Annotated in this window: 55 protein-coding genes (1 of these 55 running past the window's edge); 33 read left to right on the forward strand and 22 right to left on the reverse strand. The window is 58.0% G+C overall.

Annotation, left to right across the window (positions count from 1 at the left end; genetic code table 11):
* From VN622_14305 to VN622_14315, 3 genes are all read left to right on the forward strand, one after another.
* The coding region (locus tag VN622_14305) for a DUF1343 domain-containing protein (GenBank protein HWR37031.1) at positions 1-1,032 on the forward strand (1,032 nt) is incomplete at its 5' end.
* Between the two features lie 299 nt (positions 1,033-1,331).
* Positions 1,332-2,033, forward strand: coding sequence for a hypothetical protein (locus VN622_14310; protein ID HWR37032.1), 702 nt, complete (start codon positions 1,332-1,334; stop codon positions 2,031-2,033).
* Between the two features lie 349 nt (positions 2,034-2,382).
* Positions 2,383-3,996, forward strand: a complete 1,614-nt coding sequence (locus VN622_14315) for a S41 family peptidase (GenBank protein ID HWR37033.1) — start codon at positions 2,383-2,385, stop codon at positions 3,994-3,996.
* Between the two features lie 82 nt (positions 3,997-4,078).
* Here VN622_14315 and VN622_14320 read toward each other — a convergent pair whose 3' ends face one another.
* Positions 4,079-4,891: a DUF2231 domain-containing protein gene (locus tag VN622_14320; GenBank protein ID HWR37034.1), complete on the reverse strand. Its 813-nt coding sequence runs from the start codon at positions 4,889-4,891 to the stop codon at positions 4,079-4,081.
* 221 nt (positions 4,892-5,112) lie between these two features.
* On the opposite strand from VN622_14320, the gene VN622_14325 reads away from it, so the two are divergent.
* Complete coding sequence (locus VN622_14325) at positions 5,113-6,072, forward strand: TerC family protein (GenBank protein HWR37035.1); 960 nt, start codon at positions 5,113-5,115, stop codon at positions 6,070-6,072.
* Between the two features lie 6 nt (positions 6,073-6,078).
* On the opposite strand, the gene nadB is transcribed toward VN622_14325, so the two are convergent.
* The gene (nadB, locus tag VN622_14330) at positions 6,079-7,665 is read right to left on the reverse strand and encodes an L-aspartate oxidase (GenBank protein HWR37036.1); all 1,587 of its coding nucleotides are present in this window, start codon (positions 7,663-7,665) and stop codon (positions 6,079-6,081) included.
* 216 nt (positions 7,666-7,881) lie between these two features.
* Here nadB and aroB point away from each other — a divergent pair, with 216 nt between their 5' ends.
* Complete coding sequence (aroB, locus tag VN622_14335; GenBank protein ID HWR37037.1) at positions 7,882-8,979, forward strand: 3-dehydroquinate synthase; 1,098 nt, start codon at positions 7,882-7,884, stop codon at positions 8,977-8,979.
* Between the two features lie 19 nt (positions 8,980-8,998).
* Positions 8,999-9,748 carry a ubiquinone/menaquinone biosynthesis methyltransferase gene (locus VN622_14340; protein HWR37038.1) on the forward strand — a complete coding sequence of 250 codons (750 nt, stop codon included), beginning with the start codon at positions 8,999-9,001 and terminating at the stop codon, positions 9,746-9,748.
* 4 nt (positions 9,749-9,752) lie between these two features.
* Here the strand turns inward: VN622_14340 and VN622_14345 are convergent, their stop codons facing one another.
* Together VN622_14345 and VN622_14350 are read right to left on the reverse strand one after the other, a co-directional pair.
* Positions 9,753-10,856, reverse strand: coding sequence for an NAD-dependent epimerase/dehydratase family protein (locus VN622_14345; protein ID HWR37039.1), 1,104 nt, complete (start codon positions 10,854-10,856; stop codon positions 9,753-9,755).
* Positions 10,853-11,932, reverse strand: coding sequence for a peptidyl-prolyl cis-trans isomerase (locus VN622_14350; GenBank protein HWR37040.1), 1,080 nt, complete (start codon positions 11,930-11,932; stop codon positions 10,853-10,855). The genes VN622_14345 and VN622_14350 overlap by 4 nt, the downstream gene beginning before the upstream one ends.
* Positions 11,933-12,087: 155 nt before the next feature.
* Here VN622_14350 and VN622_14355 point away from each other — a divergent pair, with 155 nt between their 5' ends.
* From VN622_14355 to VN622_14370, 4 genes are all read left to right on the forward strand, one after another.
* Entirely contained in the window at positions 12,088-13,512 is a 1,425-nt protein-coding gene (locus VN622_14355) for a cation-efflux pump (GenBank protein ID HWR37041.1), read from the forward strand.
* A 78-nt stretch (positions 13,513-13,590) separates the two neighbouring features.
* Positions 13,591-13,998: an OsmC family protein gene (locus tag VN622_14360; protein ID HWR37042.1), complete on the forward strand. Its 408-nt coding sequence runs from the start codon at positions 13,591-13,593 to the stop codon at positions 13,996-13,998.
* Positions 13,999-14,238: 240 nt separating this feature from the next.
* Positions 14,239-14,424, forward strand: coding sequence for a glutaredoxin family protein (locus tag VN622_14365; protein ID HWR37043.1), 186 nt, complete (start codon positions 14,239-14,241; stop codon positions 14,422-14,424).
* A complete protein-coding gene (locus VN622_14370; GenBank protein ID HWR37044.1) occupies positions 14,387-15,430 on the forward strand; it encodes a DMT family transporter in 1,044 nt (347 codons plus the stop codon). Before VN622_14365 ends, VN622_14370 begins: the two co-directional genes overlap by 38 nt.
* A 79-nt stretch (positions 15,431-15,509) precedes the next feature.
* Here VN622_14370 and VN622_14375 read toward each other — a convergent pair whose 3' ends face one another.
* The 5 genes from VN622_14375 to VN622_14395 all read right to left on the reverse strand — a co-directional run bounded on the left by VN622_14375 (position 15,510) and on the right by VN622_14395 (position 19,848).
* The gene (locus VN622_14375) at positions 15,510-16,460 is read right to left on the reverse strand and encodes a bifunctional riboflavin kinase/FAD synthetase (protein HWR37045.1); all 951 of its coding nucleotides are present in this window, start codon (positions 16,458-16,460) and stop codon (positions 15,510-15,512) included.
* Positions 16,460-17,239, reverse strand: coding sequence for an MBL fold metallo-hydrolase (locus VN622_14380; GenBank protein HWR37046.1), 780 nt, complete (start codon positions 17,237-17,239; stop codon positions 16,460-16,462). Before VN622_14380 ends, VN622_14375 begins: the two co-directional genes overlap by 1 nt.
* A complete protein-coding gene (locus tag VN622_14385) occupies positions 17,236-17,862 on the reverse strand; it encodes a DUF1844 domain-containing protein (protein ID HWR37047.1) in 627 nt (208 codons plus the stop codon). The genes VN622_14380 and VN622_14385 overlap by 4 nt, the downstream gene beginning before the upstream one ends.
* Before the next feature lie 10 nt (positions 17,863-17,872).
* Positions 17,873-18,931: a glycine cleavage T C-terminal barrel domain-containing protein gene (locus tag VN622_14390; protein HWR37048.1), complete on the reverse strand. Its 1,059-nt coding sequence runs from the start codon at positions 18,929-18,931 to the stop codon at positions 17,873-17,875.
* A 113-nt stretch (positions 18,932-19,044) separates the two neighbouring features.
* Positions 19,045-19,848 (reverse strand): XdhC/CoxI family protein, encoded by an 804-nt coding sequence (locus VN622_14395; protein ID HWR37049.1) that lies wholly within the window; start codon positions 19,846-19,848, stop codon positions 19,045-19,047.
* A gap of 123 nt (positions 19,849-19,971) precedes the next feature.
* Here VN622_14395 and VN622_14400 point away from each other — a divergent pair, with 123 nt between their 5' ends.
* The 9 genes from VN622_14400 (at position 19,972) to VN622_14440 (ending at position 30,678) form a co-directional block, all read left to right on the forward strand.
* Positions 19,972-20,994 (forward strand): zinc-binding dehydrogenase, encoded by a 1,023-nt coding sequence (locus tag VN622_14400; GenBank protein HWR37050.1) that lies wholly within the window; start codon positions 19,972-19,974, stop codon positions 20,992-20,994.
* A gap of 98 nt (positions 20,995-21,092) precedes the next feature.
* Positions 21,093-21,722 carry an NADH-quinone oxidoreductase subunit B family protein gene (locus VN622_14405; GenBank protein ID HWR37051.1) on the forward strand — a complete coding sequence of 210 codons (630 nt, stop codon included), beginning with the start codon at positions 21,093-21,095 and terminating at the stop codon, positions 21,720-21,722.
* Positions 21,723-21,911: 189 nt separating this feature from the next.
* Positions 21,912-22,931, forward strand: a complete 1,020-nt coding sequence (locus VN622_14410; GenBank protein HWR37052.1) for a hypothetical protein — start codon at positions 21,912-21,914, stop codon at positions 22,929-22,931.
* A gap of 404 nt (positions 22,932-23,335) precedes the next feature.
* Complete coding sequence (locus tag VN622_14415; GenBank protein ID HWR37053.1) at positions 23,336-24,754, forward strand: aminotransferase class V-fold PLP-dependent enzyme; 1,419 nt, start codon at positions 23,336-23,338, stop codon at positions 24,752-24,754.
* A 36-nt stretch (positions 24,755-24,790) separates the two neighbouring features.
* Positions 24,791-25,861, forward strand: coding sequence for a GHMP kinase (locus tag VN622_14420; protein HWR37054.1), 1,071 nt, complete (start codon positions 24,791-24,793; stop codon positions 25,859-25,861).
* Positions 25,858-26,820, forward strand: coding sequence for a type II CAAX endopeptidase family protein (locus VN622_14425; GenBank protein ID HWR37055.1), 963 nt, complete (start codon positions 25,858-25,860; stop codon positions 26,818-26,820). Before VN622_14420 ends, VN622_14425 begins: the two co-directional genes overlap by 4 nt.
* A 101-nt stretch (positions 26,821-26,921) precedes the next feature.
* Positions 26,922-27,944 carry a hypothetical protein gene (locus tag VN622_14430; GenBank protein ID HWR37056.1) on the forward strand — a complete coding sequence of 341 codons (1,023 nt, stop codon included), beginning with the start codon at positions 26,922-26,924 and terminating at the stop codon, positions 27,942-27,944.
* Between the two features lie 84 nt (positions 27,945-28,028).
* Entirely contained in the window at positions 28,029-29,669 is a 1,641-nt protein-coding gene (locus tag VN622_14435; GenBank protein ID HWR37057.1) for an NAD+ synthase, read from the forward strand.
* A 31-nt stretch (positions 29,670-29,700) separates the two neighbouring features.
* On the forward strand, positions 29,701-30,678 hold the full coding sequence (locus tag VN622_14440; GenBank protein ID HWR37058.1) for a thioredoxin domain-containing protein: 978 nt from the start codon (positions 29,701-29,703) through the stop codon (positions 30,676-30,678).
* A gap of 153 nt (positions 30,679-30,831) precedes the next feature.
* Here VN622_14440 and VN622_14445 read toward each other — a convergent pair whose 3' ends face one another.
* The 3 genes from VN622_14445 to hpnJ form a co-directional block, all read right to left on the reverse strand.
* Positions 30,832-31,227, reverse strand: coding sequence for an EamA family transporter (locus VN622_14445; protein HWR37059.1), 396 nt, complete (start codon positions 31,225-31,227; stop codon positions 30,832-30,834).
* The gene (locus VN622_14450) at positions 31,224-31,670 is read right to left on the reverse strand and encodes an EamA family transporter (protein ID HWR37060.1); all 447 of its coding nucleotides are present in this window, start codon (positions 31,668-31,670) and stop codon (positions 31,224-31,226) included. Before VN622_14450 ends, VN622_14445 begins: the two co-directional genes overlap by 4 nt.
* A gap of 137 nt (positions 31,671-31,807) precedes the next feature.
* Positions 31,808-33,346: a hopanoid biosynthesis associated radical SAM protein HpnJ gene (gene hpnJ / locus VN622_14455; GenBank protein ID HWR37061.1), complete on the reverse strand. Its 1,539-nt coding sequence runs from the start codon at positions 33,344-33,346 to the stop codon at positions 31,808-31,810.
* 216 nt (positions 33,347-33,562) lie between these two features.
* Between hpnJ and VN622_14460 the strand changes: the two genes are divergently transcribed.
* Entirely contained in the window at positions 33,563-34,759 is a 1,197-nt protein-coding gene (locus VN622_14460) for an ABC transporter permease (GenBank protein HWR37062.1), read from the forward strand.
* 121 nt (positions 34,760-34,880) lie between these two features.
* A complete protein-coding gene (locus VN622_14465; protein ID HWR37063.1) occupies positions 34,881-36,188 on the forward strand; it encodes a glycosyltransferase family 39 protein in 1,308 nt (435 codons plus the stop codon).
* A gap of 49 nt (positions 36,189-36,237) precedes the next feature.
* Here the strand turns inward: VN622_14465 and VN622_14470 are convergent, their stop codons facing one another.
* The 3 genes from VN622_14470 to VN622_14480 form a co-directional block, all read right to left on the reverse strand.
* The gene (locus VN622_14470; protein ID HWR37064.1) at positions 36,238-37,551 is read right to left on the reverse strand and encodes a TolC family protein; all 1,314 of its coding nucleotides are present in this window, start codon (positions 37,549-37,551) and stop codon (positions 36,238-36,240) included.
* Between the two features lie 231 nt (positions 37,552-37,782).
* Positions 37,783-38,694 carry a hypothetical protein gene (locus VN622_14475; protein HWR37065.1) on the reverse strand — a complete coding sequence of 304 codons (912 nt, stop codon included), beginning with the start codon at positions 38,692-38,694 and terminating at the stop codon, positions 37,783-37,785.
* Between the two features lie 76 nt (positions 38,695-38,770).
* Positions 38,771-40,024 (reverse strand): efflux RND transporter periplasmic adaptor subunit, encoded by a 1,254-nt coding sequence (locus VN622_14480; protein HWR37066.1) that lies wholly within the window; start codon positions 40,022-40,024, stop codon positions 38,771-38,773.
* 211 nt (positions 40,025-40,235) lie between these two features.
* Between VN622_14480 and VN622_14485 the strand changes: the two genes are divergently transcribed.
* The 7 genes from VN622_14485 (at position 40,236) to VN622_14515 (ending at position 48,114) form a co-directional block, all read left to right on the forward strand.
* Positions 40,236-41,141 carry a YihY/virulence factor BrkB family protein gene (locus tag VN622_14485; protein HWR37067.1) on the forward strand — a complete coding sequence of 302 codons (906 nt, stop codon included), beginning with the start codon at positions 40,236-40,238 and terminating at the stop codon, positions 41,139-41,141.
* 104 nt (positions 41,142-41,245) lie between these two features.
* A complete protein-coding gene (queF, locus tag VN622_14490) occupies positions 41,246-41,662 on the forward strand; it encodes a preQ(1) synthase (protein HWR37068.1) in 417 nt (138 codons plus the stop codon).
* Between the two features lie 44 nt (positions 41,663-41,706).
* Entirely contained in the window at positions 41,707-42,942 is a 1,236-nt protein-coding gene (locus VN622_14495) for an MFS transporter (protein HWR37069.1), read from the forward strand.
* Positions 42,939-44,180, forward strand: a complete 1,242-nt coding sequence (locus VN622_14500) for a glycosyltransferase (protein HWR37070.1) — start codon at positions 42,939-42,941, stop codon at positions 44,178-44,180. The genes VN622_14495 and VN622_14500 overlap by 4 nt, the downstream gene beginning before the upstream one ends.
* Before the next feature lie 64 nt (positions 44,181-44,244).
* Positions 44,245-45,222, forward strand: a complete 978-nt coding sequence (locus VN622_14505) for a glycosyltransferase family 2 protein (GenBank protein ID HWR37071.1) — start codon at positions 44,245-44,247, stop codon at positions 45,220-45,222.
* Positions 45,223-45,499: 277 nt separating this feature from the next.
* Positions 45,500-46,690: a pyridoxal phosphate-dependent aminotransferase gene (locus VN622_14510; GenBank protein HWR37072.1), complete on the forward strand. Its 1,191-nt coding sequence runs from the start codon at positions 45,500-45,502 to the stop codon at positions 46,688-46,690.
* 305 nt (positions 46,691-46,995) lie between these two features.
* Positions 46,996-48,114, forward strand: coding sequence for an NAD(P)-dependent oxidoreductase (locus VN622_14515; protein HWR37073.1), 1,119 nt, complete (start codon positions 46,996-46,998; stop codon positions 48,112-48,114).
* A 249-nt stretch (positions 48,115-48,363) separates the two neighbouring features.
* On the opposite strand, the gene VN622_14520 is transcribed toward VN622_14515, so the two are convergent.
* The 5 genes from VN622_14520 to VN622_14540 form a co-directional block, all read right to left on the reverse strand.
* Positions 48,364-48,933, reverse strand: coding sequence for a BON domain-containing protein (locus tag VN622_14520; protein HWR37074.1), 570 nt, complete (start codon positions 48,931-48,933; stop codon positions 48,364-48,366).
* A 178-nt stretch (positions 48,934-49,111) separates the two neighbouring features.
* Entirely contained in the window at positions 49,112-49,810 is a 699-nt protein-coding gene (purQ, locus tag VN622_14525; GenBank protein HWR37075.1) for a phosphoribosylformylglycinamidine synthase subunit PurQ, read from the reverse strand.
* Between the two features lie 218 nt (positions 49,811-50,028).
* Complete coding sequence (locus tag VN622_14530; protein ID HWR37076.1) at positions 50,029-50,715, reverse strand: periplasmic heavy metal sensor; 687 nt, start codon at positions 50,713-50,715, stop codon at positions 50,029-50,031.
* Positions 50,716-50,727: 12 nt separating this feature from the next.
* Positions 50,728-51,141 (reverse strand): hypothetical protein, encoded by a 414-nt coding sequence (locus VN622_14535; GenBank protein HWR37077.1) that lies wholly within the window; start codon positions 51,139-51,141, stop codon positions 50,728-50,730.
* Positions 51,134-51,745: a sigma-70 family RNA polymerase sigma factor gene (locus VN622_14540; protein HWR37078.1), complete on the reverse strand. Its 612-nt coding sequence runs from the start codon at positions 51,743-51,745 to the stop codon at positions 51,134-51,136. Before VN622_14540 ends, VN622_14535 begins: the two co-directional genes overlap by 8 nt.
* A 120-nt stretch (positions 51,746-51,865) precedes the next feature.
* On the opposite strand from VN622_14540, the gene VN622_14545 reads away from it, so the two are divergent.
* From VN622_14545 to VN622_14565, 5 genes are all read left to right on the forward strand, one after another.
* Positions 51,866-52,411 carry an AI-2E family transporter gene (locus VN622_14545; protein ID HWR37079.1) on the forward strand — a complete coding sequence of 182 codons (546 nt, stop codon included), beginning with the start codon at positions 51,866-51,868 and terminating at the stop codon, positions 52,409-52,411.
* 349 nt (positions 52,412-52,760) lie between these two features.
* On the forward strand, positions 52,761-53,507 hold the full coding sequence (locus VN622_14550) for a YebC/PmpR family DNA-binding transcriptional regulator (protein ID HWR37080.1): 747 nt from the start codon (positions 52,761-52,763) through the stop codon (positions 53,505-53,507).
* Positions 53,508-53,642: 135 nt separating this feature from the next.
* A complete protein-coding gene (locus tag VN622_14555; GenBank protein HWR37081.1) occupies positions 53,643-54,233 on the forward strand; it encodes an acyloxyacyl hydrolase in 591 nt (196 codons plus the stop codon).
* Positions 54,234-54,320: 87 nt separating this feature from the next.
* The gene (ftcD, locus tag VN622_14560) at positions 54,321-55,793 is read left to right on the forward strand and encodes a glutamate formimidoyltransferase (GenBank protein HWR37082.1); all 1,473 of its coding nucleotides are present in this window, start codon (positions 54,321-54,323) and stop codon (positions 55,791-55,793) included.
* A gap of 154 nt (positions 55,794-55,947) precedes the next feature.
* On the forward strand, positions 55,948-56,877 hold the full coding sequence (locus VN622_14565; GenBank protein HWR37083.1) for a hypothetical protein: 930 nt from the start codon (positions 55,948-55,950) through the stop codon (positions 56,875-56,877).
* 87 nt (positions 56,878-56,964) lie between these two features.
* Here the strand turns inward: VN622_14565 and VN622_14570 are convergent, their stop codons facing one another.
* On the reverse strand, positions 56,965-57,261 hold the full coding sequence (locus VN622_14570) for a metalloregulator ArsR/SmtB family transcription factor (protein ID HWR37084.1): 297 nt from the start codon (positions 57,259-57,261) through the stop codon (positions 56,965-56,967).
* A 127-nt stretch (positions 57,262-57,388) separates the two neighbouring features.
* A protein-coding gene (locus VN622_14575) for an SPOR domain-containing protein (GenBank protein ID HWR37085.1) crosses the window boundary here: on the reverse strand, positions 57,389-57,671 show its final stretch. It continues 332 nt past the right edge of the window; the window shows 283 of its 615 coding nt (coding positions 333-615); its start codon lies beyond the right edge, outside the window; its stop codon occupies positions 57,389-57,391.

The raw sequence follows: 57,671 nt of genomic DNA on the forward strand, positions 1-57,671 counted from the left end.
CGGAGAGCGATCGATCTGTTGGCGAAGGCTCCCGGCGTGGAATTGGCGGCAATCTTCAGCCCCGAGCACGGCGTAACCGGCACGCTGGACACAACGGACATCGGCAATACAAAGGACCAGGCGACGGGTGTTCCGGTGTACAGCGTTTACGGGGCAAAGGATGCACAGAGGCGTCCGTCGATTGACGTGCTGAAGACACTGAATGCCCTGGTGTTCGACATACAGGACGCCGGTGTACGTTTCTACACGTACGAAACCACCCTTGGCTATTTTCTAGAAGCGGCCAAGGCGGCGGACATCGAGTTGATCGTGCTCGACCGGCCGAATCCGATCACAGGCTCATACGTGCAGGGGCCTGTTTCGGAGCAAGGGAAAGAGAGCTTCGTCAATTACTACGCGGTTCCTGTGCGTCACGGCATGACTCTCGGCGAATTGGCGCGGATGTTCAACGAAGAGCGCCGCATCGGAGCGAAGCTGACGGTGATCGCCATGCAGGGCTGGATGCGCGGCGACTGGTTCGATGCGACCGGAATTGCGTGGACGAACCCTTCGCCGAACCTGCGCAGCCTGTCGGAAGCGACGCTGTATCCGGGCGTGGCGCTGATCGAGGGCACGAACGTTTCCGTGGGGCGGGGAACCGATACGCCGTTCGAAGTTGTGGGCGCGCCGTGGATCGATGTGCGGAAGTTCGCTGAGTATCTGAACCAGCGGAGCATCCCGGGCGTGCGGTTCGTCCCTATTCATTTCACGCCGCAGTCGAGCTCCTATGCCAACCAATCGTGCGGTGGAGTGAACATCATCGTGACAGACCGTAACGCGCTGGACGCGCCGGAGCTGGGTATCGAGTTGGCGTCAGCGCTGGTCAAGCTGTATCCGGACAACTATAAAGTCGCACGAATGCCGGAGCTACTGATTCATCAGGCCACCTATGACGCGCTCCTCAGAGGCGAAGATCCGCGGCGAATCGCCGACGATTGGCGGGACGAACTGGAGCAATTTATGGCCCTGCGCAAGAAGTACCTGCTGTACTGAGCAACCCCCCTCGGTGGCTAAACAGGCTAAGAATTAAAGCCATATGCAAAGAGTAGGGTCATCAGCGAAGAATCTGCGTTGTGTGATGTCGTTGTGTGATGTCCGGCAATGGAGGTGACGCTATGGAAAACGGGTATCTCGACTTTCTCTACTTCGACTTTTTCTACTAATGTTGATTTCGGCATCGTGAAGTAAGAGTCGGCATAGCAGCTGTCGAGTCCAAAATAGTAAGTAAGGTCCGGTCTTAGCAGGAAAAAACTTTCCACGGGAATCTGGGTTGAACGAAAGCGGGAGGAGATATGCGGAAATTTCTATCTGTCTTTGTGCTGTGCGGGTCGGTTGCGGCGTGCGCCCAGGCGGGTTCGCAATTGCAACGGCGCGCAAATGAGTCGGCAACTGCGAAGAACGATGACCCCGTCGCGATGCTGACGCTGCCGGCTGGAACGAAAATTCCCCTTGTGCTGAAGCACGCCATCTCCACCAAGAGCGCCCGCGAGAACGACAATGTTTACGCAGAAACGAACTTCCCCGTCGTGCTGGACGGGAAAATGGTTGTGCCACCCGGAACGTATGTGCAAGGAGTCATCACGCGCATACAGCGTCCCGGCAAGGTGAAAGGACGCGGGGAACTGCTCGTGCACTTCAACTCGATGATCTTCCCGAGTGGCTACACGGTGTTGCTACCGGGAGCGGTAGACAACGTGCCGGGCGCAGAGCACAGCCAGATCGCGGGGCAGGAGGGCACAATTCAGGCCGATGGCAGTAAGGGCAAGGACACTGGCACCGTGGCGGGTACCGCGGCAACCGGAACTCTGATCGGCGCTTCGGCGACGAGAAGCCTGAAGGGTGCCGGCGTGGGTGGACTCGCGGGGGCTGCGGTTGGACTCGGCACGGTGCTGTTGACGCGCGGTCCCGATGTCCGGCTGGAGAGCGGCACAACGGTGGAGATGGTTCTGGAGCGTCCGATAACCGTGGATAGAAACCGAATTGGGGCGAGGTAACCGCCTCTCGATAATGCGGGTTCTGGGAAGCGCGAACAAACCGGTTCGCGCTCTTTTAGTTTCACATGCCCTCGTTCATGAGTCTGCCGGCGACTGACATACAAGTAGCCATCGCCGTCCAGCTACTCTGAAGTCCGGATAACAAATTGCGTCGTTCTCCGTCTGAACAGGTTGGCGGCACAAAGTTTCGCACCCAGCACACGGCTACGTGCATCCTAAGAGGTGGAATGGCCTTGTGGATTGCTGTTTGCGGCGAAGGCCGCTCCCAAAAACGCGTGGTATACTTCAGCAACCTCGAACGGTTGCTGTAGCTTCAAAGGAAGGCACTCTGGCAGCCGAAGGAACAAAGATGGCCGGTAGTTCTCGTCGTTCCCTCCTCCTAGTTTTTCTTGTCGTCATCGCTTGCGGATTCCTGGGCGTTGTCTTCGGACAGCGCGTCGGCTCGAGTACGCCTTCGGGCGACACCGAGATTCGCGAGAGTATGCGTGTGTTTTCACAGGTTTACGACGTAGTCGAGCAGAACTACGCGGAGCCGGTCAATGCCGATAAGACGATCTACAACGGCGCTATCCCAGGTATGCTTCGGGTACTTGACCCGCACTCGAATTTCTTTGACCCCAAATCCTACTCGCAGTTGCGGGAAGAACAGCGCGGCAAGTACTACGGCGTGGGAATGCAGGTCGGTCCGAGGAACAGCAAGGTCATCGTGATCGCGCCTTTTGCGGGTGCACCGGCGTACCGCGCCGGTATACGTCCTGGCGACATCATCATCGCCGTCGACGGCAAGCCGACGGACAACATGACGACCAGCGATGTTGCTGACCTGCTCAAGGGACCGAAGGGAACAACGGTTAAAATCGGCATCTTGCGCGAAGGCACGGATAAGCCGATGGAGTTCGCCGTCATCCGCGACGAAATCCCCCGCTACTCGGTTGATCTGCATTTCCTGATCCGCCCGGGCATCGGCTACATCCATGTGTCCGGTTTCCAGGAGACGACCGAGCAGGAAGTGTCTCAGGCGCTGGATGAGATGGGCGACGTCAAGGGCCTCATTCTCGATCTCCGACAGAACCCCGGCGGATTGCTGAGCGAGGGCGTAGGCGTGGCCGACAAGTTCTTGAAGAAGGGCGCGGTCATCGTTTCCCACCACGGACGCTCCAGTCCGGAGAAGATCTATCGCGCGGCTCACGGTAACGGTGGACGTGATTTTCCTCTCGTCGTACTGGTGAACCGGGGTACGGCTTCTGCGGCAGAGATCGTTGCGGGCGCTATCCAGGACCATGATCGTGGGTTGATCGCGGGCGAAGCGACGTTCGGCAAGGGCCTCGTGCAGACCGTGTATCCGCTCTCCGAGAACACCGGTCTGGCGTTGACCACGGCGAAGTATTACACGCCAAGTGGTCGACTGATACAGCGCGAGTACACGGGCGTCTCGCTCTACGACTATTACTACAACCGTGAAGACGAGAAGGCCGAAAACAGCAACAACACGCAGAGCCATGAAGTGAAGTTGACCGACAGTGGCCGCACGGTGTTTGGCGGTGGCGGCATCACTCCGGACACGAAGCTGGAAACGCCTAAGACGAATCGATTCCAGGATCTGCTATTGCAGAAGTACGCGTTCTTCAACTTTGCCAAGCACTACCTGGTAAACCGGCACGTCAACAAGACGTTCCAGGTGGATGACCAGGCTATGCAGGAGTTCCGTCGCTTCCTTGACGACCAGAAGATTGCGTTTACCGAGGCGGAGTTGGCGGAGAACAACGAGTGGATACGCTCTCAAATCAAAGCTGAAGTGTTCATCAACGAGTTCGGGCAGCAGGAAGGACAGCGAGTACGCGCCGAGTCTGACCCGAGCGTGAGCAAGGCGCTGGACTTGTTGCCAAAGGCGAAGGAACTGGCGGACAACGCCCGGAAAATTATCGCTGATCGGAATACGGCGCGCCTCGGCAACCAGCAGTAAGGACCAGCGTTCAAGATATAAAACAACAGGCCCGCGGAGCAGATCCGCGGGCCTGTTGTTGTCGCATATCGCACGCGCGTGCTTACGCGACCTTTCTCTCGTCTTGCGGGTGCCTGGGCCTGACGTAGACTTCTCCGCCACGGATATCCGTGTTGTAGAGCTTGATCTGTTGTTCAGCAGGGCCAGCCACCACACGCCCGGTTCGTAAGTCGAATTGCGAGCCGTGCCACGGACACTGCACGGTACAACCGATGAGCGCTCCGTCCGAGAGCGGCCCGCCACGGTGCGTACAGTGGTCTGAAAACGCGAATACGCCGTCACCGCATTTTCCGATCGCCACCCGCTCGTTGTCGACGCGCACGAGCATCAGTTGCCCTTCGCCGAGTTCAGATTGATTGCAGGCGGGACGGTCCCACGCCTTCAGTTCGCGCTCCTTCCATTTGCCGGCGTTCGCGTAGCGCCGGTCCACGCCAATCTGGTTGCGATACACCAGCGTCCCTCCGAGCCAGCCAGAAAACAGGATCAGAGCAACCCCCAGAAAGCTCACGATCAGCGCCACTCTGTCCGGAGCGTCATACGGGCCGCCCCTGCGCCATGCGACGTAGATGAATAGCAGCAGTCCCAGCGAGTTCAGTCCGCCATGGATGAAGCCTCGCTGCTTGGCACTGGAATTCGGCGGCACTACGCTGAGCAGGTCGGTTACGCCTGCAATGGCCGCGGCAACGGCGCCTATACAACCTCCGATGACAGCGTAGAAACCCGCCGCCCAGAGCAGGTTGTTGTTTGTTGAGGTGGCGATCAGGTCGAATATCAGGCTGGCTACCCACAGTCCGATCGGGAACGTGACCAGGATGGGATGAAGCGGGTGCGACCCAAGATGCGCACGCGATCGCATATGTTCTCCTCCGGCCTCGAACAGGAAACCGACAGCCGCGGATCCCTGCAAACGTAGCACTTAGATGGATTCAGAATGCGTGGAGCGGGATGGCTGTTACGAGTTCGCTGATGTGGCGTTGGTTCGATCCCGCCCGGTTATCGTGCAATCAAAACAGGTTTAGCTGAGTTCGGCGAAACCGCCTTGGTCAGTTCTCACCTTGATGAGTACAATCACTCTTGATGCCTTCGAACTGGCTTTTTTGGATACTCTTCAATGTCTTCGTTCTTGCAATGTTGGCGCTCGACCTTGGCGTTTTCAATCGCAAGGCTCACGTCGTACGCTTCCGGGAAGCAATAACGTGGACGGTTGTCTGGATTTCGCTGGCTGCTGTCTTCGCCGTATTGCTGTACTTCTTCGGCCATACAATGACAGGCCACGCCAACCGCCCGAGTCAGGAACTCTCGCTGGAGTTCATTACGGGCTACCTCATCGAGGAGGCGCTCAGCGTAGATAACCTCTTCGTCTTTTTGCTGATTTTTCGCTACTTCAAAGTTCCCGGCGAATTCCAGCACAAGGTGTTGTTCTGGGGGATCATCGGTGCCCTGGTGATGCGCGCCCTGTTCATCGCCGCCGGCGTGTCGCTCATCACGCGCTTCCACTGGATCATCTACGTTTTTGGCGTATTCCTCATTTACACCGGCATCAAGCTCTTCACGCAGAAGGAAGCGGAAATCGATCCGGGCAAGAATCCGCTTGTCAGTTTTTTCCGCAAATATATGCGGGTTACGCCCGAGTTCGAGGGCGGCAGGTTCTTTGTTCAAAAGCATGGACGAGGCTACGCCACGCCGTTGGCGCTGGTCCTGCTCGTAGTGGAGACCACGGACGTTATCTTCGCAGCCGATTCCATCCCTGCGATCCTGGCCATCACGCGTGAGCCGTTCATCGTTTACACATCGAACGTCTTCGCGATCCTGGGGTTGCGGTCGCTGTACTTCGCGCTGTCGGGGATGATGGAGCTATTCCATCTCCTGCATTACGGGCTCTCGATCATCTTGATGTTCATTGGCACCAAGATGCTCATCTCGAGCTACGTGAAGATTCCAGTTGCAGTCGCGTTGGGTGTGGTCGCCGGCGTGTTGGCGCTTTCAGTAATGTTTTCGCTCATGTTCCCGGCAAAACCGGCTCCGGAATTCGAGTAGCTGGCGCTACTCGAAGCGGACCTTGTCGCCTTCGACGACGGAATGCTTCAGGAACTTCGCATCGTTGTGAATAGGGTAGTCGGTGCGGTAGTGCGCGCCCCGACTCTCCTCCCGCGCGAGCGCCGAGCGCGCTATCAGCAGGCCGGTTTGCAGCAGGTTGGCGGCTTCACGCGCGCGACGGCACTCTGCTTTTGCGGTCGCCACTTGTAACTGCTCTAGCGAAGCAATCGCCTGGCGCAGGCGCTTGCCTTCGCGCACGATTGCAACGTCCTGCCACATGATGCGCTGCACCTGGCGAACGACTTCTTCGGCCTCCGGACAGGGAGCGGAGGTGGCAGCTTTTTTTGCCTTTTCGGGCGAGGCATCTGGCCTGGCATGGTTCTTCTGCGGCTTGGTCTCGCGGCACATCGCTTCAGCGGCCCGCGCTCCAAAGACCAGTCCTTCAAGTAGGGAGTTGCTGGCCAGGCGATTCGATCCGTGCACGCCCGTTGCCGCCACTTCTCCGGCTGCATAGAGACCGAAGACGGATGTATGTCCGTCGAGATCTGTCCTCACCCCGCCCATCGCGTAATGAGCTGCTGGACGGATTGGGACCAGCTCTGCCGTAAGGTCGATGTTGTACTTGAGGCAGGTCGTGTAGATGCGAGGGAAGCGGCGCATGACGCGTTCGGCCTTCAGATGCGTCAGATCGAGATAAACCACCGGTTCTTTCAGGAGGCAGACTTCCAGTTCATGAGCGATGGCGCGCGCTACGACGTCCCGCGGCGCAAGCTCCGCCATGTCGTGGTACTTGGGCATGAAGCGGTGCAGTTCGGCGTTGCGAAGGTAAGCGCCTTCGCCGCGCAGCGCTTCCGAAAGCAGGAAGTGTGGAGCGCCCTTCAGGTACAAAGCCGTGGGATGGAACTGCAAAAACTCCATGTCGCTGATTGCAGCGCCGGCGCGGTATGCCATGGCAACGCCGTCTCCGGTTGCGACCGTCGGGTTCGTCGTATCCGAGTAAACCTGTCCCAAACCGCCGGTGGCCAGCAGTACGGCACCCGCGCGCACCTTTTGCAGGTGTCCGTTGCCGTCGATCAACAACACGCCCACGGCGCGGCCATCTTCCATCCAGATGTCGGTGGTGAAGCCGAACTCGCGAAAGGTGATGTTCTTGAGCGTAGCTGCCCTGTGGTAGAGCGCTCGTCCAATTTCCTGGCCTGTGGAGTCGCCGTTTGCATGGAGCACGCGGTTGCGACTGTGTGCGCCTTCCCGGGTGAAGGCCAGCTTGGTCCCACTGCGGTCGAACTGCGTACCCCACGCGATCAACTCTTCGATCCGCGGCGGACCTTCCTCAACAAGAATGCGGGCAGCCGCTTCATTGCATAGGCCATCGCCTGCGGCGAGTGTGTCCTGGAGATGCAGGCTGATCTCGTCTTCATCACTGAGCGCCGCGGCTATTCCGCCCTGGGCATACTGCGTATTGGACTCGCTGAGTTCCCGCTTTGCGAGGCAGAGTACCCGGCCAGCGGATGCGAGTTCGATAGAGGCGCGCATACCGGCAACGCCAGCGCCGATAACAATGAAGTCAGTTTCAATTAAGGCAGCGGATTTCATCGTGAATAGAGAATGTTAGCACGATAAAAGGGTCGCGCTGCCGTTCTCGCCTTAGTCGCGCGGGGCCGCGCCACGCTCTTGTTGAAGCCTTCCACCCGCAACACGACTCAGCACAGAAGTGAGACTCTCGTCCTGCCGGAGCAACGCGAAAGCAATGTTGCGGGCGCATTCCAAGTTCATTCCGTTGTTCACGCCGGCATCGGTTAAGATGGAAGCTTGATTCGAGTAAGCATAGAAACGAAGTCTCACCCGTACGCAGCGCTCATCGAACAGGGAGTGCTCCGGTCCGTCGGCGTGTATGTGCGCGAGTTGTTGCCGAATTGCCAGAGGTTTTTCGCAGTCAGCGTAGCGCCCGTACGAAAGCACTACGGCAAGACTTTTGCGAAATCGTTCGCGGCAGACAACCTGGAACTGCAGTTCCTGGAGATGCCAGACGGTGAGCGCCGGAAAACCCTGAGCACAGTGCAGGATCTCGGTACCAAGATGGTGAAGTTGGGCGCCGACAGAAACTCCTGCATCATCGCACTTGGCGGTGGCGTGGTAGGCGATGTCGCCGGATTCCTCTCGTCAATTTACATGCGTGGCGTCAAGTTTCTTCAGGTTCCCACTACGTTTCTGGCGCAGGTGGATTCTTCTGTCGGCGGCAAGACCGGCGTAAATCTGGAAGAAGGCAAGAACCTGCTGGGCACGTTTAAGCAGCCAAACCTCGTCATCATTGATCCCGAAGTACTCGTCAGTCTTCCCGAACGCGAATACCGGTCAGGCCTGTATGAGGCATTGAAGTACGGAATCATCCGGAACCCGCGAATATTCGAGTTTATGGAAGAGAATCGCGATCGCATTTTGAAGCGCGATCCCGCTACGCTGGAGTGGCTGATTGCCGAGTGTGTTCGTGTTAAGGCGTCAGTGGTCGCAGCCGACGAAGAGGAACATGGCGTGCGCCGCATTCTGAACCTTGGCCACACCATTGGGCATGCACTTGAGGCAGAGACTGGCTATCGGCAGTTCCTGCATGGCGAAGCAGTGGCCTGGGGCATGGTCGCCGCGGCAATGATTTCTGTCGGCATGCAGAAGACAGACTCGCGCACTGCGCAACGCATCATCAGCGCGATTCTCGCTTACGCGCCGCTTCCCAAGGTAGAGGTGCGCGGCAAGGCCTTGGCAAAGCGCATTGGGAAAGATAAGAAGACGGTCGAAGGTCGCGTGCATTTCATACTTCCCGTCGAAATCGGCAAGGTGGACGTAGTGAGCGAAGTGCCGGAGCGCGCCGTCTTGCAGTCGATTGAAGAACTTCGTTATCTGTCGCAGGCCTAGCAATCAGCAAATCACCCAGATGATCGAACCAATCAAAACCGTGGGAGCGCGCCCCGCTGGCGCGCAGGATTCGCAAGCTGCCTCAGCCGCCGTGCGCGAGATGTTTTCCACCATCGCACCGCGTTACGACATGCTGAACCACGTACTCTCGATGAACGTGGACCGGTTGTGGTGGTGGCGTACGGCGCGCAGGTTTCGGGGAATCCTTAGCCGGCGCGACGCTCGCGTGCTGGATCTCTGCTGTGGTACGGGTGACATGGCTTTCGCGTTGCACAAGAAGGCGGGATCAACGGGCGCGGCCATCTACGGCGCTGATTTTGCTCACCCCATGTTGCAGCGCGCCCTGCACAAGGGACGCAGCAAGCCTTTGCGCTGGCTTGAGGCGGATGCGCTACGGCTACCGTTCGGAGACGCTCGCTTCGACCTGATAACGTCCGCTTTCGGCTTCCGAAATCTAGCCGACTATGACGCTGGTCTGCGCGAGATTTGCCGCGTACTGCGCGATGACGGCGAAGTCGGGATTCTCGATTTCGGCGAGCCCAAGGGACTGCTTGGGAAGGTCTACCGCATGTACTTCAAGCAAGTGCTGCCGGCCATCGGCACTGTACTGAGCGGAGTGGGCGGACCCTATGCGTACCTTCCGGCATCGGTCGAAAGGTTTCCAGAGCCAGAAGAAATGCTGCAGCGGATGAGAGCCGCAGGTTTCAGCAAAGTTGGGTACACGCCGTACACGTTCGGCATCGCCGGACTGTACTGGGGGCGGAAGTAGAAGATCAGCCCTGTGGCTGCCCGGCCATTTCCATCTGCTGGGGCTGCGTGCTCTCGGTGCGAAAGCTGTCAGCCAGCGCCTCTTCCACCGTGTACCGAATGACCGTTTCGTAGTCTCGCCCAAGAAACTTGCGCAAGCGCGTTGTATCCATGGTGTATGACCCAATCATGTACGGCAACGCCTGCGGCGGTATCGCCGAAATTCCAAGATTCCACAACAACCTGAGAACGAAGCGACACGCCCAGCGGCCGGGCATGCGGACCACCTTCGCGTTCGCGATTTCGGCGCAGCGGGCGAGAGTGATGGGTTCACCCCTTGCAGCGACATTCAGGATGGTTGTCTCCGGGCTGCTTTCGTCGCGGTGCAGGATGTGTGCGAGCAGCCGCGCCATGTCGTCAACATGGACGAACTGGTATCGCTTTTCGGGATAACTCCGCCCGAACGGGAGCATGAGGGGGAGGCGTTTGCCGCTGGCTCGCAACCGCTCGCCGCGCTTGCCTTTGCCCGTTGGCGTGCCTCGCAGGGCACCGACAAGGTAGTTCTGCATACTCGCCCCGGTGAATATGTGCGGACGAAGGATATACGTGCTGCACTCACCGAGCGTTTCGGTCCTGTAGCGAACGACCTCATCGCTCTGCTGCTTGTGAATGGCGTAGGGAAGCGTGTGTGCGCCGAGGGGAAAATCCTCTGCGATGGGGCCTGACGTCTCAGGCCCGTAGGCGCTCACGCTGCTGGGGAAGATGAACTTGCGAACATTGCCGCCGTAGCGGTTCACTACGGAAATGGCTTCCATGACGCGGGCAGTACCGGCCACGTTGATCTGCCACATGCGCTCAACGTCGAGGACGCCTGTGCGCTGCGGATCGATGACGAACGCAAGGTGCACGATGGCGATCGCGCGTGTCTCTTTCAGTAAAGTTACCAGTTGGCGGCAGGAGGATTCTTCCGCCAGATCAATCGGCTCGAAACGAAATTGCGGCGGCTGCGATGGCGGCCGCAGGTCTAGGCCAATTACCTCGAATTCGTTCAGCAGAGGTAGCAAGCGCGTGCCCAGGTTCCCGGCGATTCCGGTTACGATCACCGTTCGTCGTTCGGAAATCGTCGTCATCTTGGCTCTTGCGCGCCCGTTTGGGGCGTGGGTTCAGGTTTGGCTTCCGCTGGGCGGCGAGTCGGAGCGGGCGATGCCGGTTCGAGCGCATCAAAGTAGGCGTTGTTCAGTTCCGTTTTTCCCGTCTTGTCGAGCCTTTCAACTTCGGCTTCCAAACGTCGGGCTGTCAGAGCTTTCTGAATTTCTTCCGTCGCCTTCTCGAGCGGAGCAACTCCCTTTTGCTCGACCTTGTAAATGAAGAAAGCCGAGGGGTCGGAGAATGGCTGCGATACTTCGCCGGCCTTCAGGTCGAAGACGCTCTCCTGGGCGACGGGCAGCGATCCGCGCCGGCGCGCCCCGACTTTTACAGGAGGTTGCTGAACGGTCGTGGCACTGCGCTCGAAGGCTTCCTTCTGCAACTTCTCCGGATCCTCGCCGGCGACCCAGCGGTCGCGGACTTTCTGGGCGTGGGCTTTCTCGTCTTCTTCATCGACGGGTTGTTCTTTGCTGGCTGTGCGGCGGGGCACGATGATGCGCTCCAGCGTCGCTTCCTCGAACTTGGGCAGGTTTTCGCGGTAATAAGTTTCGACCTCGCCCGGCTTGGCATGCGAAGCCTGCTCCTGCAGGTGGCGTCCCAACTCTTGCGCCATCAGCTGCAAGGTCATGAAGCGGATCAACTCTTGAACTTCCGCATTCTTGTCGAGCCCCAGGCGCTTTGCCTCATTGCTGTAGAGAACGAGCCGACCGAGGTTCTGTGCGAAGTTGCGCATCTGCACGTCGTTAACGTTGGGCCCCGCGGCTTTTGTCAGGCGCTCGAACTCGGCACGCGTGACGACCTGGCGGCAGCCTCCGGCCTGCTTGGCCGCGGTACTCGGATCACACGAGCCGGTCACGGTAATAACCGGAGCATCTGGCGGTACAACGGCTTTCGGCAACGGTGCACTGCCGGTTTTCGCGGGAGGTTTCTGAGCAGGAGCTTCCTGCGCTCTTGCGGCGGATGCCTTCGCCGGAGGAGCTGTGCTGGGAGGCGCAGTCTGGGCCGTAACAAACGAGGAGCAGGCAAGTGCAGCTAGCAGAACGAGGCGTCGAGTGCTCACGGAACCTCCGGCAACTGAGTGCGCCGGAAATCGTAGCACAGGGTTTCGTTTCACTGTATGTGTCATTGGACAATAACGAACTAGGGACTTGCGAACTGGTCTGAGAACTCAGTGCAGTGTTGGCTTAATACAGGTGACAAGGTAATCTCCTTCGTATGGCCGACGACGTACTCAGTGGGAATGCAATGCGCGCCGAGAAGCGGGAAGTCGCGCGCAATTCCGTCGTTGTTGCACTTCTCATTACTGGCCTTAAGTTTGTTGTCGGCGTGACGACAGGATCGTTGGGCATAATGTCGGAGGCGCTTCATTCGGCGCTGGACTTGGTCGCCGCCGTCGTGACCATGATGTCGGTCCGCGTGAGCGACAAACCGGCGGATGCCGACCATCAATATGGCCACGGCAAGGTCGAGAATTTTTCCGCATTTATAGAAACTGGACTGCTACTGCTGACCTGCGTCTGGATCGTGTGGGAAGCCTTCAAGCGCTTGTTCTTCCAAACGGTTGAGATTGAGCCCAGCGCATGGGCGTTCTATGTCATGTTCTTCTCGATCGGTATGGACTTCTGGCGCTCGCGGGCGCTGAAGCGTGTCGCGGATAAGTACGATAGCCAGGCTCTGCATGCCGACGCATTGCATTTCAGAACGGATATATGGTCGAGCAGCGTGGTCGTTGCTGGCCTTGTGTTGGTGTGGGCCGGACGAACCTTCCATCACGAATGGCTGATGAAGGCTGATCCTATCGCCGCACTCGGCGTGGCCGGGGTCGTGGTGTACGTGAGTTGGCGATTGGCCCGGCAAACGATTGACTCGCTGCTGGACGCCGCTCCAGCAGGAGTGCGCGCCCAGATCATCGCCCAGGTGGAAGCCGTTCCGGGTGTGCTCGAGATCGGGCGCGTGCGGATTCGCAAGGCCGGGAACCGCTGTTTCTGCGATCTTTCGGTCGCTCTGGCGCGCAACGTCACGTTCCAGAAATCAGAGCAGGTGGTTCTGGAAGTCACGCAGGCGGTCCATCGCGTCCTGAAGGAAGCAGACGTGATGGTGAACGCCGTTCCACAGGCACTACACACGGAGAACCTCTTCGACCGTATACGCGCCGCTGCGTTGCACAAGAACTTCATGGTGCATGACATCAGCGTGCAGGACCTGGGAGGAAGTCTTCACGTCGAGCAGCACGTCGAACTCGACGAGCGCCTCACGCTCGTAGACGCGCACGATCGCGTTACCTCGCTTGAGTCCGAGATTCGCAACTCAGTGCCGGAAATAGCTTCGATCCTCACGCACATAGAGAGCGAGCCTGCGACCATCGAGACCAGCGACGAGATCGTTCAGGATCGGGACCTGGAGCGAAAGATGAAGGATATCGGCACAGAGTTTCCGGAGATTGTGGATGTTCACGAAGTGGTAGTAAAGAGAGTACGCGACCACCTCTATGTATCCTGCCATGTCACGATGAACGATGAATTGCCACTCGCCAGGGTCCATGACGTGCAGACCGCGCTGGAGATCCGTTTCAAGCAAGCTGCACCGAAACTCTTTCGCGTGCTGATCCACCCCGAGCCGCAAACCGACAACCGGAGATAATCGCGGCCTCAGGCTATTCTGTTACGGCGATCCAAGTGACGGTCAATCGCCGCTATTGTGTGAACTCAAGGAGCAATCATGGTAACCGCAAGCGCCAAGTGGACGGATAAAGAACGTTTCATCGGTATCGCATCGAGCGGACATGGGATCGTGGTTGATGCCGGTAATGACAAGACTGGCTGCGGCCCTATGGAACTGGTCCTCATCGGCCTGTGTAGTTGCACGGCTACCGACGTCGTCAGCATTCTCGGGAAGAAGCGCGAGCCGTTCACCAGCCTCGAAGTGCGTGCCGAAGCTGAGCGCGCAACCGAGGTCCCGATGGTCTATACGAGCATTCGTCTCGTTTATCGGGTAGGCGGCAACGTGAGCCGCAAGGCAGTGGAAGATGCCGTTCGATTATCCAAGGACAAGTACTGCTCAGTTTCGCAGATGCTCCAAAGCACAGCCGCGATCACGTTCGATATCGAAATGCAAGACGCGGAGTGACCGGCACGCGTCCTGCACAACCATTTTGTTCATCATGCCTACATGCAATCAAGCACACGAATTTACGAGGCGTGCTTATGCGCAACACATTTTCTTCATCCTTTGCACGTCCGGGTGAATCCATTGCTGCATGTAGAAAATTTTACGATTTCTGTGCCGAGTCCGGTGCAACATGGAGTGCGGATGTCTGAACAGAAGAAGGTGGTAATCTTCACTCCGCCCGGTTGACCGCCGTGCCACGTGCTGAAGGCCTTCCTCGCGGAGCGAGGGATTGAGTACATCGACAGAGATGTCAGCATCGACCAGTCAGCCGTTTTCGAACTGGTACGCACCTATAACAGCCGCTCCACTCCTACAGTCGTCATCGGAGACGAGGTACTGATCGGATTTGATCCGGAACAAATCGAAAAACTGCTCGCACAGTAAATCGCAAACTAAATCGCGCGCTAAATCGCACACGCTGCGTGGTTATTTTTTAATTGCAGCGGCTACGCTGTTCTGGGGAATTTCCGCGACGCTGGGGAGGGCCGTGTTCACGGGCCGCCTTTCACTTGGCTCGCAACCGGTACAACCCATTGAACCGCTCATGCTGGCGCAGAGCCGCACGACAATCTCATTTCTACTGCTTACGCCCATTCTTCTGATGAATCGAGGCTGGGCCGGACTGCGCCTCAGCAGGCGCGAGATCGCTCAGTGCATGTTGCTCGGAACGGTGGGAGTGGCGTCGTCGAATTACTTTTACTATCTCGCGATCCAGAGGACGACGGTTGCGACCGCCATTATCCTGCAATACACTGCGCCGGTCTTCGTGTTGCTCTACATGCTCTTGCGGGGGGAACAACACGCGACGGTGCAGCGTGTTTCGGGCGTCACGCTGGCCGTGGTGGGCTCGGTGTTTGCCATCGGCGCTATAGGGTGGACGGGGCATTTCCCCTGGGTAACGATTGCTTCTGGCGCGCTGAAGTTGGACAGCATAGGCGTTACTGCTGCCCTGATCGCGGCCGTGGCGTTTTCCTTCTACAACGTATTCGCGCGACGACTTGTGGAAAAGAACGACCGCTGGAGAGTTCTGCTGTATGCGCTGATGGGCGCGGCAATCGGCTGGAATTTCGTAAATCCGCCGTGGAAGGTTATGGCCGCGCATTATTCGCAGGCGCAGTGGACGTTTCTGCTGTTGTTTTCGGTATGCTCGGTGCTGATTCCGTTCTCGTTGTACTTCTGGGGACTGCAGTACCTGGATGCAACGCGCGCCATCGTCAGCAGTTGCCTCGAGCCGGCGTTCGCTATCATGATTGCCGCCGCAGCGCTGGGAGAGGTCGTAGGGCCGCTGCAGATAGTCGGCATCGTGGTAACGCTAACGGCGACTGTGCTGGTGCAGTTGCCAGAGAAGGCGGCGCGCGAAGGTGCCTTGATCATCGAACCCATGGAGTAGGGCTGGATGTGCAGAGGCGAGACCGAAGTCGCCTTGATGTGCTGTACACGCAACAGCCAGCAAAAGCCCAGCCGTCGCATCACTGATGGGCAAAGCGCTCGAGTAGGTGAAAGAAACGCTGCGCTTTGGCGACGTCGCGCCCGATCTGCTCCTTCAACGCATCTGTAGAAGGAAACTTCACCTCGTCACGGAGACGCTTCAGGAACAGCAGTTCGACCTCCGTCTGCGCCGTCAGCTCGATTGGATGAAAGTTCAGGATGTGTGTCTCAATCGCGAAACCGTCATCGCCGAATGTCGGTCGCATGCCAACGTTGGTTACGGAATCGAAAACCTCGTCGGCGACGCCGATTCGGCTGATATAAACGCCGTCCTTCGGAACCAGTTCGTCGTAGCGGCTCAGGTTGATGGTCGGCACCGTATAGCGGTGTCCGTACCCGCGTCCGCGCCCTGGGGTTGAAAAGACAGTGAAGGGACGTCCGAGCAGCCTGCGCGTGCGATCCATGTCGCCAGCCTGCACGAGCTTCCGAACCTCGCTGCTGGAAACAACGTGTCCCCGAACCTTCATCGCGTTGTAGATATGTACTTCAAATCCGAGCTTGTGCCCGAATTCCAGCAACCGGTTCGCGTCGCCTTCGGCCTTGTGTCCGAATCGGAAATTGAATCCTTCATGTACCTCGATTGCGTGCAGGGCAGTCGCCAGTATCTCTTCGGCGAACTCGAACGGCGGCATCATCGAGAGATCACGCGAGAAGGGAAGCACGACGATTGCGTCGATCCCGATCTCCTCCAACAGGCGCAACTTGTGCGGCATCGGCGTGATGAGCGGAGGCGCTTCCCGCGGACGCAGAATGCGTACTGGGTGCGGATCGAAGGTCAGTACCACGGCCTTGGCGCCGATCTCTCTGGCGCGCTCTACGATGCGATGCAGCACGTACTGATGCGCCTTGTGCACGCCGTCGAAGTTGCCGACCGTGAGCACGCTCGGGCCAAAGTCTGCCGGCACTTCGTCGAGTTTGCGGAAGACCTGCATCACAACTCGAACTCGAGCCTTAGCCCGTCGTAGGCGAGGCGAACATTGTCCGGCAGTGCGCGGTTGGTCTCTTCGTGTGGAAGGTCGTGCGCTATATGCGTAAAGAAAGTACGCTGCGGTTTCAGGCGCTCCACGATTCGCAATGACTTCTCGATTGTGGAATGTGTTGGATGAGGCTTATAGCGCAACGCATCCAGGAACAGGATATCGAGCCCCTGTAGCGCGCTCAATGATTGCTCGGGCACCACGCTGAAATCGGTGAGATAGGCCGCGCTCCCGAAGCGGTAGCCGAAGATCTCGTTGTCCCCATGGAGCACGACCACGGGCGTGAACTGTTTCCCGCAAACTTCAATCGTCGAGTCGATATCGAGCAGTTCCACTTGCGCCAGACCGCCGTACTTGTAGTCGGCGTCGAAGACATACTTGAAGACCGAGCGCAGGACACGTTGCGTCTGGTGGTTTGCGTAGAGTGGCAGCTTGCCTCCGCCTGTGACGCGCGGGAAACTGAGTGGACGCAGGTCGTCAAGTCCGAGAATGTGATCGGCATGACCGTGGGTGTACAGCACGGCATCAATCCGATTGATGCCCTCGCGCAAGGCCTGCTCGCGGAAGTCCGGCGTGGTGTCGATGAGCACACGGTGACCGTCCCACTCGATCATGACTGAAGGGCGGGTTCTCCGGTCGTGCGGGTCCGTGGACGTGCATACGAGGCAATCACAGCCGATCGTGGGCACACCCATGGAGGTGCCGCTACCGAGCACCGTGAGGGTTGCGTTCATTTCTTAAAGCCGGCCAAGGGATCCGGCGGCATCGGAGCCTGCGGGGGTCTCGTGATGGCGCTGGTGATCTCGAGATAGGCCATGCGCAACTCATACAGACAATTCTGTAGCATGATGTCTTCGCGTGATGTCAGATTACCCTTGGTTTTCTCGGCCATGATGGCCAGCGTGTCGATCGTCTGGCGCGCGCCGATCAGGTCCGCACGGGGTGGCATGCCTTGTTCTTGCATGCCCTGTTCCTGCACGAGTCCGAGCTGCATCAGGGCGGTCATGTAGATCGAGGCGACGAACTTCTCAAACGTCATCTCGAAATCCTGCACATTGCGGCCGCCGCCACGCGCGTTAAGTTCCATTTGCAGATGCTGGTCGAGTGACCTGGTGCGCTCGGTGTACCTGGAGAGCTGCGCGTCGCGTTCTTCCGCCGATGGTCCTTCCGCGAGTTCTCCTTCAGGCGGCGCCGCTGGAGGCTCACTCTTCGGCGGTTCGGGTGCGATGGGAGGTTCGGGGGCGGCTGTCTGCTCCGGCTCCTCAGAGATTTCGGAGCCCGGCTTCAGTTCGCCTTCCAGGGTGAACTTGCGACGATCGGTGACCACGAATTCGGAGTTTTTATCGTTTTTTGGCATACGGAATCGCTCACTGCAAATTGAACGGCAAAGCTGAAACCTGAAGTCTCGTATCGCCTGCCTGCAATTCGGATCCAGGCGCGGCGTTCTCGCGACGGATATATCCCAGCGCAAGCGTTCGGTCGCCGGTTGAGAACGGGACCGTTGCCGCGCTCGTGATCTCGCCTACTTGCTTTTCACTAACACTGATTTTGGTGCCGTGGTCCGGGGGCGCACCCTGAACTTCAAACCCCGCAAACGTGCGGTGGACGCTGCCGCGGGAACGGATGCGCTCTACGATCTCCTGTCCCACGTAGCAGCCCTTGGCAAAATTCAGCGCGTGCGACTGTCCTGTTTCCTGGGGAAGGTCGCGCTCGCCGATATCAACACCGAACCGAGGCGTCCCGCTCACGATGCGAAGCCAGTTCAGTGCCTGCGAGCCGACCGGCACGGCACCGGCCTCGGTGAGCGCATCCCAAACAAGCACAGCGTTCGCGGGCTGGAGCCATATCTCGTAAGAGTCTGCGCGGCTGCTTATCCCGCGTGCGATCGAGACGCCAATTCCATGCCACTCGGTATCGACCACTTGAAGGTTATCGAGTGGAGGAACCGTGCAGCCAGCACGCGCCAGCCGCTCCCTCGATTGCGGGCCGGCGATGCCCAGCGATGCAAGCTTGTCGCTGATGTTGCTGACCTCAACATCGTCCATGATGATGAAGTGCTCGAAAGTCTCCGTGATCTTCGGCACCTGCCAGATTTCTGTAGAAACGAGCAGGTGCTCTCCACGGTTGTAGACGACCATGTCGCCCTGTATGCGCCCTTGCGGATTGAGCAGGAAGTTGTAATTTCCATGGTTCAGATGCTGGTCGCGAATGTTGTTCGTGACCATGCCATTGAGCCATCGCACGCGGTCCTCACCACTCACGATCAGCTTGCCGCGCCATCCCAGGTCGAAGACACCACAGCCGTTCAACACCTCGTCGAACTCAGCCGGCGCATCACCGAAGTGAACAGGCGTGCGAGCGCCTGCGTAGTCGCCGAGATGGGCGCCGCTGGCAGAAAGCTTTTCTTGTAGCGTGATCGAGGTCATACCGGTCTTCGATTATAGCGGACAATAACGGCAACTCTGGCGAGTTCACTGATAGTTCCACAATGGCCGCGGCCTTCCGGTCCGAACATTTCGGAGCGAGTTCGCCGCAACAGTTACTTCGATTGCGGGTGGGTTTCCCTCGTGTACCGTTTACTCATATTGCCGATATCCACCTTGCGGCGCACGGCGATCATCTCGGCAACGATGGCGACTGCAATTTCTTCGGGAGTCACGGCCCCAATCTCAATGCCTACAGGCGCGTTAACGCGTTCGAATTTTTCCGGCGCAATGCCCTCGTTTTCCAATTCCTTGTAAATCGTGATCACCTTGCGCCGCGAACCGATCATGCCTATGTAGCGCGCCGGGGTATCCACGGCCCAACGCAGCACGCGCATATCGTCGCGATGTCCGCGCGTAACGACGACGATAAAGGCTGACTCGTTCATGTTGAGCCCCGGCAGAGCCTTCTCGAAATCGTCAGCAATCACCGCGGTAGCTTCGGGGAAGCGTTCGCGATTTGCGTAAGTCTCGCGGTCATCCACGACCGTGACTTCGAAGCCCGCGACGTGAGCCACCTTTGATAGATTTTGGGCAACGTGTCCTGCGCCAAAGATGAATAGCTGCGAAACCGGCAGTACGGGTTCGATAAAGACCTCCAGTGTGCCGCCGCAGACCAGGCCGGTATCGTAAGTTGGATTGTTATTCAGGTTGAAGGTCAGCGAGCGCGGCTTTTCCTCTTCCATCACTTCCCGGGCAGCCTGCCAAACCTCTGCCTCGACGCACCCTCCGCCAATCGTGCCCACGATAGAACCATCGTCGCGGACCAGCATCTTCGCCGTCTGGAATGACGGGATCGAGCCGCGCACGTTGATGATGGTCGCCAGCGCGCTTTTGTGTCCAGCGCTCCGCAGCGCCACGATTTCCTCGTAAATACCCATCGAGTAGAAGGTACAAGTTGCGGGGTGCAGGGCGCAAGTGAGACTGGCGAGCCTTTGCGCCTTGAGTTCTGTTAAATTGATTGGCGCTCCGGAGAGTCTTGAATGAAAGCGATCCGATTCCACGAACATGGCGGCCCCGAAGTTCTGAAGTACGAAGACGTACCCGATCCGGTTGTGCGCAAAGACCAGGTTCTCGTGCGCGTCAAAGCCTGCGCGCTGAATCATCTCGACCTGTTTGTGCGGCAGGGCGTGCCAGGGATCATGCTCCCGCACATTCCGGGCAGCGACATTTCAGGCGACGTGGTCGAAGTTGGTGAGTACGTAACGGATGTGAAACCTGGCACTCGCGTCCTGCTTGCGCCGATGGTTTTCTGCGGCGTTTGCAAGAAGTGTGTCAGCGGGCAGCAGAACTTCTGCCCGCAGTTCAGCGTAATCGGATATCGCGTGCCCGGAGGGGATTGCGAACTGATTGCCATCCAGCGTGTCAACGTGCTCCCGATTCCTCCAGAGATGACTTATGACGAAGCTGCCAGCGTTCCGCTAGTGTTTCTAACTGCATGGCATATGCTGATCGGGCGCGCGAAGATTCAGCCGGGACAGACCGTGCTCGTGCTGGGAGCTGGTTCCGGCGTAGGGTCGGCGGCAATACAGATTGCGAAGCTCTTCAATTGCAGCGTCATCACTACAGCCGGAAATGAGTACAAGCTCGAGCGCGCGCGCGAAATCGGCGCCGACTACACTATCAATCACTACAAGCAGAAGATCTCGGACGAAGTGAAGAAGATCACGGCGAAGCAGGGCGTCGATGTGGTTCTGGAGCACGTGGGGCAGGCGACGTGGATGGAAAGTATGCGTTCGCTGCGGCCGGGAGGCACGATTGTGACCTGTGGCGCAACAACCGGCGGCGATGCCATCTTCGACATACGTTCGCTGTTTTCACGACAGACGTCGTTCCTGGGCTCCTTCATGGGCAACATGGGAGACTTCTACGAAGTGATGGACCACGTCTTTGCAGGACGGCTGAAGCCAGTCTTCGACAGAAGCTTCCCGCTGCAACAAGCTGCTGCGGCACACGAACATCTTGCCAAGAGCAATATGTTCGGTAAGGTTGTCCTCAACCCGTGAGGTTTTGACGGCTGTGAGGCAGTTCCTGGCGTGGCTTTCCTGCGACCCGTACACGAAGCTGGCATCAAATCGGTAGAGGCAATTAGAATAGGTCTGACATGGATACCGGCAGAGAGCGAATTGAAAAGGCAGTTGAGAGCACACTGACCCCCTCCCAGGACAACGTGACAGGGTCACAGCGTTTTGCGGACCTCGCGGGCGACCCGCAGAGTACGGGGCGGATTGCGACGCTCGCCTACGGCGGGAACCCTGAGCAGGAAGGGATTGTCCTCACAACGCTCGACAACGCCGTGAACTGGGTACGCAAGAATTCCATTTGGCCAATGACATTCGGCCTCGCCTGCTGCGCTATCGAGATGATGGCTACGGGTGCCGGGCGCTTCGACCTCGCGCGTTTCGGCTCCGAGGTGTTTCGTCCCTCGCCGCGCCAATCCGATCTCATGATTATCGCAGGCCGCGTTTCGCAGAAAATGGCGCCGGTGATTCGTCAACTGTACCAACAGATGCCGGAGCCTAAGTGGGTCATCTCCATGGGCGCGTGTGCAACGTCGGGCGGAGTGTTCAACAACTACGCTGTCGTGCAGGGCGTCAATCAGTGGATACCTGTCGACGTGTACGTGCCCGGTTGCCCCCCGCGTCCGGAGCAGCTTATCTACGCCATCACGCTCTTGCAGAAGAAAATTCAGAACGAGCGCGGTTCGTTCAAGCGCGTCATGAATCTGGAATAGCCAATCATCTACAGCGTAGATGCGATGCACCGGCTTCGGCCGGTGCTTTTGTTTGCAGGCGAACTCCATTTGCTGCATCAGCGACTCGTTCCGCAGAGGCAGCAGAACTGTTCTGTTTCGCATCTTAGTGGAAGCAAAAGCCGGATTGTGCCGCGCATCCCGCCACGGCTTGACGGCTCCGAGACCCTAATGCATAGAGCCACGCTTCTTGCCTTATTAGTTGTAATGCTGCTGTGTGTCGGCGCTGAGGCAGCGGCGCTACGCCAGGTCGCAATCATAGACATCCCCGGGCGGCCCGGTTTCGATGAACTCGCCTTTGCTAATGGCATGCTGGTGATGACTCATGCCGGCGCTGGCACGGTCGACATTTTCGATCCAGTTAAGCGTCGTCTCGTAGCGCACATCACCAACATGGCACAGCCTCGCGGCATAGCCGTTGATGAACAAGCAGGGAAGCTGTATATCGGCAATGCCGGCTCGAACTCGATCGTTGCTGTCTCATTTGACGGTTGGAAGGTGGAGGATATCATCCAGATCAGCGTTGCGCCTGAGTCGCTGCTGCTGGTCCCCGGTTCCAAGCGTCTTTACGTCGTCGCTGGACTGAAGCAGTCGCTTATGGCCGTCGATCTGGCAGCGAACCGCGAACTCGGCTCTGTGCAGTTGGACGGGCATCCAGCCTACCTCGCATCGGATCCAGCACGCGAGCTTCTGTACGTAACGCTCCAGGACAAGAAGCAGGTTGTTGCGCTCGATCCCACACTGAAGATCGTAAAGCGCTTTCCTTTGACCGCCTCGCAGCCCACAGGCATTGTTTATGACCAGAAGCTCGACCGCATTTACGTCGCAGTTCGTTCGGCCGTGCTCTCGTTGAATGCCGACACGGGTGTGGAGAATGCGCGTGTAGCGGCCCCGGCTGGCATTGACATGCTTTGGCTGGATAACGCGAGCCGAACTCTAATGGCTGCCGGGAGTGGAGCAATCTTCACCATGAGCGCCGATTCCAGGCTGGCCGCACGAGACGAAATGTCTACGGACGTGAAGGGTCACACGCTGGCTTTCGATCCGCAGAAGAGCCTGATTTACATGCCTGGCGGTCGCGAAGGACGGTCGAAGCTGCTCATTCTGCGTCAATTGGACAATGCTGCAGCACAGCAGCGCGTCCAAAACGCTGACGCCACGGTAGGAGCTGCTAAGCCACTGAGCTACTGAGCTGCTAAGCCCTGAGCTCCTTAGTCAGCTAACCTGACTAGGTTTTTGTCTTCCTGAGCGAGGGCGTAAGCCCGAGTCGAAGGATTCCTTTTGCCAGCTCGGTGTGCAGATGAAAGGGGTCCTTCGACTGCGCGACTTCGTCGCTCCGCTCAGGAAGACAACAAATAAACAGTCGTCATACGTCAGACGCCAAACGATTCGCGAGCAGGCGGCTGGATCCGAGTGTTTGCACCTTCACAACTTCAGGCACCTGTGCGCGGCCACCGGGCCGCGCATATTTGTGTATGCGAAATGCAGGTAGGGCAGCTGTTGGAGCGCGGTGCTACTATGGAGCGCCTCCATCCAACGCAGCAGTGTTGGCGTGTCGCAATCATTAGATGTGTAGACAGAGGTGTGGCAGATTCATGAGCAGACTTCCTGTAACACCCGCCGAATTCCGGCAACTTGCCGAGCGCGTCACCGACTTAGCCGCACGTGAACTGGAGCAATTGAACGAGTTGCCAACGTTTCCGGCCACCAACGGTGCGCGCACGCTCGAAGCTTTCGACGGCCCCGCACCCGCGCAAGGTCTTGGCGCGTCCGCCTTCGACGCACTGGAAGCCGTGGTCGCACACTCGCGCCCGCCCAGTCCGCGGTTCTATGGTTACGTGCTCGGCTCCGGTGAGCCGGTTGCGGCGCTTGGCGATATGCTTGCCAGCGTTCTGAACCAGAACGTCACCGCGTGGCGTTCTGCGCCAGCGGCTGTAACCATCGAGCGGACGGTCGTTCGCTGGCTTGCGGAGGCTATCGGCTGCCCCGGGTACACTGGCAGCCTGACCGGCGGCGGTTCGTCAGCCAACCTGATGGGCCTTGCCATGGCGCGAGAAGCCAAGGCACCGGCGAATGACACGGGTGTGCAGCCCGGAACGTTCTACGCTTCCACGGAAGCGCATATGTCGATCCCGAAAGCGATTGCGCTCCTCGGACTCGGCCACAAATCCCTGCGCCTGGTTGCAGTCGACGATAACTTCCGCATGATCCCGGAGGCGCTTGCGGAGGCTATCTCGCAGGACGTGAAGGGCGGATACCGGCCGATCGCTGTCATAGGTTCGGGAGGAACGGTGAGCACGGGCAGCATCGATCCACTTCGCGACATCGGTGAGATTGCCCACCAGCACGGCGCGTGGTTCCACGTGGATGGAGCTTATGGCGTCCTCGCGGCCATGGCTGCGCCGGAGAAGTTCGACGGTCTCGACCTGGCCGATTCGCTTTCGCTCGACGCGCATAAGTGGCTCTATCAGCCGGTTGACTGTGGCTGCTTGTTGTATCGCGACCCAGTCGCGGCGCAGAAGGCGTTCTCGCACTCGGGCGATTATGCGCGAGCACTGTCGTCCGATCCAATAGAGGGCTTTGCCTTTTTCGAGGAATCGATGGAACTGTCGCGCCGCTTCCGTGCGTTGAAGATTTGGCTATCCTTGCGCTATCACGGAATGGACGCCTTCCGCGCCTCGATTGCGAGAGATATGGAATTGGCTCGCCACCTGGAAGACTCCATCCGTGCACATCCGGCACTCGAAATGATGGCTCCGGTTGAACTCAGCGCAGTGTGCTTCCGCTTCACGGGTGGAGAAAACTTGCCACTGCCGGAAGATGAACTGAACCGAATCAATGCGGCGTTACTTCGGCGCATCATTGCGCGTGGACGCGTGTACATTTCGAATGCGACGATCGACACCAGGTTCGTCCTGCGCGCCTGCATCGTGAACCACCGTGCGACCGCGTCAGACGTCGATCTGGTGATTAGTGAAACGCTGGCAGCAGCGGCGGAAGTGATGCGAGCCTGAGTTTCCAGGCAACGCAGGGGATGATAGAAATTCTTTATGGCGCGTACCAACAACGCAGCAGAACGTAACTCTAGCGGAGTCATAGCGCACGCCCCTTGCCGCGTGGACCTTGCCGGCGGCACGGTCGATATCTGGCCCTTGTACCTATACCACCCCGGCGCAGTGACGGTGAACTTTGCGCTGAGTATCCTTACGCGATGCCGCATTAAGCCTTCGGCCGGCAAGCGCATTAACCTTCGTTCGATCGACACGGGACGGGAGGAATCCTTCCGCGACTTCGATGACCTCTGCGGCGCGAAGACGTTTGCCCATCCGCTTGCGGCCTACCTCGTGCGCTTTTTCGCGCCCGAAGGCGGCTTCACGATGGAGACGCACTCCGAGTCTCCTGCTGGTGCGGGAATTTCCGGCTCCTCGGCCATGATGATTGCTACTACAGCTGCGCTGGCGCGGTACACCGGACGCAAGCTCTCGCTGGAGGAGACGCGCGTTATAGCACAGAATGTGGAAGCGCAGCTCATCAAGGTTCCAACCGGTTGTCAGGATTACTATCCTGCGCTGTACGGCGGCGTGAGCGCGATCCAGCTCAATGTCGACGGCATTCATCGCGAAGTTGTGCCCATTTCACCGGAAGAGATTGAGAGCCGCTTCGTCATCGCTTACACGGGAGCGCCGCGCCAGTCAGGAATCAACAACTGGGAAGTTTTCAAGGCGCACATCGACGGCGACCGCCGCGTCTTCCGCAATTTCGAGCAGATTACGCAGATCGCCTGTGCCATGCACCAAGCGCTGAGCGACGCCGATTGGAGCGAAGTTGCCCGCCTGCTCCGCGAGGAGTGGAAGCTGCGAAAGACGAACGCACCAAACATCACGACTTCCCTGATCGACCGCCTGATCACCGCGGCACGCAAGAACGGTGCACACGCCGCCAAGGTATGCGGCGCCGGCGGTGGAGGTTGCGTCGTATTTCTCGCCGAGGAAGATTCTCGCGAGCGCGTGGTCCAGACCTTGCGCGACAATGGCGGGCAGGTACTGCCGTTTCGCGTAGCACGCGAAGGCCTCACGATCGAAGCAGGAAAACTTGCAACCGCATCTCAGCAAAAGCCATGAACTCTGAACTTGCAATGGATGGTGGCTTCTTTACCTTGGCGGACGGGCGTCTACGCCCCGTCTGGCGGTTTGTTATCGCTGCCGTACTCGTCGTCTTAGCGAACCTGGCCGGGGGCCTTCTGGGCTTCGGGGTGGCGTTTGGGCATCCGCTCATTGCCGACATGCTTTACCGGCTGTTTTCGACCGTGCTGCTATTCGTTGGTTTTGCCTTCATGCTGCGGCATTTCGACCATGCGCAGGGCAGCCCATTGGCGAATATGGGTCTTCCGCTCGGCAGACGGGCGGGCAAGGACTTCGTGATAGGCGCTGCATTGGGCTTCGGCATGATTGCGTTGGCAGTGCTGGCGATCGCCGCATTTGGAGACTTGGAATTCAGAACGGTTCTCAATGCTTCAACGCTTCGGCGCGGAATGGCCGTCATCGTCCTGCTGCTGGCCGGTGCCCTGCTTGAAGAGTTGATGTTCCGTGGGTATCCATTTCAGCGTCTTGTCGAATCGACGGGTGCGACCGGCGCTATCCTGGTCTTTTCCGTGCTGTTTGGTGCTGCTCACCTGGGCAATCCCAATGCCGGAGGCATCCTGAGCTGGGGTATGTTCAACACCATCGCCGTGGGCGTCCTGTTCGCAATTGCTTACCTGCGGTTTGGAAGTCTTTGGTTACCCTGGGGTCTGCATTTTGCGTGGAACTTCAGCCTTGGCGTGCTCTTTGGCCTTCCGGTCAGCGGGTTGCGCGATTTCTCCTTCATCGTGAGGACCCAGGCCAGCGGCCCCAAACTGCTCACTGGCGGGGGGTATGGCATTGAGGCTAGCCTTACAGGGGCGGTTGTAATCTTGATTGGGCTCGGCGTGATCATGGCAATGCCACAGCGTGCGCCTGCCCAACTCGCTGAACCGGCAGCGGCACCCCTCGTGGCTGAGGCTGGAGAGTTCAGTTCCGACACTTGGCGTCCCGGCATCTAATCACAAGTCCGGGTGCTGCTGGTTGTCGACGGGCATATAATCCGGATACGACATCAGGTGTTCCCATGAATCCGCGTCCCAGTTGTCTACGTCTTGCGGTCATGATACTGCTTCTGTCAGCCCTCGCCCAGGCTGCCGACAAGCCCAAAATAAGTGATGACACGCGCAAGCAACTCATTCGCGACTTCAATGCGGAAGCTGTGTTCGTTAAAACATTCTTCCCCATAGGCAAGGTGGGTTTGCGCATCGAAGAGGGCGTCATCACGCCTTCTGAAGCTGAAGTACGTCAGCTAATAAGCAACTTCGGGCCGGCCGCCAAGCCCGGCGATCGTGTGCGTATAACTTCGGTTCGGTTCGTGAAGAAGGGCATCCTCTTCGAACTGAACGGTGGGCCGGTTAAGAAAAAGAAGTGGTACGAGCGAATAGAGGTTTCGTCCATCGGAGGCACCCGCGCCCCGGCAGATCGAGATCCGAACAATGAGAACCTGAACGCGCGCGGCTCCTACGTGCTTCTCGCCTTCAAGGATTACGTGCCGGACCTCACGTCCGCGCAGGTGAAGGATCTGTTGGCACCGGTGCTGGACTTCAACGCTCGCACGCAGGCCGAGGCTTACCAGAAAACGCTTCCGCCCAAACTCCAGGAAGCCATCAAGAATCACCATGCGCTCGTAGGCATGGACCGTGAGATGGTTACTTACGCCAAGGGGCGTCCGCCGCGCAAGCATCGTGAGCGCGAGGGGGCTACCGACTACGAGGAGTGGATCTATGGCGAGCCGCCAAATGACGTGGAGTTCATCCGCTTCCAGGGTGACGAGGTCGTTCGTATCGAACTTATGAAGGTGGACGGCGAGAAGATCGTGCGTACCGACCGGGAATTCGATGCGAACGCCGGAATCTCTACGCTCGCCAAGAAGGAAGAGAAAGAGGAGCAGAAGAAGACGGGACCCACACTCATGCGTCCCGGCGAACAGCCTGCGGCTCCAAGTGGCAGTGGCGCTCGCTTGCCCGTTGACGGCGCCCCGAAAGAACCACGTAGCCCGACCAGCATGCCTACAGGCGTACCAGACGCCAGCTCAGGATCGCCAATGCCGCCGGGCGGCGGAGTCGGACTGCCGCCGCGCTAGCCATGTGACGGTTGATTTCGATTTGAATTTCTGGCCCGCAACCGTGCGCTTGGCGTGCGTGGCTGCGGGCTTTACACTTGCAGTGTGAAGATTGCGCTCGGTCAGATCAACACTACAGTCGGTGACTTCACCGGTAACGCAGCCAAGGTCGTGGAGTTCGCACAGACTGCTCGTTCTGCCGGAGCCGAGCTTATTCTTTTTCCTGAGCTAGCGGTCTGCGGCTACCCGCCGCGCGACCTGGTAGAGAAGGCCTCTTTCGTCGCGCGCAATCAGCATGTTGTCGAGGAGATTGCTGCCAGGACCCAAGGCATCGCTGTTGTGTGCGGATTTGTAAGTCCGGCGAAGGCCGAAACCGGCAAGTCCGTCATGAACTCGGCGGCCTTCCTGCGCAATGGACGCATCGAGTTTGTCCAATCCAAGCGACTGCTGCCCACCTACGACGTCTTTGACGAGATGCGCAACTTCGCCGCAGCAGAGCGGCAAGAGCTGTTTTCTTTTGACGGCAGGAGAGTTGCACTCACGATTTGTGAAGACGCATGGAATGATAAGCACTTCTGGAACCGCCGCCTTTACGGAATCGATCCCGTGGATGAGCTGATAGCAGAGGGCGGGGAAGTGCTGCTCAACATCTCCGCTTCGCCCTTCAATCTCGGCAAACCTGAATTGCGTTGCAACATGCTGGCGGCTCTTGCCCGCAGCCACAAGATTCCGGTCGCCATGGTCAACCAGGTCGGCGGCAATGACAGCCTGGTGTTCGACGGCTCCAGCATCGCCATCGCGCCGGATGGGCGTGTGATTGCACAGGCAAGGCCCTTTGAAGAGGACCTCGTCTTGTTTGACACCGAGTCGCTCACCGGCGACGTGCATGAACAGATCTGCGGTACTGAGGCGAGCGCCTACGCAGCACTGGTGCTCGGCACACGCGACTATGTGCGCAAATGCGGTTTTCGGCAAGCCATCATTGGGCTTAGCGGCGGCATTGATTCGGCACTCACGGCGGCCATCGCGGCGGATGCCTTGGATAAGCACAACGTCATTGGCGTCGGTATGCCCGGCCCGTACTCGTCGCAAGGCAGCATCGACGACGCCCGACAGCTTGCGGCTAACCTCGGCATCCGGTTTGAGCTGATCGAGATCGGCCAGGTATTCGAGACATATCGCGGCGCACTCCAGCCCATGTTTGAGGGATTCCCGCAGGATGTAACGGAAGAAAATCTGCAAGCGCGCATTCGCGGTAATCTGCTCATGGCGATGTCGAACAAGTTTGGGGCGCTGGTGTTATCAACGGGCAACAAGTCTGAGCTTGGCGTCGGGTATTGCACTCTGTACGGCGACATGGTCGGTGGACTCGCGGTCATTTCCGATGTTCCCAAGACGCTCGTGTATCGCATCTGCGAGTATCTGAACCAGAGCAGAAAAGTGATTCCGAAAGCGACGATGGAGAAGCCTCCTTCTGCCGAGTTGCGCCCGGATCAGAAGGACAGCGATTCACTCCCGGATTACGAGGTTCTTGATACGATTCTGGAAGATTACGTTGAGGACTCCAGGTCAGCCGAGCAGATCGCCTGCGAGCACGGCTATGATGTGATGCTCGTACGCAGTGTCATCCGCATGGTGGAACGATCCGAGTACAAACGGCAGCAGGCCGCGCCGGGCATCAGGATTTCTGCAAAGGCATTCGGCGTCGGGAGGCGTTTCCCGATCGCAGCGCGCCACGAGGTCTAGCGGCAGCAAATATTACTCATCAAGAGAGGCGATGATGAAAGCAGCAATTCGAGTTCTGCTCTGTGCATTTCTTGCAACTGGCTTGTGCGCCGCACAACAGGGAAGCTCCACCGCGAAGCCGCGCCAGCGCACCACTGCCACGAAGAAGGCTCAACCTGCGCCTGCGGTGACAGAAAACGCGAAGAGTGCTGAAGCACCAGCAGGCATGCCGACAGAGCAGACCGTCAATGCCTTCTTGAAGACTATGTTCGGCTACGATCCCAACCTGGTCTTCAAAGTTGCGGAAATCAAACCAGCCAAAGCCGCGGGGCTTTCCGAAGTTGCCGTCGTGGTGAGCACGCCCCAAGGCCAGCAGCTTACGCGCTTCTTTGTTTCCAGCGATGGCCATCACGCGATCATGGGCGACATCATGCCCTTCGGCCCCGACCCATTTGCCGAAGCTCGAACACAGCTTCAGAAGCATGCATTCGGCCCGTCCAAAGGTCCCGAGGACGCAGCGGTTACCATCGTCGAATTTGGCGATCTGCAATGTCCGGCCTGCAAACAGGCGCAACCCACCATCGAAAAGCTGTTAACTGAAGTGCCGAATAGCCGCCTCATATTCCAGAGCTTCCCGCTCGAAGAGCTTCACCCTTGGGCCGGACGAGCATCGCGCTACAGCGATTGCCTGCTGCGTACGAAAAGCAATGACGCCGCCTGGACCTTCATTGGAGCAGTGTATGCGCATCAAGGCGAAATCACGGAATCGAATGTCGACGAAAAGTTAAATCGCTATATAACGATGTCCGGAGGGGAGCCGGCGGCCATCGCTGCCTGCGCTAAAGCTCCCGAAACGGAGGAGCGTATGAAGCGTGGAGCCGAACTCGCCCAGGAACTCGGTGTGACCGGAACGCCGACGCTCTTCGTCAATGGACGTAGCATTTCGTCCATCAACAACGCGTCGTATGACATGCTGAAGGCCGTCGTCGAGTTCATGGCGACACACCAGACTGGCGCGACAACGAAGTAACTGAGCGAGATGCCGTTCTGAGTCGCGAGATTTTGGGGGCCGCGAAGGATCTTCTTAGTTTAGAAAGAAACCAGATCCTTCGCGTCGCTCAGGATGATTCTCTTCTGTTTCGGAAGGTTGTTCTAGCACGTGGCAGGTGGCCGGCCAACCAGTCTAGTAGGCCAGCATCGCGACTCCGGCCGCGACGAATAGTGCGCTGATCCAGCGGCGCTTGTCCACCTTTTCATGCAGAAATACCCGGGCGGCGAGCGCATTCGTTATGAATGTGAGCGACGCCGCCGCCGGTACTACCAACGAAACGTCTGCCCAGCTTAGCCCGACCAATAAAAAGAAAAACGACAGGGCCATAAAGAACAACGCCACCATGAAACGTCCATCGGCGAGGACGCGCCGCGCGGCTGCAAGCATTCCGTGACGTTTGCGAAAGTCGCCGAGGTCGCCGATGCGGTGCATAGCCTCGGCAAGCAGCACATCGCCGGCTGTGGTTGTAAGCACCACAAACATGATCGCCGACCACGTGTAGATGGTTCTTGCGTCGATGCCGCTCATGCTTTCCCCTCCGGGGTGGTATCACCAGCAAGTTCGCCCGTGACAGCCACGGACTCAGGCAGGACATCGCGCGTCTTCGACGGGCCTATGGCGACGAATCCCACCCCGATCGTAATGAGCACGATGCCGGCCCAGCGCATCATGCTAATTCGTTCGTCCAGAAAGTAGAGGGCCATGAGAGCGATGACAACGTATCCAATCGCTGTCGCTGGAAGCACATACGTTAGGTCGGCCCACGACAGCGCGCTGAGGTACGCGGCAAAGTACACAATCAGGAACAGGATTCCGATTGTTATCGAGGGATTCGCGACGGCGGTAACGGCCTCGTGCCAATTGGCAAGATGAATCTCGCCAACCTGGCGCATTCCGTGCGACAGCAGAACATCGCCGGCAGCGCCGAAAAAAACAATGGCGAGCAGTACGAGATATTTTCTAAGAGTCACCGAGACAGGATAACAAAGCAGGCAGCAATGGCAGCGACAGGCGACTAACAATGCCAGAAGCTGTACATAAAAACAATGGGAGTGGGCAAAAGCAAAAGCCCGCGCATGGCGCAGGCTTTTGCTTTGTTAGGAAAAAATCAGGCCTCGACGGTTTCGTTCTTGGCTTCAGCGTCGTTCGGCAGAATGGGAAGCGGATTTGGCGGCGGCAGTGTTGGTTCAGGCATGGAGTCCTGCTTCGAGCGGAACTCCTTTACAGCCTTGTTGCGCGCGGCTCTTAGCTTCAAAAACGCCTTCGCTTCCACGTACAACCGCTTGCGCTCCTCGGAGTTGAAGATCGCTTTCCTGACGATGCGGAAAATCGCCTTAGGGCGGAAGTAGTATTCGTCATAGAAGCGATGCACCATCTCCATGACATAGTCGCGAGGCAGGCCCGGATATTCAACGTGCGCCACCTGGTGCCCGCCGGCGTCCACCATCTCCTGCTCATTGACGATGAACCCGTTCTTCTTGGCGAATTCGTAGAACTCCGTTCCCGGATAGGCGTGCGCGAAGGAGACCTGTATGGTATCCACGTCGAGTTCCTTGGCGAAGTCGATTGTTCGGCGGATACTTTCCTTGGTCTCGCCCGGCAGTCCGAGAATGAAATCGCCGTGAATGAGCAGACCGAGCTTCTTGCAGTCGCGGGTAAAGTCGCGTGCGCGCTCGACCGTGGCGCCCTTCTTGATGTTCTTGAGAATTTGCGGGTCGCCCGATTCGTAGCCAACGATCAGCAGTCGGCAACCGGCTTCTTTCATGGCCTTCAGAGTCTCGTAGTCGGTTGTCACGCGGGAGGTGCATGACCACGTAAGGCCCAGCGGCTTCAGCTCCGCGCAAAGCTCGATGGTGCGAGCCTTCTGGATATTGAATGTGTCATCGTCAAAGAAGAATTCCTTGACGTTCGGCCAGTACTCCTTGGCCTTCATCATCTCGCGTGCGACAGCGTTACTGGAGCGTTTGCGCCATGGATGTCCGCTCAGCGTTTGCGGCCATAAGCAGAATGTACACTGCGCAGGGCAGCCACGCGTCGTATACAAGGCCACAAACGGGTACAGCAGGAACGGAACGTTGTAGCGGGTTACGTCCATGTCACGCCTGTAAACGTCCACCACGTCGGGCAGCGCGTCGAGATCGTCCACCGCCGGACGATCGGCATTGTGTACGATGCGCCCGTCCTTGCGGAACGAAACCCCAAGAATCTCTTCCAGCGGTTTACCGTTAGCGAACTCCACCGTCGCATAGTCGAACTCGCGACGTACGATGAAGTCGATGGCCTGGCAGTCATTCAGCGTCTGCTCCGACAGCGTAGTCACGTGCGGCCCGACAAAGGCGATCTTCAGGCTCGGGTTCGCCGCCTTCATCGCTTCTGCCAGTTTGCAGTCGCCCGGGAACCCCGGCGTGCTGGTGAAGAGCACCAGGAAATCGTAGCTCTTGCCAATCTCGATCGTTTCGGCGGCGCTCACATGGTGAGGAGGAGCATCCAGCAGGCGAGAACCTTCCAGCATGCCAGCCGGATAGGCCAGCCACACGGGATACCAGTACGACTCGATCTCGCGCGTCGCAGGCCAGCGCGAGCTAGCGCCTCCGTCGAAGTTCTCGAACGAGGGTGGATTCAGGAAGAGTGTTTTTAGCGGTGCCATAGTGACCAGTGGGTAATACTAACATCCGGCTTTCGCCGGGGTACACCATTTGCGCCAGACTGCGGCGATTGCATTGCGGACGGTATTGCGCTGATTTGAATGGCGATGCACGCCTAACGCTACATGGGCCTGTCGCGGAGTTTAAGACTCCGAACACAACTCGTCACCCGGATCGCTTCTTCGGCGGTTGTATATTAGAGGCGGGAATCAGGATCGATGATCAGCACAGAAACATGGGGAGTCGCGCTGGAAGCGCTACGCGCGAACAAAGTGAAGGCAGCGCTTACGATGCTTGGCGTCGTGATTGGCAGCGCCTGCATCGTGCTCGTCGTGACCATTGCGCTTCTCGGCAAAACCTACGTTCTGGCTCAGATCGAGGGTGTCGGCTCCAACCTGGTTTACGCGTACTATGTGAGCGGTAACCAGACCCGGGTAGTGTCCGACGAAATCTCCCTCGGTGATCTGGAGGCCGTACGCGCTCTGCCCAAAGTTTCTGAAGTTTCCGGCGTGCACGATATGCAGATGGCGGTCGTAGTGCAGGGACGGGAGCGCCCTGTATCGCTGATTGGGGTCACGCAGGGGTTCCAAAAGATTCGCAATCTCCAGATACTGAAAGGCCGCTTTTTCGATCAGCTCGACATGGAGACGGGAAGCAAGGCCTGCCTTATTACGCAAGACTTAGCCAATCTTTATCCGAACGAGAACATGGTTGGCAAGGAACTCAAGGTCGGCGAGCTGACATTCACGGTGATCGCAGTATTCCGCGAACGTGTAGCTACTTTCGGACAATCTGAGATCACCTCCGAATCCGTCGTGGTGCCGTTCTCGCTCATTAAGTACTACACTGGGAAGGAGTATCTGAAGGTCCTGTACGCACAGGCGCGGACGGCTGACGACGTGCCCGAAGTCACCCGCGAGGTGAAGCGGGTGCTCGAGTCGCGCCATCGCCCCGGCGCGGTATACGTAGTCCAGAACCTGTCCTCGATACTTGACGCCGCCCGGAAGATTTCGATGGCCCTTACGGCTGTGTTGCTGCTGGTGGGTTGCATCGCGCTAATCATCAGCGGCGTTGGCATCATGAACATCATGCTGGTCACGGTGACGGAGCGCACCAGGGAGATCGGTCTGCGCAAAGCCGTGGGCGCCAAACGCCAGGAAATCCTGTATCAGTTTCTGATCGAAGCACTGATCATCAGCGGTGTTGGCGCGTTTGTCGGCATCATGATCGCGGTCAGCGTGAAGTTTGTCGTCCAGGCACTTATGCCAGCCGAGTTTGCCATGAAGATTCCCATATCCTGGGTTTCTATCATCGTGGCATTCACAGTCTCGTGTGCAGTAGGAGTGCTGTTCGGCTACTTGCCTGCGAACCGGGCCTCCAAACTCCAGCCAACTGAATCGCTACGTTACGAATAGCACTGTCGAGTGGCGCGGCAACCATTGCTTGCGTTAGCTGGTCAAAGAGCTTGCATCTAAAAATAGGAATACTGCCGGATATCTACTTGGAAAATCGACTCTCAACCGGAGCAGGCGCACCGTGAGCAGATACGTCCGCTTTGGGAACACCCTGTTGACCATGATGCTGGCCGGCTTTGCTGTCCGGATCATCGTCGTGGCGTGCATGTACAGCATGCATTTGAATCCGATTCTCGACCACTGGAAGTTTGGTTGGGAGATGGGCCGAGTCGCCCGTTCGCTATACGCCGGGCAGGGATTCAGCTCTCCGCTTTTTGAACCCAGCGGTTCCACTGCGTGGATGGCTCCAGGATACCCGCTGCTTCTCGCTGCCATGTTCAAGCTGTTCGGCCTGTTCAGCACCGCTTCGATATGGGCCATCCTTACTCTGAACAGCATCTTCGGCGTGGTCACCATCGCTGCTGTCTACAAGATTGCGTTGCGCGTGTTCGGAGAGGCTACGGCCAAAATCGCTGGTTGGACCTGGGCGGTATTCCCCTACTCCATCTATCTCTCCGCCGGACGCGTCTGGGAGAACACGCTAACTACGATGCTGATGACGCTGCTCTTCCTCCTGACTCTCGAGTTGGAAGAGAAGCCCACATTAGGAAAATGGCTTGGCTGGGGAGCTATGTGGGGCTTGGGGGCGCTTGTCAGCCCGGCTTTGACCGGCGCATTACCGTTTCTTGGCTTGTGGATCGCGTGGCGGCATCAGAAACGCGGTGTGGGGTGGCTGCCGCAAGCTGCCGTCGCCGCTCTCTTTTTCTGGGCGTTGCTATCGCCGTGGATGCTTCGTAACTGGGAGACATTCCATAGGTTCATCCCGTTGCGCGACAATTTCTGGCTGGAGCTTCACGTTGGTAATAACGGCGACACTTCCGACGTGACTCCCGACTCGTCACATCCATCCAACAGTATCATCGAGCGAGCGGAATGGAACCGGCTTGGCGAGCTCGGCTACATGGAAGCGAAGAAGCACGAGGTGATCGGCTTCATCAAAGCGCATCCCGCGTTCTTCGCCTGGGTTACGGTGCGGAGGTTCGTGTACACGTGGACGGGTTTCTGGACGCTCGATCCGAAGTTCTTGCATGAGGAACCGTTCCATATCCCGAATGTCCTCTTTACCACGACTTTAACTCTCTTCCTTTTGCTGGGACTCCAGCGTGCGTGGTCGAATGGGTATCGCGAGTCGATCACACCCGTCTTGCTGCTCGTAATCGCATTCCCGTTCATCTATTACCTGACGCATCCAAGCATGGATTATCGCCACCCGATTGATCCGATGATCGTGATCATGGGCGGTTATGCGGTCGTGGAATGGATGGAGCGCCGTGCCGTTGTGCCGCGAGAAGGCGAAGCCGTCGAGGAGCTTATTGCCACGGGAGACTGAAGAAGCAGTGGGTAGTGGCTTCGCGCTTCTAAACACTACTCACTGCTTTTCACCTTCCCAGCGCCCAGTCCTGTAAATCGCCCGTTGCTCGCATCAATTGCATCTGGACCCGGTAGAGTTCGAAGGTCGCATCGAGATACGCTGAGTGGCGGTCGCTGGCGTCGGCGCGAGCAGATTCAACGTCGCGTGCGGTTGCTGTGCCGCCCTGGACCTTTGCCTGAGTGGCGTCCAAGTTGCCCTGTGCCAGCTCGTACTCCAATCGGGCGACCTCGCGTGCGGCGGCCAGTTGCTTTACGCTGCGCTGCAACTTCAGAGTGTCATTAGCAACCTGGTCGCGAACGTCCTCCGCCTGTCGTTTCGCCTTGATTGCGTCAGCTTTCGCCGCCTCTGCGTGGGCACGTTGCGCTGGATTGAAAAGGGGGAACCGGATCGATGCGCCAAAGGAGAAATTGTTGCGGCTGAATTTCCGGTAGAACTCGTCGTAGTTGTTGTAAGTGGAGAGCAGGGCGTACTGCGTCGCGAAATCGACGGACGGCAGCAGTTGCCGTGACTCCGAGCGCGCGCGGAAGTCCGCCGCTTGCGCTTTCTGGTCTGCGTACTTCGCCGCGACGCTGCTCTGCACGGCCCTCAAGGAAAGGTCGTCGCTCTGGTCCACATTCGGAGTGCGAGGTACGGAGTCAGTCACGGTTTCCAGGGATGCGGCGGGAATGCCCACCAACTTGCCGAGGCGTTCCCGCAGAACATCGGCGTTGCCCTCAGCCTCTGCCAGTCGAAGTTGCGCCCGCGCAGTCGTTAGCTGCGCCCTTTTTACGTCGAGTTCGCTGTCGATGCCTTCTTTGCGACGCTCGATGCTGATGAACTCTGCCCGCTGTCCGGCCTGCAATTGCTCACGAAGAACGCGCAGCTTTTCTGTCAAGCTGTCCAGTTCTGTATAGAGCAGCGCAGTATCCAGAATCACGGCTGCGCGCTTGTCTTCTATGTCGAGGTTGCTTGCCTGCCACTCGATCCTTGCTGCACGTACCAAATCTCTCTGCGCGAAGTTCACGACGTACTGCTGCGTATTCAAGTTAAATAGCGAGGGCGCGCTCCCGGCTATCGTCAATGGAACGCCGAAGGAATAGCCGAGGCCGGAGCCAAACACCACCGCAGGCGCATAACTCCTTCGCGCTTCGTTGTAGAGGCCGTAGGCGCGAACCCGGTCAACGGCCGCCACCGCCATTACACCGCTGTGTTGCAGCGCGAGTTCGATGGCACGCCGAAAGGGAATCGGCTCAGCGAAAGCCAGTGGCGCCGCAAACAAGACTATCAACAGGCAGACGAAGAGCTGTCGCACAACCCGAACCACGCGTACACACGATTGCATTTCCATCACCTTACCCGGCAGCACTCCGTCAAAACTCGCGCCCGCACAGGAAGGCCGAGTATAAAACATCGGAGTCGCGACGAGCCCGTTATCGCAGTGCTGTCGTGGACAGAACGCTTCAGGATGGTGCCCTCGAGCTACTGAGCTGCTGAGTCGCTGAGCGACCGCAGACCGTGTCACAAGAAAGAGTGTAGGCGCAGATAGTAAGTGGCAAGGTGACCCAAAACGAGCTTAACTTTGAGCTGACACGCCGAGGCGCTTCAGGCCTTCGCGCGCGAATCTGTAATTCGAAGCCAATGCCAGCGCGGAGTTGTACTCGGCGATGGCTCTCTCGCGGTCGCCAAGTTTCGAATACATCTCGCCGATCAGTGCGTGTGCGCGGAAAGCTGGGCCCTCTTCTACTGTCCCTCCAGCCAGGTAATCGCGCATGATCTGTATTCCGCCTTGAAGGTTTCGTCCGGAGCCAGACAGCAGTTCGCCGGCATTGAACAGGTCGATTGGCTTTCGACGTGGCGAAGCCATCGCGCGCACGATTTCCTTTTCCATCTCGGCCCAGCGTTGGTTCCATTTGTAAAATCGCGCCAGTTCAACGATGAACGCTGGATCGTTGCCTGCGTCCGCTGCCTTGCGGAACAGGCGTTCCGCTTCCGGAAGATTTTTATCTTTGTTCGCGACGCGGGCTCGGATCCACAGTGCTACTGCTGGCTGAGTCCTCTCCACCTCGTCGGCAAGGCGACTCGCCTTATCCCGTCCGCCGCCGACGATTCCCGGCGCTTCAACATAAAACTCGGCCAGGTCCATGCGCACCTGCCCATCCCCCGGATTCAATTGCAGCGCTCGATAGAGTTCATCTACGGACTTGCGTGCCAGGCCCATCGCCGAGAAGGGACTTGCGTTGTCGGCTTTCTCGCCGTAAGCCCGCCCCAGCCAGAGGTGATTCTCGTAGCTCGCCGGTTGGAGCGAGACGGCACGCTCGCCGTTGCGCGCCGCATTATCCCAGTCTTCCAGCGCGTAATACAACCGGTTCATCAGATTGAAAACTTCCGCGTTGCGCGGCTCAATCTTCGCTTTGTCCGTTAAGATGCGCAGAGCCTCATCGGCGTGCCCTCGGCTTAGCAGTTCGCGGGCAGACGTCTGAGCCATCCCCGGCACCAAGAGGATGAGTACAACCGCCAAGGGTAAAAATCTGCGAAACGTGGCCATGTCAGATTAGATGCAGCTACTCGACAATTTTGACCGACACGCCGTCGCGAATCGGCGTCGGGCTGAGGGATGCCAGCGCGAACATGTCCGAATCCTTTAGGCCTTCCGTGATCTCGATGTGCGTGAGATTCGCGGTTCCGATCTGCACCTCGCGACGATCGAGCCTGCTTCCGTCGACCAAGTACATGTAGTGCTTGCCGTCTTCTTCGTGTACTGCTTCTCGGGGCACGCTGAGCGCGTTGTTATGGCTCGCTGTGATGATGGCGACGCCGACGTTTACGTTCGGCAACAACTTCAAGTCATCGTTATCAACCTGGCAGGTGAACTCGGCAACCATGCGCGTGCCGCGGCTCACGACGGTGGTGGGGGTGCTGGTGAGTTTGCCCTGCCATACACGGCCTGGAATTGCGTCCCAGGTTACTCTCACCACTTGGCCCGGCTTCAGGCGTCCTATCTCCGGTTCGTCCACAAAGGCTCGCACCTGTACTTCACGAAGATCCGCGACTTGGATGACCAGATCGCCGCCGTTGACGAAAGCTCCCTGTCGCACCGGGATGGCATAGACCGTGCCATCGAACGGCGCGGTTACATTGGCGTTGGCGAGTACCGCCTGGGCAGCTTCATATGCAGCTCGCGAGTCGGCTATGTCCGCCTGCACGCGCGCCATCTCCTCCTTGGAGTAGCGGCCGGTTCCTTTCTGCTGCAATAGCTTCAGGTCGGCTTCCGCACGGCGCAGACGATCTTCAGCGGCCTGCACCTCCGCGTCACTGGCGGCCCCGCGCTGTTGCAACCGCCGCAACGCTTCCAGGTTCCGCCGCGAAGCGTCAAGCTCAGCCTGGGCCTTCACCAGGTCAGCATTGCGTGTCAGCACTTCCTCGCGTGTGCCGCCAGCCTGAACGGATGCCTGCACGGACTCCGCCGCCCGCAATTGTGCCAACGCATGGCTGGCGGTCGAGCGAGCCTCAGAATCCTCGAGTTGCAGCAGCAGTTGTCCACGCCGGACGCGGTCGCCCTCATGCACGAGGATCTTCTTTACGGTCGTACCAAATGGGGCGTGGGCCTCGAAGTTCTGTGTCGGCTCCACCTTGCCATTCGTTGTGATCGTGCTCGTTATGTCCTGTCGCGCCGCCTGGGCAACCTGCACACGGATTCTGCGAGGCCGCAATGACGTTAATGCGCTGAGTACCACCACGACCACCAGGATGCCAGCCACGATGAGCCAGCGCCGCCGCTTATTCTTGAGTTCCGTTTCGTTCTCGAGTTTTGCCATGTAAGTAGAAGTTTGCGTAAGTATAACTTCCTGCTGGAGCTTTTTGCGCGCAACCGTTGAAGGGTAGGAGCTTCAGCCCGCGATTGCAAGCCCTACCAGGAGCCTGCGCCTAACGGAACAGCGCATCGCTTCGAAACCTCATTTTGAAAAACCTCATCTCAAAACTATCGAGAAACCTCACTTATGGGCTAAGAATTCCAGTAGGAGCCGTATGCAATTGGTCCAATGGAAGAACGTAGTCTGGAACGCGTTGAAGGATGTGGACAAGAACCATACCCTCTCGTTCGCCGCCGGACTGTCTTACTATTTCGTCATGGCCCTCTTCCCGGCGCTGGTGGCGCTCGGGGCGCTCGTAGCTTACCTGCCGGTACCGAACCTGTTTGAGCAGATTCTCGGGCTGATGGCGGGCTTTGTTCCGGCGGATAGCATGGGAATCGTTCGCCAGGTTGCTGCGGACGTGATTTCCCCGAACAAAGGCAAGCTGCTCTCGGCAGGCCTGATCGGCGCCCTGTGGGCTGTCTCCAGCGGCTTCGCCGGTATGATCGAAGCCCTCAACGTCGCCTACGACGTGCCCGAGACGCGAGCCATATGGAAGACGCGTCTGCTTGCGATCGGGCTATCATTCGTAATCGGCACCTTGCTGCTAGGCGCACTCGCAGTCATGCTCGTTGGCCCACGTTTCGGAGAGTGGCTCTCGGCCAAGCTGCACCTGAGCTGGGCTTTCGCTTTGGCATGGCCTTACCTGCGATGGTCTGTGACGGTCGCGTTTACCGTCGTTGCCATCGAGGCGCTCTACTTCCTCGCACCCAACGTAAAGCAGCGTTTTCGCTGCACGCTTCACGGAGCCATTATCGCCGTTGGAGCGTGGATCGCGCTCTCATACCTGCTCGGCATCTACTTCCGCACGTTCGCCAATTTCAACAAGACCTATGGCGCCCTCGGGGCTGCCGTCGCTCTCATGGTGTGGCTCTACTGGACCGGATTTGCCATCCTCATGGGTGCGGAGATCAACTCCGAAATTTTGCAGGAGAGTGGCGACGGACGTCTGCCGCTGAAGGAAGTTCCTCCTGAGTCCGTTCGTCCCAAGCCGGCCACCGAGAGCGAACTCGCCGCCTGAGCGCGCGAGCGCCAACGATGGAACAAGAGAAGCCGCTGAGAAAATGAACTGCCGCTGAGTCCCTCAGTTGCCCGCGTTCAGAGCTGCTCCTTTACAATAACCACATGCCTCGAAAGTCCAAAGCTACGAAACTCGGCTACACGCCGGAGCACGCCGAAGCCGGGCTCGATTTTAACTTTCCCGAGATAGAGACCTGGCCGAACCAGTTTCCCGGATACGAAATCGAGATCGATATTCCCGAGTTCACCTCTGTCTGCCCTAAGACTGGCCTGCCGGATTTCGGCACGGTCTGGATACGCTACATGCCGGATAAGTTCTGCTTCGAACTCAAGTCGCTGAAGGAGTACATCAACTCCTATCGCAACCTTGGGATTTTTCAGGAGAACGTCGTTAACCGGATCCTCGCGGACGTCGTGAAAGCGACCAAGCCGGTGTGGGCTGAAGTGCGCGGCGAATTCCATCCGCGCGGTGGCCTGGGTACTCTGGTAGTCGCGCGCTGGCCTCGGCCAAAGCAGAAGTAGAACCTAGCGCCTAAGCTGTCCAAACTGCTATAGTCCGCGAACGCATGACGAAAAATTACGCGCGGATAGCGCTTGTCCTTCTCACGGCGCTTAACTTCGTCAACTACATCGACCGCTCGGTATTGTTCGCTGTACAGCCTCTTGTGCAGGCCGAGTTCCGCCGCTCTGACGCGCAATTCGGGCTGCTCACCTCCGCATTCTTTATCTGCTACATGGTTACAGCGCCGTTCGTCGGACTGCTCGCCGACCGTTTCGCGCGCAAGTGGATCATGGTTTGTGGCGCGCTGGTGTGGAGTGCCGCAACGCTGCTAACCGCCTTTACGTCAACTTTCGAAATGCTGCTCGTTCGCCACACCGTCGTCGGGATCGGGGAAGCAACGTTCGTTACCATCGCACCCGCCTTCCTTTCGGATATGTTTCCCGAGCACAGGCGGGGTCGCGTGCTCTCAGTTTTTTACCTGGCCATTCCGGTCGGCACTGCCATGGGGTATCTCCTCGGCGGATACATGGGACACCACTTCGGCTGGCGTTATCCGTTCTATGTTGCAGCGATTCCAGGCTTCGTACTGGCCGGGGCGTTCGCGTTCATGCCTGAACCCATACGTGGCGCACATGATTCCATCAAGGAAACGCTAGAACGCGGAACCCTGCTCGGCCTGATGCGTAACAAGGCGTTCTGGACCTGCTCGCTGGGCATGGCGATGATGACCTTCGCCGTGGGCGGAATGCAGGTCTGGATGCCGACGTTCCTCTCGCGGATGCGTAACATACCCCTGGTTGAAGCGAATCGCGCGTTCGGCATCATGACGCTGGTCAGCGGCATTTTCGCAACGCTGCTCGGCGGCTGGCTCGGCGACCGCGCACTGCGACACACGCAGGGCGGTTACTATCTGGTCTCGGCGATCGGAATGACTCTCGCTCTGCCCGCGATCGTTATCGCCGTAACGTTCACCAATCGCGCTTTGTTCCCAGCCATTTTCTTCGGCGAATTTTTTCTGCTGCTCAACACCGCGCCATTGAATGCGGCGCTCGTAAACTCGGTCGGCGCGCACATACGTGCAACTGCGGTTGCCGTGAACCTGTTTGTCATTCACCTGCTGGGCGATGCTTTCTCTCCCACCTTAATGGGTTACGTCTCAGACCGTACGAACCTGCAGACGGCATTCCTCGCAGCCAGTGTCGCCGTACTCGTCTCGGCCGTCATTCTCTTCTACGGTATGAGATTCGCGCCGCCCATCCGCACTCCTGAAGAGGTGCGCGCAGGAGCGGGACACCTGTGAGCTGGTTCCATCCAGTTGCGGGCTGGGTTCTGGCTTTGGTCTGGGCAGGTCACCTGGTGGACGCCGCTCTCGGGATGCGGCGCATTGTAGATATCTCTACACCTGAGTGGGATATTCCAGAGGCTAAGCTTGTAGGCTTAACAGGGAAGCCTGCGCTGCCGCATGTGACCATCGTCGTGCCTGCCCGCAACGAGGAGCTCAACATAGAAGAGGCGCTGCACTCGCTGATCGCGCTTGATTACGACAATTACCGCATCATTGCCGTTGACGACCGTTCCACCGATCGCACGGGCGAGATTATGGACGGCATCGTGTCCCAGTCGAACGGCCTCCTCCGCGTGCTGCACGTACGCGAACTCCCGAAGGGATGGCTTGGCAAGACCCACGCCATGTGGCTCGCCGCCGGTGAAAGTGTTGAGGAAGACCAGCAGAATCGCGGCGATGACTGGATACTCTTTACCGACGCTGATGTGGTGTTTCGTTCGGACGCGCTGCGCCGCGCCATCGCCTGCGCCGAGCACGAACGCGCCGGCCACCTTGTTCTTTTCCCGACTCTGATCACGCGGTGTTGGGATGAACGCATGATGATCGGCTTCTTCCATGCGATGTTCGCGTTGTCACAGCGCCCGTGGAAGGTGAGCGATCCTGACTCTGCCGACTATGCCGGCATAGGCGCCTTCAACCTGGTCCGGCGTAGCGCTTACGAAGAAATTGGCACGTATAAACGCCTGCGCCTCGCGGTTATCGATGACATGATGCTTGGGTATGTATTGAAGAAGAACGGCTTCGAGCAACGTAATGTTCTCGGACGCGACCTCATACGGCTTCACTGGGCGGCAGGGGCTCTCGGCATCGTCAACAACCTGACGAAGAACTTTTTCGCGTTCATGCGCTTTAACTGGATACTGGCCGTATTTGCGTGTCTGGCTGTTTTGTCGATCAACCTCGGCCCCTTTATCGGCGTGCTGTCCGCAGATGGATGGTCGCGCTGGGCGTACGTGGTTGCACTTGTTTGCCTCGCGCTGATGTACGTGGAAATGAATAAACGCACAGGCATTTCGTTCTGGTACTTTTTTCTGCACCCTGTCAGCACCATGCTCTTCAGCTACTCCATTCTGCGTTCAACGGTCGTAACTCTTGCGCAGGGCGGCATTAGGTGGCGCGGGACCATGTACTCACTGGATGAACTGCGGAAGGGATTGGAGACGGAGCCGAGCGTAACTCGCCAACGTAACTAGAAGCTTTCCAATCACACTTGTTCTCGCAGCGGGAAACCAGCCTGGGAAAGGTATAATGCGAATCGTGCCAAAGTACTCAATCGTCGTACCGTTCCATAATGAACAGGAGAGTGTCACCGAACTCTATGACCGCCTCAAGGTAGTCATGGAAGCGAGTGGCGACTCTTTCGAGCTTGTTTTCGTTGACGACGGCAGCCGTGATCTGACGTTCTCGCTTCTTCAGCAGATTGCCGCTGTCGATAGTCGCGTCGTCGTAATCAAGTTGCGCCGCAACTTCGGACAGACGTCCGCGCTCGCAGCCGGGTTTGACCATGCCAGGGGCGAGTTCGTCATTGCCATGGACGGCGACCTTCAGCATGATCCCTCCGACATCCCTCTGTTTATCGAGAAGGTTAATGAGGGTTTCGACATTGTCAGCGGCTGGCGTAAGGAACGCGTAGACAACCTTGTTCTGCGCCGCATTCCATCACGCTGCGCCAACTGGCTCATGTCCAAGCTGAGCGGCATCAAGTTGCATGACTTCGGGACGACCTATAAGGCCTACCGCCGTGATCTGATCGAGCAAGTACCGCTCTACGGCGAGATGCACAGGTTCATTCCCGCGTTGGCGTCCTGGTACGGCGCCACCATCTGCGAGATTCCGATCAAGAACATTAACCGCGAGCGCGGCGAGTCACATTACGGCATCTCGCGGACGTTCCGCGTGTTCTTCGATCTCATCACCATTCGCTTCCTGCTGAAATACTTGTCGCGACCGTTGCACTTCTTCGGCACCTTAGGCATGGGCGGCATCATGATCGGTTCGCTTATCGCTGCATGGCTCGTGATCCTCAAGGTGGTCACCCAAGTCCACGTCATGGATCAGCACGGGCCTCTGCTGGTCTTCGGAGCCGTAATGATTGTCGCTGGCGTGCAATTGCTTGCTCTTGGGTTGTTGGGCGAGATGCAGGTGCGCCACTTCCACGAGCCTTCGCATGGACGACCCTACTCCGTTGCCCGCGTAATTCGTGCCGAGAGCGAAGAGCGCCAGGCTACGGAATAGCGAGACTCACCGCCGTGCGCACAAGCAGCTATTTGTTGCGCGGGGTCCCTTTTCAGGCCACGCTCTGCGTGGAGCGGTTCGCAGTCCGGCCCGGTTATCACAGCCGGGGCCATCCTGCGTCACAGCCTTGCAACCGATTCGCATCGACAATACAGGGTTACAAGTACAATGAGTTATCGCGGCCAGACTCACTGGGACGCCTAGGGCGACCAAAGGGCAGTCCGCAAGGGTTGCATTTATCTGCCCTCATTCGAGGGGCTAATCGCGGTTGGGGTTTATGAGCCGAGCCACACAAACAGAGTTACGCCTGGCCAAGCGTATGTCACGGCTGGGAACAGAAACTGCCTTCGAAGTACTTGTGAAGGCGCGCGCCCTGGAAGCAAAGGGCAGAGACATCGTTCACCTGGAAATTGGTGAACCTGACTTCGATACTCCGGCAAACATCGTTGAAGCAGCCGTTGACGCCCTGCACAAGGGCTATACCCACTACGGGCCGTCCAATGGCCTTCCCGATCTCCGTCAGGCCATAGCCGAAGACGTTGCCACAAGTCGTGGCATCAAGGTTGCGCCCGAGGAAGTTGTGGTCGTTCCGGGCGGTAAGCCAATTATTTTCTACACGATCATGGCTTTAGTTGAAGAAGGGGACGAAGTAATTTACCCAAACCCGGGTTTCCCAATTTACGAGTCCATGATCAACTTCCTCGGAGCCAAGGCCGTTCCTATCAAGTTGCGCGAAGAGCGCGATTTCCGGCTGGACGTTGACGAGTTGAAGAGCCTCATCACCGATCGTACGAAGCTCATCATCATCAATTCGCCCCAGAATCCAACCGGCGGCGTTATGACGAAGCAGGACATTGCTGGTGTTGCCGACGCCATAGGGAATCGCGACATCATGGTCCTGAGTGATGAGATCTACAGCCGTCTGATCTTCGAGGGCGACCATCACAGCATCGCTTCCATCGAGGACATGCGCGAGCGTACGATCATTCTCGACGGCTTCTCCAAGACCTATGCCATGACAGGCTGGCGCATGGGTTACGGCGTGATGCGCGCCGATCTGGCGCAGCACATCTCGCGCCTGATGACGAACTCGAACTCCTGCACCGCGAGTTTCACACAGATGGCCGGCATTGAAGCTATCCGAGGGGATCAGTCCTCGGTGGCCAAGATGAATGCCGAGTTCAAGAACCGCCGAGATTACTTCGCCGAGAGAATCAATAAGATCAAGGGCTTCTCGTGCCGGGTACCTAAGGGAGCGTTCTATATGTTCCCGAACATCACCAAGACCGGCTGGGCGTCCAAGAAGTTGGCGGACACACTGCTGGAAGAGGCAGGTGTTGCTGCGCTGTCCGGCACCGCATTCGGTGCTTACGGCGAGGGATATCTGCGGTTTAGCATTGCGAACTCAATCGATAACATTAAGAAAGCGCTCGACCGCGTTGAGGAGTGGACAAACAAACGTCTGTAGGATTCTGTGGTGGACGGATATCTGTCCGCCACTGCCTTTGTGCCTGCCGTTCCCTTAAGCCATCGTGACGAAGTACAATTTGTTCAACTTCAAAGGCCCGCGCAGTCGGACGCCACAAGCGTTTGAGGCGGGCCTTTTCATGAATCCAGATCACACCGTCCTAATTATCGTAAGCGCCATCCGTTGCCGAATAGAAAGGCAGGGCTCCGCCGGTTTTTAGTGCGCCTTTTTTGCGCGTGAGGTCTTCCCGGCACTGCGGTTGGTTTTCATAAGAAGCTAGGTTTTCCTGAGAAAGAGGACTCCGAATGAAGAAGCCGTTTCGAGTATTTGCTACCTGCGACATTGGCGAGAGCATCGAATTGCTGCGCAAGCGCGGTTATGAAGTTGAGGTGTACCCCGGCCCGGATGCGCCTCCGAAGAAACTTGTTGTGGAGAAAGTGAAGTCCGGCATTGACGGCCTGATCACCACTCTGCGAGACCAGATCGATTCCGAGGTATTCGAAGCAGGGAAGGGAACACTGAAGGTCGTCTCGCAGCTCGCGGTCGGCTTTGACAATATCAGTCGCGCCGATGCCAACGCCTACCGCGTGCCATTCACCAATACCGCGGACGTTCTCACGGAAGCCACAGCCGAATTCGCCTTTTTCATTATGGCCGCCGCAGCACGCAAACTATGGTCCAGCGAGCGCCTGGTACGTGAGAACAAGTGGGGATCGTGGCACCCATATCTGCCGTTCCTTGGAGACGAAGTTACTGGCAAAACGATCGCGGTGATAGGAACAGGCCGCATCGGGCTGGCAATGATCAAGAAGTGCCTCGGTTTCGACATGAACATCCTCTGCTACGACGCGGCGTATCAGAACAACTACTACATTGATCGCATTCGGCAAATCATGGACCTGCGCCACTCGACCGGCATCACCCCGAAAAAGACGTTCATTCGTTATGCGCTGCTGGAGGAATGTCTGCGCGAAGCCGACTTTGTCAGCGTACACGTGCCGCTCCTCCGCGAGGGAGAAGCGCACCTGCCGACATACCATTTGTTCAACGAGCGCACGCTGCGCATGATGAAGAAAACAGCCTACCTGGTGAACACTTCCCGTGGGCCGGTGGTGGATGAGAATGCGCTTTATAAGGCGCTAAAAGAGCGCTGGATTGCCGGCGCCGCGCTCGACGTTTTCGAGAAGGAACCACTTCCGGCCGACTCGCCGCTTCGGGATCCTGCGATTGAGGATCGCTGCCGCATCTTCCATCACTTCGCCAGCGGTGCCAGCATCACCCGGCTTTCAACCGATCCCAACAAGGGTATGGCTGGACGTTGCGCGCAGGGCCTCATCGACGTGCTCGAAGGCACGCACGGCGGCGATATACAAAAGATGCCTTTCGTCGTGAACAAGGAAGCATTTCAGGAGCCGAAGGCGTAACCTCTGAATCGTTATTTTCAGAAAGCGGGTGGGCGCCTGACTGGCGGCATATCCAGAAACTGAGCGACGGCCGCACAGGCTGCTGAAAAAAGTCCAGACCGGACCGCGGGAATATGCGGGACGGCGTAGCGAAGGATCTGCTGTTCACAAACAAAGCAGATCCTTCGGTCCCGCCAAAGGCAGCGTGACCTCAGGATGACCCGATATGGACTTCAGCAGTCTGTACGGCCGTCCCTCCGCGGTTTCAGGTTAATCGCTTGCCGTTTGGCTCGCGGCTTTCTTGCTGTGCTTTGCACTCTTTACTTCAAGTTCATTCACAACCTGCTGAACATGTGGAAGTTTTGCTGCTGCTTTCTCGACTTCAGCGCGTTGTCCGGGTGTATCTACATCGCCCTTCAGAGTCAGCACACCATTTTTGACGTCGGCGTTGATGTGCTGATTCTCCCAGCTCATCTTCGCCTCGAGGGCCTTCCAGTCGCTCTTGATAGCGTCGTCGAGGTTCGATTCTACTTTCCGAGCCTCGCCTTCTGCGCCCTCCGGACGAACACCTAACTCGTTGGCTACTACGTACTTTGCCGCTACGCTTCGCGCCACCTGCTCGGCCCGGCTCTTGTCTTCCTGGGATTTGACATTACCATTCAGTGTGACAACACCCTTATCGTTGTCAATGTCCACCCGCACGTCATCGTAGCCAGCCTGCGCTAATGCATTCTTCACTGTGTCGTCCTTCAGGTTGCCGGCTTTATTCCTGTTGCTGGTGCAGGCAATACTGAACGCCAGCATCAGCGCCAGCGCAACTATGAGCCACTTTATTTTCATAGAGATCCCCCTTTTGTTGGGACTACCACAGTGCTTTGAGATGGCGCAAATAGGTACGGGGATGGATAGCGAGACGAGCGGCTGAAACGAATTGACAAAGTGCCATGACTTCCTAAATCAAAACGGCACCTCGAAGGGTGCCGTTGTGATTCAAATCGCAACTCGCGTGCTCAAAAAACTATTTCTGTAGCACTTCGGCCTTCACAAGGGATTCCAGGATCCGCAAGCCGTCGGTCATTCCCAGGGCTGTTTCGCTGGCGCGTTCGGGATGCGGCATCATGCCGAGCACATTACGTCCTTCGCTACAAATACCGGCAATGTTGTCCAGCGATCCATTCGGATTCGCCTCCGTCAAGATTTGGCCTGCGGGCGTGGCATAACGGAAGACGATGCGATTCTGATCGTGCAACTGCTTCAGTGTTGGCTCGTCGCAGAAATAGTTGCCTTCCATATGTCCGATCGGCACTTCCAGCACTTCGCCCTTGCGGCACAGGTGCGTGAACGGAGTTTCGTTGTTCTCCACGCGAATTGTCACTGGCTTGCAGATGTACTTCAAGCCTTGGTTGCGCATCAGTGCGCCGGGAAGTAGGCCGCTTTCGCAGAGGATTTGGAAGCCGTTGCAAATCCCCATCACCAACCCGCCACCCTGGGCAAACTTCCGCACGCTCTCCATTACGGGAGAAAATTTTGCGATAGCACCCGTGCGCAAATAATCGCCATAGCTGAAGCCGCCGGGAACGATGACTACATCGCAGTTCTCAAGATCGTGCGACTCGTGCCACAGCATAGTGGCGGGCTGCTGGAATACCTGCGAAAACGCCCAAAACGCGTCGTGATCGCAATTGGATCCGGGAAAGATGATGACGCCAAATTTCATGCACTGATCCTAGAGGGAAGCTACTCCAAAGTTTAGCACGCAGAATAGACCTGTCCCTGCCCACACACGCGTGCAGGTTGCTGCTCGCGTTCACGCCAGCATTGCCTCTCCTTCCCCGAGTGTTTCCGAATAGATTATTGTTCGAGCAAACGAAAACGCCCGCCATGGGGACGGACGTTTTCGTTTTCAGCGTAGACGGCTTCTCAAAACCGCCGTCGTTAGATGGGCTTTGTTGGAGGTTCCGGCGGAAGTTCGGTCATGCCTGGCATTTCGTACCGCATACGTTTCGGAGCCTTGGGCGCACGAGGTGGCCTGGGCGTACGGTCACTCTGCATGGTTTGCAGTTTCTTCCATTGCTCCTGCGTTAGCACCCTGCGCATGTTGACACTCATCAGCGCACTTGCTTTCTCCAGGCGGCCCCGTGCCGCGACAAGTGCGTCGAGCTGTGCGTTGATCTGACCTTCGTCGATCTTGTCAGCCCCAATCAATGGTTGCAGCTTAGTCTCCTCTTTCTCCACTGCCGCACGCAGGTCGATAAGGTTGAGTCGATTCTGAATAAACGCCTGCTCAAGTTGATTCTTCTGCTGATCCGTTAGATTTAGCTCCTTCGCCATCTCCGAATCTTTCCACCAGGCTCGCGGGATGCGCGGCAGCGGAGGTGGTGTCGGCGGGGCAAAACTGCGCTTCATCTTGGTCATCTTCATCTTCCTGGGCTTCTGCCCTTGAGACTGCAGGTCACCGCCATCGCCTTTTTGCGCCTCTGGCGCGTTCATCTCCATACGCGCATGAGGTCCTACTGTCGCCGGCCCAGGGGCGGCCGGAGCATCAGGTTGCGGCGTCGCTTGTGCGTTGGCCGAAACGGTCAAGCCCATCATTACGAACGTCCACAGAATCGCCTTCTTCATCGTGCTTCTCCTTTATTGCCGGCCACCGCCGGCTTCAAATCCTTTTCCCACTTCCTGCGCGAGAAGACTCGCTGGTAACAGTGCGTCCGGCATAGCCGCGCTGGTCGCGTCCACAACTTGCTGCATCAGGATGTCATCCGGGTCCGGCTGTGCGGTCGCAACGCTTTCCGATGGCTTGCCGGGGCCCGCAAGCAACATCGCAGCCCCAAGCGCAAGGATCGCGAGCAGGGAAGCCAGCGCCCAGCGGGCGGAGCCGCCGTGGTACGCGCCAAGGCTAGACCGTATCTGAGCTCGTTGCGCTGCCCAGAACCACTCTGGCCTGCTCGCTTCGGCATGCACGGTCTCACGGAATGCAGTTACGAATCCCGCAATGCATTTCGCGTCATTCCCGCCGGCATCTTTGAAATCTTCGAACTCGCTACTCACTGCCAGACTCCTTTAGTCGTCCCCGCACCGTTGCGGTTGCGCGCGACAGATGCGTCTTCACGGTGCCGGTTTTCAGTCCCAGGGCATGCGCTATCTCTTCGAGCGAAAGCTCCTCGACAAAGCGCAGCACGAACACCTCACGCTGCTGCGGCGAGAGCGTCTCCACGACGGTCCACACGGCCGCAGCTTTCTCCTGCGCGAGTAGAACCCGTTCAGCCGTAGGCCGCTCATCTTCCACGCACAACGCCAACTCGTGCGCGTCTGCCTGGTCGTGACAGGCCGAATGGGTGTTGCTGGCGAACAGGTGCCGCCAGAACCCTTGCCGGCGGCTGCGCATGTGATCGCGTGCCAGGTTTACGGCGATATGCACCAGCCACGTTTCCACACTTGCCTCGCCACGGAAGCTCGCGCGCTTTTCGAATGCGCGGACGAAACAGTCCTGCGTAAGAGTGGCCGCCGAATCGGCGTCGCGTAGCAGAGCCAGCAGCACGCGGTACACCCGCTGCTGGTGATTTCGCATCAGGCCGTCGAAGTCCTCCAACGCGATCCCTCGCAGGGTTGGACTCGCTGCTGCGGGACTCGCCACCGCCATCGGATTGACCATTTCGCTCAATACGCTATGCCCTACAACTTATGCCCTACACTATGGACGAATTCCGCCAGCGAAGGATTACACGCGCACTAACTTCGGTGACATTGGCGATTGTTCAGCTTCATGACTCGCATGAGCATCGAAAGGAAGGTGGACATGCGCTATCACGTCCGGACCACCACGACGGCCCTTAGGAACTGGTTCATAGCCCAGTGTTATGACTCGCTGGTCGTTGCCGCCTTATGGCTCATTGGGCTACTGCTGCTGCACGTGCCGTTGGCTGTTCTCTGGGCTCTCCTCGGCGGGGTCTTCCAATTCATTCCTAACTTCGGCCCAATTCTTACCCTTATCGGTCCTGCAATGGCCCTGTTGTTCACCGGCGCCGGGTGGGAGCGCTTTGTAGCCCTGCTCATCACCTACGCCGTTATAGCCTTAACTGACGGACTTGTGCTGCAACCGTACCTCATGAAGCGGCAGAACCGCGTGCCGACCTGGGCGTCGATTCTTGTCCCAATCGTCCTCGGCTTTATCATCCCATTCTGGGGCGTGCTGCTTGCCCCGCCGTTGCTCGCCATCTTCTATGCCTACCGCAGACGCCACCCAACTGAACCAGTTCGCTCCGTGCAGGGAGTCGTTCTGCCGCCCCGCCGCCCGGAGGATCGTGATTCGCAACTCTGACATTACCCTTAGCGGCTAAAAGCCGCTCTCCATTCACTGCGATTTATGGCGCGCCTGAAGGCGTGCCCCTTCAAAGAATCAAGTTGTGCAGCGGCCTGTTTAGCCGCTGAGGTACTGCTGTGCTGCTGCGCGGGAACCCGGGTCAGTGACAAAGCTGAATACCCTGGGAAATCCGCTTCGCAGCAACGCCGACTCTCAGCGGTTAAAGCAAGAAGGCCCGCTCTGCCCATTAGCTCAGGGGAGTTCACCCTTAGTAGCGTGTTATAATCCGGCGTTGTCCGCACCCTTTTGCGGCACTTATCGGGTTCTCTTTCCGAGTCCTGAAATCCTTCATACGACGAGGTTCCATATGTCTGGCCATTCAAAATGGGCCACCATCAAGCACAAGAAAGGCGCGCTTGATGCTAAACGCGGGAAGATTTTCACTCGCCTGATTAAGGAAATCACTATGGCCGCCAAGGGCGGCGGCGATGTCGAAAAAAATCCCCGCCTGCGAACTGCCGTCGCGGCTGCCAAGGCCGAGAACATGCCGGCCGACAACATCAAGCGCGCCATCCAGCGGGGCACCGGTGAACTTCCCGGCGTTAACTACGAAGAGATCACGTTCGAAGGATACGGCCCGGGCGGCGTTGCAGTCCTCGTAGAAGTGACCACAGACAATCGCAACCGCACGGTCAGTGAAATGCGTCACGCCTTCAGCAAAAACGGCGGGAACATGGGCGAAGCAGGTTCTGTCGCGTGGATGTTCCACAAGAAGGGCGATATCATCGTCCCCAAGTTGGCCGCCAAGGAAGACGATTTGATGAACATCGTGCTTGAGGCCGGCGCCGACGATCTGAAGGACGACGACGAAAACTGGGAAATTCTTTGCGATCCTTCCATTTACGAGGCGGTGCTTGAGGCCGTCAAGAAGGCTGGCATAACGCCCGAAGCAGCAGAAATTGGCATGGTCCCGCAGAACTACATCAAGCTGGAAGGACACCAGGCCAACACGATGATCCGCCTGCTCGAAGCACTCGAAGATCAGGATGACGTTCAGCACGTCTATTCGAATTTCGACCTGGATCAGAAAACGCTGGAAGAAGTCGCTGGTTAAGTCGCGCTGGATCGCAGAAGCCGCCCACAAGGCGGCTTTTCTTGTTTTGGCGCAAACTACTCGCAAACGTGGCCGGAACCTGCTACTTTCCTCTCCTGCATTCAGATGGGTTCAGCAAAGTTCCCGAGGTGCACAGTGAACACTCGTAGCCTGCTGTTCAGCTTCGCAGTCGTCGTCTGTCTTACCGGAAACCTCGTAGCGCAGAGCGAAGCTCCCGCACGGCAACCGGGCTGGAATTTTGGCGTGTTTGCGGGCGGCGGGGCACGAGTGGCCGACCATCCGCCGGTACGGATCGTCAACGCCGGTGTGCGCGTCGGCCATGTCATGAGCCGCGAACATTCGCGCGGTATCATGCGCGGCACCTTCGAACTTGGCGGGGAAGTCGTGCCGGTGTACAGCTTCTTCACCCAGGGTCGCACGTTCTACGGAGCGGCGATCACGCCCGTACTGTTGAAGTGGAACTTCACGGCGCACCGCCGCGTGGTGCCATTCTTCGAAGTCTTCGGCTCCGGCATCTTCACCCGCGAAGACTTTCCAGCAGGCGACACATCTACGGTCAACTTCGGCTCTGGCGCTGGAGTCGGTGCTCACATCTCTACCCGCTCGCGCCAGGCTGTTTCTTTCAATCTTCGCGCCACGCATATCTCCAACGCCTCGATCGGCAACTACAATCCCGGTATCAACGCGGCACTGGTTGCCACCGTCGGATACACCTGGTTCAAGTAGCGGCGCTTAGTGCTGCACGTCACCAGTGAACGTTCATAACTGAATCCCGATTGCTGACAACCGACGCTGGCTTTATCCTTGTTGTCTATGCCCACGCTAGTCGAATGTGTACCAAATTTCTCCGAAGGCCGCGATAAGGCAAAAATCGACGCAATCATTGAAGCCATGAAGATGGATGGCGTTTACCTTCTCGATCGCGAGATGGACGCCGACCACAACCGTTGTGTCGTCACCCTAGTTGGTGAACGCGAGCCGATGATGGAAGCCGTACTTCGCGGCGTCGGACGCGCGTCGGAACTTATCGATCTCACGAAACACCAAGGCGCCCACCCACGCATGGGAGCAACCGACGTTGTGCCGTTCATTCCGATCGAAGGTCTCACCATCGAAGATTGCGTGCAGATGGCGAAGCAGGTTGGCGAGCAGATTTGGAAGCGCTTCCAAATTCCTGTCTATCTCTATGAAGCGGCGGCGCAGCGGCCTGAGCGCACGAATCTCGAGAACATACGCCGTGGCCAGTTCGAAGGCATCCGCGACGATATTGGCACCAATCCCGATCGCCGTCCCGATTTCGGCGAACCGCGCGTGCATCCCACGGCCGGTGCTACCGTTGTCGGCGCGCGCAAGTTCCTTGTCGCCTATAACGTCTATCTCAATACCACCGACGTCGATGTCGCCAAGAAGGTCGGCAAGGCCGTGCGATTCTCCAACGGCGGCCTGCGCTACGTGAAGGGCATGGGCATTCCGGTACGCGGTCTCGCGCAGGTTTCCATGAACCTGACCGACACCGATCAGACACCCATTGCTCGGGTTTACGAATTCGTGAAGAGGGAAGCGGCGCGTTACGGCGTCATGCCACTCTCGAGCGAGATCGTCGGTCTCATCCCGAAAAAGTCTCTGGAAGATGCGGCCGAATGGTTCCTGCAGATCGAGAACTTCGATTCGTCGCTCATCCTTGAGAATCGACTTGCCGCCGTGATGGGTGGCAAGATGGCTGTTGGCGGACTCCGCGCCGGCATTGAGCCATTTGTTGAACAACTGGCCGCGCCTACTGCTGTCCCCGGAGGAGGCAGCGCATCCGCCGCAGCGGGTGCCATGGCTGCCGCTCTTGGCGCGATGGTTGCAGGCATGTCGCGCGGCAAGAAAGCTTACGCTCAGTACGAAGCTGAACACAGCCAAGCCATCGCGCGACTCTCCGCCATCCGTGAAGAACTCAAGACGGCAGTCGACGAAGACGCGGAAGCTTATCGCGCGCTGGTGGCGGCCTTCAAAGCCGCACGAGACAATCCGAACGGTGCTGGTGCGGTGAATGCCGCAACCAGGCAGGCTATCAATGTCCCGTTGCGAGTCGCAGAGCGCGCCCGCGAAATCGGCGAGATCGTAAACTCTCTCAAGCCAATCACTAATCCTAAAATGGCTTCTGACCTGACGGTCGCGACATCGCTCTCCAACGCAGCTCTCGAAGGTGCCCTGGCAAACGTAGAGATAAACCTGGAGGGCTTCGAAGATGAAGCCTTCGCGTCCCAAGTGCGCGGCAAAGTCGCTGTTTTACGTGGATGAAAGTTGAGTAGCGGCAGCGCCACAGCATCCAGGTAGCCGCATGACAAACACCTGAGTCAGTCTCAGGTGTTTGTCCCTATTTCCGGGAGACAAGCAACTAACGTAAGCTTCAGCAGCATCTCGTCTAAGATAGGATTCAGGTACAATCATGCGCATGAAGCGCTCGCTCCTCATCGTATCGCTCGTTTTCGTGATCTCTCTTTCTGCACTGGCTGCGCCGTTGGGTACGAATGCGCGCGCCGTCATTCCTTCGCAGGTTCAGCAGATCATCTCGGTGGATTATCGCGCGATGCGCAATTCCGAAACGGCGATGGCGCTGAAGGCGCGTGTTCTGCCCGAGAACCTGAAGGAGTTCGAGACAACTCTTCGCACTATGGGAATCGCGGACAACGACGTCGAGCAGTTGACGTTCGCCTCGTTCCGCTCCAGGCAGTCGGTCCGCGCCGTAGGCATTGCACAAGGCCAGTTCCCGACGAAGAAGATTGTCTTGAGGATGAAGCAGCGCAAAATCCGTCCGCAGAAGTATCGGCAGGCCCTGATCTACCCGACTGGCACCGGGATGGTCATGAGCTTTCTCGACGAGAACACGTTGCTCTTCGGGGAATCCGTTGCCGTGCATGAAGCCATCGATTCCCGCGACGGCGAGGCCGAAGGCCTGAACAGCAACTCGCAGCTTACGGACCTTATCGCAGCCGTCGAAAGCGGTCCCGTTTGGAGCATCCTGGACCAGCGCGGCACGCAGAACATGCTGCGTTCCATTCTCGGCGATGCCTCCAGGCTGGCGGATTACGACACCGTCAAAAAGCGCTTAATAGGCTCGCGCTACACCATGGATTTCTCGCGTGGCGTCAATTTCGATCTTGATGTCATCACCTCGGATAGCATGACCGCCGCCACTTTATCGTCGCTGCTTAAGGCCGGCGTCCTGTACAAGAAGATGAACGCCTCCGCGGTCGAAAAGATGGCACTTGACAGCATGAGCGTAGATTCAGACAGTGCGCGCCTGCAGATTCATTTCAAGTCTGACGACAAGAAATTCCAATCACTGCTGTCCTCGGATCTCTTCGCCGCCGTCTCTCGTTAGGCAAGTCTCGCTGCAAGCAACAAGGGCGCTCGTGTGAGCGCCCTTTCTTACACGCTGACAATCTGGGAGTGCAACGCTGCCAAAGTTCTAGACTGCGGCCAATTCCCGCCGCATCTTTCGCAGTGCCGCCTCATTGCGCCGATACCACATGAAGGTCCCGACCTTGCGCGCATCGACCAGGCCTGCATGTCGCAGCACGCGCATGTGGTGTGAGATGGTCGGTTGTGCCAACCCAAGCCGCTGCTCGATGTCGCCAGCGCACAACTCAGCAGGCTTGCGTAGCAAGCGCTGTTTGTTTTCATTCAGCATCTTAAGAATTTCGCGCCGCGCCGGATCACCCACAGCGCGCAATTCGAGGCTTAGTTCGTCGGTAGCCGCTTTCATTCTCTGACCCTACTGGAAGAAATTCACACGTGTCAATCTGGTGTTTTAAGCGGAGTGAAGTGCGTCCAATCAAAGAAAAGCCTCGCACGGGGCGAGGCTCGGTTCATTGCAGGATTCTTGTGTAGCACTATCGCTTCACGATCGGGTTATATCCATCGCGCACGAGGCGACCCTTCACGGATTCGGCGTCTTTCAACTCCGCGAACGGTCCAAGCTGTACGTGGAACAGCTTGTCGGTCGGTGCATTCGTGATCACCACCGGGTATTGCTTCCGTCGCAGCGCGTCGGTCAGCACCTCGGCGTCTTCACGCTTGCTCACCGCCGCCACCTGCACCATATATCCGGTGCCGGTTACAACCTTCATCTCCGGCGTACTGCTCTTCTCGGGTTTCGCGGCCTCCTGCGGGGTA

The sequence above is a fragment of the Clostridia bacterium genome (genome assembly GCA_035561135.1).
Classification (GTDB): domain Bacteria; phylum Acidobacteriota; class Terriglobia; order Terriglobales; family Acidobacteriaceae; genus DATMYA01.

Bases quoted from the DNA above. Each gene is read 5' to 3' on its own strand.
- VN622_14470 (HWR37064.1), bottom strand. From the start codon at position 37,551: ATGCAATCGTGTGTACGCGTGGTTCGGGTTGTGCGACAGCTCTTCGTC.
- VN622_14495 (HWR37069.1), top strand. From the start codon at position 41,707: ATGACGAAAAATTACGCGCGGATAGCGCTTGTCCTTCTCACGGCGCTT.
- ftcD (HWR37082.1), top strand. From the start codon at position 54,321: ATGCCCACGCTAGTCGAATGTGTACCAAATTTCTCCGAAGGCCGCGAT.
- VN622_14530 (HWR37076.1), bottom strand. From the start codon at position 50,715: ATGAAGAAGGCGATTCTGTGGACGTTCGTAATGATGGGCTTGACCGTT.
- VN622_14325 (HWR37035.1), top strand. From the start codon at position 5,113: ATGCCTTCGAACTGGCTTTTTTGGATACTCTTCAATGTCTTCGTTCTT.
- VN622_14440 (HWR37058.1), top strand. From the start codon at position 29,701: ATGATGAAAGCAGCAATTCGAGTTCTGCTCTGTGCATTTCTTGCAACT.
- VN622_14310 (HWR37032.1), top strand. From the start codon at position 1,332: ATGCGGAAATTTCTATCTGTCTTTGTGCTGTGCGGGTCGGTTGCGGCG.
- VN622_14415 (HWR37053.1), top strand. From the start codon at position 23,336: ATGAGCAGACTTCCTGTAACACCCGCCGAATTCCGGCAACTTGCCGAG.
- VN622_14390 (HWR37048.1), bottom strand. From the start codon at position 18,931: ATGACCTCGATCACGCTACAAGAAAAGCTTTCTGCCAGCGGCGCCCAT.
- hpnJ (HWR37061.1), bottom strand. From the start codon at position 33,346: ATGGCACCGCTAAAAACACTCTTCCTGAATCCACCCTCGTTCGAGAAC.
- VN622_14445 (HWR37059.1), bottom strand. From the start codon at position 31,227: ATGAGCGGCATCGACGCAAGAACCATCTACACGTGGTCGGCGATCATG.
- VN622_14550 (HWR37080.1), top strand. From the start codon at position 52,761: ATGTCTGGCCATTCAAAATGGGCCACCATCAAGCACAAGAAAGGCGCG.
- VN622_14355 (HWR37041.1), top strand. From the start codon at position 12,088: ATGGCCGACGACGTACTCAGTGGGAATGCAATGCGCGCCGAGAAGCGG.
- VN622_14410 (HWR37052.1), top strand. From the start codon at position 21,912: ATGCATAGAGCCACGCTTCTTGCCTTATTAGTTGTAATGCTGCTGTGT.
- VN622_14385 (HWR37047.1), bottom strand. From the start codon at position 17,862: ATGCCAAAAAACGATAAAAACTCCGAATTCGTGGTCACCGATCGTCGC.
- VN622_14515 (HWR37073.1), top strand. From the start codon at position 46,996: ATGAAGAAGCCGTTTCGAGTATTTGCTACCTGCGACATTGGCGAGAGC.
- VN622_14565 (HWR37083.1), top strand. From the start codon at position 55,948: ATGAAGCGCTCGCTCCTCATCGTATCGCTCGTTTTCGTGATCTCTCTT.
- VN622_14520 (HWR37074.1), bottom strand. From the start codon at position 48,933: ATGAAAATAAAGTGGCTCATAGTTGCGCTGGCGCTGATGCTGGCGTTC.
- VN622_14345 (HWR37039.1), bottom strand. From the start codon at position 10,856: ATGACGACGATTTCCGAACGACGAACGGTGATCGTAACCGGAATCGCC.
- VN622_14375 (HWR37045.1), bottom strand. From the start codon at position 16,460: ATGCAGGTCTTCCGCAAACTCGACGAAGTGCCGGCAGACTTTGGCCCG.
- VN622_14430 (HWR37056.1), top strand. From the start codon at position 26,922: ATGATACTGCTTCTGTCAGCCCTCGCCCAGGCTGCCGACAAGCCCAAA.
- VN622_14405 (HWR37051.1), top strand. From the start codon at position 21,093: ATGGATACCGGCAGAGAGCGAATTGAAAAGGCAGTTGAGAGCACACTG.
- VN622_14475 (HWR37065.1), bottom strand. From the start codon at position 38,694: ATGGCTCAGACGTCTGCCCGCGAACTGCTAAGCCGAGGGCACGCCGAT.
- VN622_14320 (HWR37034.1), bottom strand. From the start codon at position 4,891: ATGCGATCGCGTGCGCATCTTGGGTCGCACCCGCTTCATCCCATCCTG.
- VN622_14425 (HWR37055.1), top strand. From the start codon at position 25,858: ATGAACTCTGAACTTGCAATGGATGGTGGCTTCTTTACCTTGGCGGAC.
- VN622_14315 (HWR37033.1), top strand. From the start codon at position 2,383: ATGGCCGGTAGTTCTCGTCGTTCCCTCCTCCTAGTTTTTCTTGTCGTC.
- VN622_14510 (HWR37072.1), top strand. From the start codon at position 45,500: ATGAGCCGAGCCACACAAACAGAGTTACGCCTGGCCAAGCGTATGTCA.
- VN622_14340 (HWR37038.1), top strand. From the start codon at position 8,999: ATGATCGAACCAATCAAAACCGTGGGAGCGCGCCCCGCTGGCGCGCAG.
- VN622_14540 (HWR37078.1), bottom strand. From the start codon at position 51,745: ATGGTCAATCCGATGGCGGTGGCGAGTCCCGCAGCAGCGAGTCCAACC.
- VN622_14400 (HWR37050.1), top strand. From the start codon at position 19,972: ATGAAAGCGATCCGATTCCACGAACATGGCGGCCCCGAAGTTCTGAAG.
- VN622_14360 (HWR37042.1), top strand. From the start codon at position 13,591: ATGGTAACCGCAAGCGCCAAGTGGACGGATAAAGAACGTTTCATCGGT.
- VN622_14545 (HWR37079.1), top strand. From the start codon at position 51,866: ATGAGCATCGAAAGGAAGGTGGACATGCGCTATCACGTCCGGACCACC.
- purQ (HWR37075.1), bottom strand. From the start codon at position 49,810: ATGAAATTTGGCGTCATCATCTTTCCCGGATCCAATTGCGATCACGAC.
- queF (HWR37068.1), top strand. From the start codon at position 41,246: ATGCCTCGAAAGTCCAAAGCTACGAAACTCGGCTACACGCCGGAGCAC.
- nadB (HWR37036.1), bottom strand. From the start codon at position 7,665: ATGAAATCCGCTGCCTTAATTGAAACTGACTTCATTGTTATCGGCGCT.
- VN622_14480 (HWR37066.1), bottom strand. From the start codon at position 40,024: ATGGCAAAACTCGAGAACGAAACGGAACTCAAGAATAAGCGGCGGCGC.
- VN622_14570 (HWR37084.1), bottom strand. From the start codon at position 57,261: ATGAAAGCGGCTACCGACGAACTAAGCCTCGAATTGCGCGCTGTGGGT.
- VN622_14460 (HWR37062.1), top strand. From the start codon at position 33,563: ATGATCAGCACAGAAACATGGGGAGTCGCGCTGGAAGCGCTACGCGCG.
- VN622_14420 (HWR37054.1), top strand. From the start codon at position 24,791: ATGGCGCGTACCAACAACGCAGCAGAACGTAACTCTAGCGGAGTCATA.
- VN622_14380 (HWR37046.1), bottom strand. From the start codon at position 17,239: ATGAACGCAACCCTCACGGTGCTCGGTAGCGGCACCTCCATGGGTGTG.
- VN622_14485 (HWR37067.1), top strand. From the start codon at position 40,236: ATGCAATTGGTCCAATGGAAGAACGTAGTCTGGAACGCGTTGAAGGAT.